36 protein-coding genes are annotated in these 43,784 nt (G+C 44.0%); 1 reads left to right on the forward strand and 35 read right to left on the reverse strand.

All coding sequences use genetic code 11. From position 1 onward, the window contains the following. Positions 1–206: 206 nt before the first annotated feature. The 5 genes from ACYQ2O_RS01760 to hisS form a co-directional block, all read right to left on the reverse strand. On the reverse strand, positions 207–1,001 hold the full coding sequence (locus ACYQ2O_RS01760; RefSeq protein WP_459768590.1) for a tocopherol cyclase family protein: 795 nt from the start codon (positions 999–1,001) through the stop codon (positions 207–209). Further along, positions 985–1,668 (reverse strand): NAD(P)H-hydrate epimerase, encoded by a 684-nt coding sequence (locus tag ACYQ2O_RS01765; protein ID WP_459795874.1) that lies wholly within the window; start codon positions 1,666–1,668, stop codon positions 985–987. Before ACYQ2O_RS01765 ends, ACYQ2O_RS01760 begins: the two co-directional genes overlap by 17 nt. 80 nt (positions 1,669–1,748) lie before the next feature. Continuing rightward, a complete protein-coding gene (locus ACYQ2O_RS01770) occupies positions 1,749–2,648 on the reverse strand; it encodes a deoxyribonuclease IV (protein ID WP_459795875.1) in 900 nt (299 codons plus the stop codon). A gap of 1 nt (position 2,649) precedes the next feature. Further along, positions 2,650–4,434 (reverse strand): aspartate--tRNA ligase, encoded by a 1,785-nt coding sequence (gene aspS, locus ACYQ2O_RS01775; RefSeq protein ID WP_459795877.1) that lies wholly within the window; start codon positions 4,432–4,434, stop codon positions 2,650–2,652. A gap of 1 nt (position 4,435) precedes the next feature. Continuing rightward, on the reverse strand, positions 4,436–5,743 hold the full coding sequence (gene hisS, locus ACYQ2O_RS01780) for a histidine--tRNA ligase (RefSeq protein WP_459768598.1): 1,308 nt from the start codon (positions 5,741–5,743) through the stop codon (positions 4,436–4,438). A gap of 506 nt (positions 5,744–6,249) precedes the next feature. Here hisS and ACYQ2O_RS01785 point away from each other — a divergent pair. Continuing rightward, complete coding sequence (locus tag ACYQ2O_RS01785) at positions 6,250–7,593, forward strand: N-acetylmuramoyl-L-alanine amidase (RefSeq protein WP_459795879.1); 1,344 nt, start codon at positions 6,250–6,252, stop codon at positions 7,591–7,593. A 95-nt stretch (positions 7,594–7,688) separates the two neighbouring features. Here ACYQ2O_RS01785 and dtd read toward each other — a convergent pair whose 3' ends face one another. The 30 genes from dtd to rpsB form a co-directional block, all read right to left on the reverse strand. After that, entirely contained in the window at positions 7,689–8,135 is a 447-nt protein-coding gene (gene dtd / locus ACYQ2O_RS01790) for a D-aminoacyl-tRNA deacylase (RefSeq protein WP_459768602.1), read from the reverse strand. 29 nt (positions 8,136–8,164) lie between these two features. Next, the gene (locus ACYQ2O_RS01795) at positions 8,165–10,378 is read right to left on the reverse strand and encodes a RelA/SpoT family protein (RefSeq protein ID WP_459768604.1); all 2,214 of its coding nucleotides are present in this window, start codon (positions 10,376–10,378) and stop codon (positions 8,165–8,167) included. A gap of 144 nt (positions 10,379–10,522) precedes the next feature. Next, positions 10,523–11,191 carry a deoxyribose-phosphate aldolase gene (gene deoC / locus ACYQ2O_RS01800; RefSeq protein WP_459795880.1) on the reverse strand — a complete coding sequence of 223 codons (669 nt, stop codon included), beginning with the start codon at positions 11,189–11,191 and terminating at the stop codon, positions 10,523–10,525. Between the two features lie 5 nt (positions 11,192–11,196). Beyond that, complete coding sequence (prmA, locus tag ACYQ2O_RS01805; protein WP_459768606.1) at positions 11,197–12,150, reverse strand: 50S ribosomal protein L11 methyltransferase; 954 nt, start codon at positions 12,148–12,150, stop codon at positions 11,197–11,199. Beyond that, positions 12,128–12,679: a DUF3013 family protein gene (locus tag ACYQ2O_RS01810; RefSeq protein ID WP_459768608.1), complete on the reverse strand. Its 552-nt coding sequence runs from the start codon at positions 12,677–12,679 to the stop codon at positions 12,128–12,130. Before ACYQ2O_RS01810 ends, prmA begins: the two co-directional genes overlap by 23 nt. A 13-nt stretch (positions 12,680–12,692) precedes the next feature. Further along, positions 12,693–13,316: a DNA-3-methyladenine glycosylase gene (locus tag ACYQ2O_RS01815; RefSeq protein ID WP_459795881.1), complete on the reverse strand. Its 624-nt coding sequence runs from the start codon at positions 13,314–13,316 to the stop codon at positions 12,693–12,695. A 31-nt stretch (positions 13,317–13,347) separates the two neighbouring features. Further along, the gene (locus ACYQ2O_RS01820) at positions 13,348–14,589 is read right to left on the reverse strand and encodes an HlyC/CorC family transporter (protein WP_346024013.1); all 1,242 of its coding nucleotides are present in this window, start codon (positions 14,587–14,589) and stop codon (positions 13,348–13,350) included. A gap of 300 nt (positions 14,590–14,889) precedes the next feature. Further along, positions 14,890–16,713, reverse strand: a complete 1,824-nt coding sequence (gene lepA, locus ACYQ2O_RS01825) for a translation elongation factor 4 (RefSeq protein ID WP_346024014.1) — start codon at positions 16,711–16,713, stop codon at positions 14,890–14,892. A gap of 243 nt (positions 16,714–16,956) precedes the next feature. Continuing rightward, positions 16,957–18,120: a molecular chaperone DnaJ gene (gene dnaJ / locus ACYQ2O_RS01830; RefSeq protein WP_346024015.1), complete on the reverse strand. Its 1,164-nt coding sequence runs from the start codon at positions 18,118–18,120 to the stop codon at positions 16,957–16,959. A gap of 167 nt (positions 18,121–18,287) precedes the next feature. Then, on the reverse strand, positions 18,288–20,114 hold the full coding sequence (dnaK, locus tag ACYQ2O_RS01835) for a molecular chaperone DnaK (protein WP_459795883.1): 1,827 nt from the start codon (positions 20,112–20,114) through the stop codon (positions 18,288–18,290). A gap of 33 nt (positions 20,115–20,147) precedes the next feature. Next, on the reverse strand, positions 20,148–20,720 hold the full coding sequence (gene grpE, locus ACYQ2O_RS01840) for a nucleotide exchange factor GrpE (protein WP_346024017.1): 573 nt from the start codon (positions 20,718–20,720) through the stop codon (positions 20,148–20,150). A gap of 21 nt (positions 20,721–20,741) precedes the next feature. After that, positions 20,742–21,770 (reverse strand): heat-inducible transcriptional repressor HrcA, encoded by a 1,029-nt coding sequence (hrcA, locus tag ACYQ2O_RS01845; protein ID WP_346024018.1) that lies wholly within the window; start codon positions 21,768–21,770, stop codon positions 20,742–20,744. Positions 21,771–21,924: 154 nt separating this feature from the next. After that, entirely contained in the window at positions 21,925–22,881 is a 957-nt protein-coding gene (locus ACYQ2O_RS01850; RefSeq protein WP_459795884.1) for a bifunctional riboflavin kinase/FAD synthetase, read from the reverse strand. A gap of 12 nt (positions 22,882–22,893) precedes the next feature. Beyond that, the gene (gene truB, locus ACYQ2O_RS01855; RefSeq protein WP_459795885.1) at positions 22,894–23,808 is read right to left on the reverse strand and encodes a tRNA pseudouridine(55) synthase TruB; all 915 of its coding nucleotides are present in this window, start codon (positions 23,806–23,808) and stop codon (positions 22,894–22,896) included. A gap of 117 nt (positions 23,809–23,925) precedes the next feature. After that, the gene (rbfA, locus tag ACYQ2O_RS01860; RefSeq protein ID WP_346024021.1) at positions 23,926–24,282 is read right to left on the reverse strand and encodes a 30S ribosome-binding factor RbfA; all 357 of its coding nucleotides are present in this window, start codon (positions 24,280–24,282) and stop codon (positions 23,926–23,928) included. Positions 24,283–24,330: 48 nt separating this feature from the next. Then, positions 24,331–26,796 (reverse strand): translation initiation factor IF-2, encoded by a 2,466-nt coding sequence (infB, locus tag ACYQ2O_RS01865; protein ID WP_459795887.1) that lies wholly within the window; start codon positions 26,794–26,796, stop codon positions 24,331–24,333. 21 nt (positions 26,797–26,817) lie between these two features. Continuing rightward, positions 26,818–27,117, reverse strand: a complete 300-nt coding sequence (locus tag ACYQ2O_RS01870; RefSeq protein ID WP_459795888.1) for a L7Ae/L30e/S12e/Gadd45 family ribosomal protein — start codon at positions 27,115–27,117, stop codon at positions 26,818–26,820. Beyond that, complete coding sequence (gene rnpM / locus ACYQ2O_RS01875; protein WP_459795889.1) at positions 27,107–27,403, reverse strand: RNase P modulator RnpM; 297 nt, start codon at positions 27,401–27,403, stop codon at positions 27,107–27,109. Before rnpM ends, ACYQ2O_RS01870 begins: the two co-directional genes overlap by 11 nt. 155 nt (positions 27,404–27,558) lie before the next feature. Then, positions 27,559–28,863, reverse strand: coding sequence for a transcription termination factor NusA (gene nusA, locus ACYQ2O_RS01880; RefSeq protein WP_459795890.1), 1,305 nt, complete (start codon positions 28,861–28,863; stop codon positions 27,559–27,561). A 39-nt stretch (positions 28,864–28,902) separates the two neighbouring features. Then, positions 28,903–29,373, reverse strand: a complete 471-nt coding sequence (gene rimP / locus ACYQ2O_RS01885) for a ribosome maturation factor RimP (protein ID WP_459795891.1) — start codon at positions 29,371–29,373, stop codon at positions 28,903–28,905. 163 nt (positions 29,374–29,536) lie between these two features. Then, positions 29,537–33,868, reverse strand: coding sequence for a PolC-type DNA polymerase III (locus tag ACYQ2O_RS01890; RefSeq protein ID WP_459795892.1), 4,332 nt, complete (start codon positions 33,866–33,868; stop codon positions 29,537–29,539). A gap of 91 nt (positions 33,869–33,959) precedes the next feature. Beyond that, positions 33,960–35,672: a proline--tRNA ligase gene (locus ACYQ2O_RS01895; protein WP_459768637.1), complete on the reverse strand. Its 1,713-nt coding sequence runs from the start codon at positions 35,670–35,672 to the stop codon at positions 33,960–33,962. Positions 35,673–35,696: 24 nt separating this feature from the next. Next, entirely contained in the window at positions 35,697–36,965 is a 1,269-nt protein-coding gene (gene rseP / locus ACYQ2O_RS01900; protein WP_459768639.1) for an RIP metalloprotease RseP, read from the reverse strand. 15 nt (positions 36,966–36,980) lie between these two features. After that, a complete protein-coding gene (locus ACYQ2O_RS01905) occupies positions 36,981–37,763 on the reverse strand; it encodes a phosphatidate cytidylyltransferase (RefSeq protein ID WP_459795893.1) in 783 nt (260 codons plus the stop codon). A 25-nt stretch (positions 37,764–37,788) separates the two neighbouring features. Next, positions 37,789–38,514 (reverse strand): isoprenyl transferase, encoded by a 726-nt coding sequence (locus tag ACYQ2O_RS01910; protein ID WP_459795896.1) that lies wholly within the window; start codon positions 38,512–38,514, stop codon positions 37,789–37,791. A gap of 375 nt (positions 38,515–38,889) precedes the next feature. After that, a complete protein-coding gene (gene frr / locus ACYQ2O_RS01915; protein ID WP_459795897.1) occupies positions 38,890–39,411 on the reverse strand; it encodes a ribosome recycling factor in 522 nt (173 codons plus the stop codon). A gap of 32 nt (positions 39,412–39,443) precedes the next feature. After that, complete coding sequence (gene pyrH / locus ACYQ2O_RS01920) at positions 39,444–40,172, reverse strand: UMP kinase (RefSeq protein WP_459795894.1); 729 nt, start codon at positions 40,170–40,172, stop codon at positions 39,444–39,446. A gap of 129 nt (positions 40,173–40,301) precedes the next feature. Beyond that, a complete protein-coding gene (locus tag ACYQ2O_RS01925; protein WP_459768643.1) occupies positions 40,302–41,696 on the reverse strand; it encodes a flavocytochrome c in 1,395 nt (464 codons plus the stop codon). A gap of 98 nt (positions 41,697–41,794) precedes the next feature. Then, positions 41,795–42,679 (reverse strand): translation elongation factor Ts, encoded by an 885-nt coding sequence (gene tsf, locus ACYQ2O_RS01930; protein ID WP_346024034.1) that lies wholly within the window; start codon positions 42,677–42,679, stop codon positions 41,795–41,797. 44 nt (positions 42,680–42,723) lie between these two features. Continuing rightward, on the reverse strand, positions 42,724–43,482 hold the full coding sequence (gene rpsB / locus ACYQ2O_RS01935; protein ID WP_459768645.1) for a 30S ribosomal protein S2: 759 nt from the start codon (positions 43,480–43,482) through the stop codon (positions 42,724–42,726). Positions 43,483–43,784: the final 302 nt, after the last annotated feature.

Consider the following 43,784-nt stretch of genomic DNA (forward strand, 5'->3'; position numbering starts at 1 on the left):
CTTTTAGAATCAGTGAGTAAATGTGGTGCATAAGGGAAACCCACTCAGTGGGCCTTTCAGGCCGAGGCCGGTAAGAGAGGCTTTCAGCCGCAGAGCAAACCACCAGTTCACACTGGTGGTTTTGATTGAATGAACCTCATTGTAATATCAGATTTGACCGACTCTTTAATCGGATAATCCATGCCGGCATTCATTGGAGCAATCAGCTATGCTCCGTTCTTCAGACTTACCGTTACTTCGAGCTTTTTGAATGGGTCCTTCATGATAATCGTATAAGACTCCTTATTTGAACTGACCGTCATATTAGTTACCGTTCCATAATAAGTAGCGAACCGATGCTCTTTTTCTCCATCATGAAAACTGCCGATGGCCCCTTCTTTTTTCAACTGGCCTTTTTCCAGTTCAGCAGCAGAAATAAACAGAGTAGCTTCACTATTGTGCTCAAATCCATTGGCATGTGCCCAGGCATACCTGCTCGGGAACGTGCTCCCCCTATCCTTTTCGATGTAACCTAGAGCATCAGACAATTCGATTACTTCCCCATTAATAACGATTTTGCCCTTTACGGTATGTCTCAAACTTACAATGTCATGGTTACACGGCATATTTAAGTATTCTAACGGCCCCATAATACTTGGTGTATACAGGCTCTGTCTGATGGGGAGAAACAGTCCAAAATCAAAATCGATGAGCAGGTCAGTATCCCCGTCTTTCAGACTTGCCTTGACCCCTTTTTCGTTAAAGATAAACTTGGGCATCATGACAGTCTGAGGATTGCCGACGACATCGAACTCATCTCTGCTGAAAGTAATTTTCCCACTATAATAAGTATCCTTGTAGACGATATTATATTGAACAAAGGATTCCTGATCGGAAAAATGTGCGACCCCGGGAATCAGCGCTACCGATAAATCTTTTCCCTTATCATTCGTCTTGATGTACCACCCTTCAAAATAGTTCTCTCTTTTATTTTCACCTCTAAAATTAAACCTGTTTGCCATTGTTATCCTCCAGTTCTATTATATGGAACATGTCGTAGATAGGTGGATAGCCTATGTCCAAAAGCTGTATCTCTCCTGTATACGTCTCTGATTCTTTACTGGAAAATCCGTTTTTCCAGAAACCTATACTGTACGTTTTATCCGCTTTTATGGCGGCTCCTAACACAGAACCGGTATCTGCAGACAAGCCGGATGGAATGTCGATGGCTGCTTTTCGATATCCTAAACCATTTACTCGTCTGATCACTTCCAGATAAGGGTCTTCCACCTCCCGGTCAAGGCCTATCCCGAATAAAGCATCAACAATCAGCGTATCAGGGTCATCCGGCCAGCTGTTCTCCAGGCTGTATACACATGGCACATTCAAATTCCGAGCGATTTTAAGCTGTGCAGCTGTTTCTTCAGAAGCACGCTCTGGGTCTCCTACAACACATATCGTAACCGCTTTTCCCGCCTGATGGAGCAGACGACCTACAGCTATTCCATCCCCTCCGTTATTCCCTGTGCCGCAGAGAATGAGGGCGCTTTTGAACTCAAAGTCTTTCATCATGGCTTCTACTGTAGCTATAGCCGCTCGTTCCATGAGCACGAGTGAAGGCATGCCAACCGACTCGATCGTATACTGATCGATTGCTTTGATCTGCTTTGCACTTAATCCTTTTTTCATGTCCAGACTCCTTCCGCATAGTATTGCAATCAGTATAACAAAAAAAGGAGTCTGCTTTTACACAAACTCCTCTCGGGTAATCAGCTGTTAATAATATCTTCATATAAATCGGGATTAAACTGCTTTTCCTTCAGCATGATGATTTCATGCTTGTATGGCGGTTTCTTGTTCTTCTTATCTTCGCCGACAAATGGCGTCTCAAGAATCTTCGGCAGATGTGCCAGTTTCGGATGATGAACAACTTGACTCAATGCATCAAAGCCAATTTCACCAAAGCCGATATTCGCATGTCTGTCTTTCGCAGCACCTTGAACGTTTTTGGAGTCATTGACATGAATGACTTTCAGCTTGTCCAGGCCGATGATTCGGTCGAACTCATCCAGAACCCCTTCAAAATCATCTCTGACCTTATATCCGCCATCATGAATGTGGCAGGTATCCATTGTGACGGATACCTTGTCCTTTAATTCAACTTTTTCGATGATCTGAGCCAGTTCCTCAAATGAGCGACCGATCTCGGTCCCTTTACCGGCCATCGTTTCCAGAGCGATCTGCAAGGTCTGATCCTTGTGGAGGATTTCGTTCAGTCCTTGAGCGATCTGGTCGATAGCCGCTTCCGGACCCGCTCCGACGTGTGCGCCGGGGTGCATCGTCATCTGAGTCGCTCCCAGAGCTTCAGCACGTCTGATCTCATCTTTCATGAATTCTACCGCAAATGCATAGTTTTCCTTTTTTATCGTATTCCCTAAATTAATAATATACGGCGCATGAACGACTATATCAGATACATTGATTGCATTTTCCTTCATGAATGCCTGACCGGCCTCAATATTCATATCTTCAATCGCTTTGCGTCGTGTATTCTGAGGCGCACCTGTATATATCATAAAGGTGGATCCGCCGTATTGAGCTGCGTCTTTCGCCGCTCCAAGCAGCATGTCTTTCCCTTTCATCGATACGTGTGACCCTAGTAAAACCATTTTATTCCTCCGTTTTTTCCTCTGTTGTCTGAAGTGACAGTTTCAGTTCATCCAGCTGATCCTTTGAAACCACTGATGGCGCACTAGTTAATGGATCGATCGCTTTACCGTTCTTAGGAAAGGCAATCACTTCTCTGATGTTCTCTTCTCCAGCTAGGATCATGACCAGTCTATCCAGACCGAACGCGATACCTCCGTGTGGCGGGAAGCCATACTCCAGCGCATCAAGTAAGAATCCGAACTGATTCTGAGCTTCTTCTTTAGTAAATCCGAGTGCATTGAGCATATCTTCTTGCACCGCTCGATCATGGATCCTGATCGATCCTCCACCGATTTCATATCCGTTCAGTATGATATCATAGGCATCAGCCATTGCTTTTTCAGGAGATGTTTTCAGCAGCTCGACATCAGATTCTACAGGCATAGTGAATGGGTGGTGGGCTGCATTATATCGCCCTTCCTCCTCGTCATACTCGAGCAGTGGCCATTCGACAATCCAGGCAAAAGCCAGTTTTGACTGATCGATCAGATCAAGTTCCTTTCCAAGATGACTTCTTAAAGCACCTAGTGCATCGTAGACAATTTTATCTTTATCTGCAACAAATAGCAGCAGGTCTCCTGGAGCAGCATCCATTTTACTCATCAAGGCTGTCTGCATCTCTTTTTCAGAGAAGAATTTTGATATCGGACCTGTCAGTCCTTCATCGGTCACTTTCATCCAAGCTAAGCCTTTCGCTCCATAAATCTTCGCTACTGATTCCAGTGCATCGACATTTTTACGGGAGAACGAATCTGCTGCACCTTTGACAGTCAGACCTTTAACCATGCCGCCTGATTCAACTGCAGAAGAAAAGACTTTGAATGAAGACTGTTCGGCAATATCTTTCAAGTCTACAAGTTCCATATCGAAGCGCAGATCTGGTTTGTCGCTTCCGAAACGTTCCATCGCTTCTTTATAAGTCAGTCTTGGGAATGGTTTCTCAATTGTGATTCCTTTTACATCTTTAACCAGACGAACCAGAAGGTCTTCCATCAGTGCCTGGATGTCTTCTTTTTCAATAAAACTGGTCTCAATATCCACCTGGGTAAATTCAGGTTGTCTGTCTCCACGCAGATCTTCATCTCTGAAACAGCGGACGATCTGATAATACTTGTCATAGCCTGAACTCATTAAGAGCTGTTTAAAGAGCTGAGGTGACTGTGGCAAAGCGAAGAATTTTCCCTGGTTCGTACGAGCGGGAACCAGATAATCGCGAGCGCCTTCCGGTGTAGATTTAGTCAGGTAAGGAGTCTCGATATCCAGGAATCCCTGGTCGTCCAGGAAGTCTCTGAATGACTTCTTCACGTCGTGACGAAGTTTCATGTTCCTCTGCATACGTGGACGTTTCAGATCCAGGTAACGATATCTCAGGCGGATATCATCAGATACGTCCACAGCATCACTGATATCAAAGACAGGCGTCTTGGATTCACTCAGTATTGAAATGCTGTCTGCTACTATTTCAATGTCTCCAGTAGCAAGGTCCTTGTTCTTCTGTCGTTCGGCACGGGAAACGACTTTTCCTGTTACTTCAAGAATATACTCAGAACGGATGGTTTCAGCTGTCTTCAGTGCTTCCTCGCTAATTTCTCCGTTAAATACGACTTGTACGATCCCTTCACGGTCTCTCAGGTCTACAAAGATCATGCCCCCGAGGTCTCGTCTTTTCTGGACCCATCCTTTAACTGTGACAGTCTGGTCTTCATGCGACTGTCTGACTTCCCCACAATATACTGTACGTTTCATGTTATTCTTCTCCTTTTTCTGTTGATCTGATCAATGATGAATAGGTCTCATCGAAGCGTAATGCCAGTTCCGACAGACTCACTTCTGTCTGGATTCCTGTACTCAGTCGCTTAACCTGAACGATCCCATTATCGATTTCCTGGTCTCCTAAGGTAAAGACATAATCGGCATTCAGCTTATCTGCCGTCTTGAACTGCTTGCCGGCCTTTCTATTCATGAATTCCCGTTCAACGGAAAGACCATTCTGTCTCAGGACTTGTGTCAGTTTATTTGAAGCGCGGTCAGCACGATCTCCCATAGTGACAATATACGCATCGAGTGGATTTAATTCTGGATAATCAAAATCCATGTGTTCGAGAAGAAGAACGAGGCGCTCCAGTCCGCATCCGAACCCGAAGGCTGGAGTAGACGGTCCACCGACTTCTTCTACAAGTCCATCATATCGTCCTCCGGCACACACTGTCGCATTGGCTCCGAACTTCGGATTTGTAGTGATCACTTCAAAGATCGTATCATTATAGTAGTCCAACCCGCGTACCATGTTCGTGTCAATGATGTAAGGAATATCCAGATCTTCAAGCATCCCCTTGACTGCTTCAAAGTGAGCTTTAGACGCTTCGTCCAGATAATCCAGAATTGACGGCGCATCTTTGACGATTTCTTTGTCTTTCTTATCCTTGCTGTCCAGTACTCTCAGTGGATTTTTATATAGTCTGACTTGTGAATCTTTACTTAATTCGTTTAGGTGAGGCTCCAGATAGGCAATCAGTTCCTCTCGGTAAGTCTGTCGAGTCTCTGTACTCCCAAGTGAATTGATGACCAGTTTCAGATCAGTAATACCGAACTGCTTGAAAAGATCCATTCCCAGAACCATCGTTTCCACATCGACTGATGGATTTCGGCTGCCGAACACTTCTACACCTATCTGGTGGAATTGACGCTGTCTGCCGCTTTGAGGTCGTTCATAACGGAACATAGGTCCCATGTAAAACAGCTTGGTCGGTTTGTGGAATTCAGGTCCATACAGCTTATTCTCAACATAAGCTCTGACTACACCAGCAGTTCCTTCGGGTCTGAGTGCAATGTATCGGTCGCCTTTATCTTTGAAATCGTACATTTCTTTAGTGACGATATCGCTTGTTTCTCCTACACCACGGGCAAATAATTCAAGCTGTTCAAACATTGGCGTTCTGATTTCATTGAACTGGTATGCTCGCATCAAGTCTCTTGCTTTATCTTCAATAAACTGCCATTTTCTGGTTTCTTCAGGCAACAGATCAACTGTTCCTTTCAGCTTCTGATAATTCATTTTATCTAGTCCTCCACTCTTAATGCCTATTTTTTTCCATAAAAAAAACCTCTTCCCGTTCAGATAATGAACAGAAAAAGGACGTGTCAGGTTATCACGTGGTGCCACCTTAATTCAGACAGTACGCAAAGACGTACTCTCACTCAACAGATTTATCGCTCTCACGTGACGAGCCTCCTCGTCATCCCTCTAAGGTGTCATCCAACTGTCGATCTAAATCTCTTTCAGCCAGGGAGATTCTCTCTTTGAGACGGGTCAGTATTCAGTCCTCAGTTCGGGGATCATGCTATTTGAATTGTTCTTTTAGCTTACAAGAAAGCTTAAAGAATGTCAATACAGCTTGATGTTGTAACCCTTTCCAAACCGTTATGTCATTCTTCTTAGATAAAATGTATAATGACCGAAACGAATTTTGTCGATTGCTACGCTTATTTTCTAAAAAATATTGCTAATATTTTCATAAATTGAGTATAATATAAGAAAACAGATGAAAGGAGAGGTGAATAATGGATCAAACAGACATACATAATCGATTAAGCAAACGGACTTTTATCTTTCTGATCATCGGCCTGCTTACCCTTCTCATGGGCTCTCTTGTAGCATTAGCGAATGAAAACAGAGTAACCGTACTTGCCAGTACGTTGAATGTCAGATACGGTCCCGGTCTGTCCCATGAAATTCTGACTCAGGTTCATGAAGACGAGCATCTTCATGTTCTAGGTGAAGATAATCAGTGGTACAAAGTCAGACTGTCGAACAATGATATCGGCTGGGTAGCCAGTTGGCTTATAGAAAATGAGGAGGTAACTGTAGATAATCGAGCGACTGGGCGCATCACCGGAAATAAAGTGAATGTTCGTCAGTTCTCCTCTACAGAGTCCCCTATCCTAGGTACCGTCCATTCTGGAGAAGAATATGAAATCTTGTATAGCGAGAACAACTGGATTCAGATCCTCTTCAATAACCGGGTAGCCTGGATACACTCCGATTACGTTGAACGCCTTGAAGGAACGCCTACCGCACTGGCATCTTCAGATAGTGAAGGAAAACAGATTCGTATTGGCATGGGTCCTACTAATCTGAGACAAGGTCCGGGTACTGACACGCCTATAGTCACGACAGTTAGTGACGTATCCGAATACTCTGTCATAGAAGAAACAGACGACTGGTATGGAATCAGACTGACAGATGGAACACTGGTGTATGTCGCAAGCTGGCTGGCAGAAATAGTTGAGAGTAATGACTCTTATACAGTTCAGTCTGCTGAAACTGCCGATACTGCTGCGCCCCAAGTCCAGCAGGCCAGTAGTCTAGCCGAGGCTACGATAGTGATCGATCCCGGTCATGGCGGACACGAGCCTGGAGCTGTTGCTAAGACAGGTTTTACTGAAAGCGAAGTCACACTCAGCACATCACTTAGACTTGCAGAGATTCTTGAAAGATCTGGAGCAAATGTCATCCTAACCAGAAGCGATGACTCGTTTGTTACTTTGAATGACCGCGTCTACTATGCCCACCGTGCTCGAGCCGATGCCTTTATCAGCATTCACTATGATGCGCTCGAAGTCCCAAACACGATGAGCGGCACCACGACTTATTATTATTCTGAGTCGGAAAGAGATCTGGCAGATACCATCAATACAAAACTGACTCAACAAGGGCCACTTAAAAACAATGGCGTCCGACACGGTAATTATTTCGTTCTGAGAAACAACGCTCAGCCATCCATCTTACTTGAGCTTGGCTATCTGGATAACGATCACGACATCACGATCGTCAACACTGCAAACTACCAACAGACAGTGGCCGAAGCAATCTATCATGGCCTGTCAGCATACTTTGCGCCATAAATTGTCAGCAACAGGACAGATATATAGGCAGAGCTTTTCTTAAGACAGTAGAAAAACCCCTGATCCATATAATTGGGTCAGGGTTCTTTGCTGTCTTATTTATTTTTTGAATCGATGAGGATCGTCACAGGTCCATCATTCACTAGACTGACTTTCATGTGAGCACCAAATTTACCAGTTGCTACATTTATCCCTTCAGCAGAGAGCTGCTTATTGAAAGACTCATACAAAGCAGCAGCCTTTTCTGGACCTGCCGCACCTGTAAAACTAGGTCGATTCCCTTTTTTTGTATCCGCATGCAAGGTGAACTGAGATATTGATAAAATCTCACCTTCTACATCTTTAAGAGATCGGTTCATTTTTTCATCGTCATCTTCAAAGATTCGCATATTGGCAACTTTCCTGACTAGATAAGCGACATCTTCTTCTGTATCATTGTCTTCTACACCAAGAAGAACGACAAATCCCTTTCCAATCTCTCCAACGGTTTCTGCTTCCACTGTGACCTGTGCTTTCGATGCTCTCTGTATGACGGCTCTCACAATAATCCTCCTGTTGTCTTTATGCTTTTTTAGGATGTAATTCGTTTGACTGAATAGACATCCGGTACTGTTTTTATTTTATCTACGATCTGTTCCAGTTCTTTCAGGTTCTGTATCGACAGTGTCAGTTTGATGATGGCTGTCCCACTCTTGTCCAGCTTACCGTTGACATTGCTAAGCTTGCTTGTTTGAGAGTTGATAACTTGTAGAATTTCATTAAGAAAACCGGAACGGTCGTATCCTTCAATCTGCAGTTCAGCGTTGTATTCTTTTTTCGAATCACTGGATTCCCATTCGACATCGATCAGACGATTGACCTGATCATCTGTCCCCTGAATGTTTGGACAGTCGACTCTATGAATCGATACACCTCTGCCTCGAGTGATATATCCGACGATTTCATCCCCAGGAACAGGGTTGCAGCACTTGCTTAAACGGATCAGCAGGTTGTCTGCACCCTGAATCACGACCCCGCCTTCGTGACGGATTTTCATTTTTTCGGGTTCTTTCTTGTTCTTTAGCTCGATTGTTCCAGTGGTATCATCCAGTTGAATCTGATCTTTTTCTCTATCTCTGCGTTCCTTATCGGTCAGGCGGTTGGCGATCGTTGTGCTTTTCAGCTCACCATAACCGATCGCAGCAAACAGATCTTCTTCATTATGATAATTGAAGCGTTCAGCAACTTTAAGAATGTTATCTTTCTTTAGAACCTGCTTAGGATTGAACCCCATATCGATGAGCAGTTTTTCGAGTATTTCTTTCCCTCGTTCAACATTCTGCTCTTTTTCCTGTGTCTTGAAGAAACGCTTGATCTTATTCTTAGCTTTGGACGTATTGACATAGTTCAGCCAGTCTCTACTTGGACCGAATGAATTTGACGACGTCAGCATTTCAACGATATCTCCGGTTTTCAGCTTGTAGTTCAGCGGAACGATCTTCCCGTTCACTTTAGCCCCCATCGATTTATTTCCCACTTCGGTATGGACATGATAGGCAAAATCAAGAGTACTTGATCCTGAAGGGAGTTCCATGACGTCCCCTTTAGGACTGAACACATAGACTTTATCCTTAAAGATATCCTGCTTTATCGAATCCATAAAGTCGCTGGCATTTCTTGATTCGCTTTGAAGTTCAAGGATGTCTCTGAACCATGAGATATGTTCACTCAACTGATCATTATCCAGTTTAGTTGAAATACCTTCCTTATAAGCCCAGTGAGCAGCTACCCCATACTCAGCAATTTCATGCATTTTAATGGTTCGAATCTGTACTTCCAGCGGCGTTGCATTCGGCCCCAGAACTGTCGTATGAAGGGACTGATACATGTTGGCTTTTGGCATGGCGATATAATCCTTGAAACGTCCGGGCATCGGTTTCCATCTGGTATGGATCGCTCCCAGAACCGCATAGCAGTCTTTGATGGATTCAACAATGATACGAATCGCCAGCAGATCATATATTTCATTGAACTGCTTTTTCTGGCTTTTCATTTTCTTGTAAATTGAATAGATATGCTTCGGTCGTCCTGTGATCTGAGCTTCTATACCCAGTTCTTCTACGGATTCCTGAATAGCCTGCTTCGCATCATCAATATAATTTTCCCGGTCTTCTCTTCTTGAATTCATCAGATGAACGATTCGGTAATACTGCTGAGGATTCATGTAGCGCAAAGAAGTATCTTCCAGTTCCCACTTCATTCGGTTGATCCCTAAACGATCCGCTAGCGGAGCATAGATTTCCAGCGTTTCTATAGCTATCTCTCTCTGCTTTTCTGGTCGGTGATGTTTAAGTGTCCTCATATTGTGAAGTCTGTCGGCCAGTTTCACCAATACGACACGTACGTCCTGAGCCATTGCCAGAAGCATCTTACGATGATTCTCTGCCTGGTGCTCCTGCTTCGACTTGAATTTGATTTTACCCAGTTTTGTTACTCCATCTACCAGGTCGGCAACTTCCGGTGAAAAAATCTCTGAAAGATCCTGGTAAGTGTAGTCCGTATCTTCAACAACATCGTGGAGAAATCCTGTGGCAACCGTGACAGGGTCCATTCTAAGTTCGGCAAGAATGCCTGCAACCTGAACCGGGTGCATGATATAGGCTTCTCCGGATTTTCTCATCTGGCCTTCGTGTGCTTTATCTGCAAGGTCAAAAGCCTTCTTCACAAACGCTACATGCTCGCTGTTCATATATGTCAGACAGAGGGCAATGACCTCCTGAGGCGTATAATCTTTATTCTGTGGCACATCGTTCACCTTCATTCCATATTAGGTTCTTAAATGATTCAATTTAAATGATAAGAAAACCAGCACCTCAGTGAGTGCTGGTTGCTTCTTCTATTAGTATATCGTTTTTGAGAAAAGACTTCAAGAACACGTCGCTGATCTTAATTAATAAGACTCTGTTGATTCGTTTCCTTCAACCAGTGCGATTCCGTTTGACGTACCGATACGTGTCGCTCCGGCTTCAATCATCGCTTTGGCATCCTCTATCGTACGGACTCCGCCAGATGCTTTGACACCCATTTCTTTTCCTACAGTCTTGCGCATCAGTCTGATGTCTTCGACTGTTGCTCCTCCTGTAGAGAAACCAGTTGACGTTTTGACAAAATCAGCACCAGCACGTTTTGAAATTTCGCAAGCTCTTACTTTTTCATTGTCAGTAAGTAAACTTGTTTCAATAATCACTTTTACGATTGCCTTGCCTTTAACTGCATCGACGACCGCTTTAATGTCATCATGTACCATTGCAAAATCTTCACTCTTCAGCGCACCAATATTGATGACCATATCCACTTCGGACGCGCCATCTTTAACAGCCTGTTCAGCTTCATAGGCCTTGACTTTAGTTGAATTTGCTCCAAGAGGAAAACCGATGACCGTACAGGTGTTTACATCAGAATCCTTAAGTAAGTCAGAAGCGTATTTTACCCAGACTGGCTGAATGCATACTGCTTTGAATTTGTATTCTTTCGCATCCAGGCACGCCTGCTGAATAGCTAAGTCTGTTGATTCAGGTTTAAGCAAAGTGTGGTCAATAAATGTTTCAATGTTTTCCATTGTAATTACACGTCCTTATTTTCTTTTTTTGCAATGATAACGACCCAGTCTTTCATCTGATTGATCTGGACGATTTCAAAGTTATATTTAATGAGTTCTTCAACAACCTGGTCTTTCTTTTCGGAGATAATTCCTGATGTGATGAACAGTCCATCATCATTAAGTTTGTCGTAGGCATCTTCTACAAACAGCAGGATAATGTCTGCTAGAATATTTGCTACAATGATATCGGCTTTTTCATTGACACCTTGAAGCAGGTTATTAGCTCTGACATCAATACTCTCTTCAAGATTATTCAGCTTGATGTTCGAGCGGGCGGATGTAACAGCCACTTCATCCAGATCATACGCCTTGATTTTACCTGCGCCATACAAAGCGCTGGCGATCGACAGGACACCAGACCCTGTACCAACGTCCAGAACTGTATCCCCTTTTTTGATGACAGTTTCCAGAGCTTGAATACAAAGCTGAGTTGTCGGATGTGTCCCTGTTCCGAAAGCCAGGCCCGGATCAAGGTAGCAGATCCGCTCATCGATGAACTGAGGGGTATATTCTTCCCACTGCGGTACGATAGTCATGAAACGTGTAACCGGAACGGGATGGTAATACTTCTTCCAGGCATTGGCCCATTCTTCCTCCACGACATCTGCCACTTCGATTGTATAATCTCCCGTAGTAATTCCGTATTCTTCAAGTCTGGAGATTCGAGCGTTCAATTCTTTCTCGACAGCTTCCAGATCGTCATGGTTGTTGAAGTAGCCTTTAATAATGACCCCATCTTTTGGAAACTTCGACTCGTCAAGCTCCCACAGCGTATCAAATCCATACTCTGGAAGTGTGAGAAAATCATTACGATCGGCAACCGACACACCTGCCGACCCCAGTTCACTCATTATAGCTGAAACTGGTTCAGATGCTTCACTGCTTATCGCTACACTAAACTCTTTCCACTCCGTCATGCTCATCATCCTCTGTTAATTTTTCAAAAAATGACTGGTCATCTTCCAATATCATTTTAAGTTTGGTGTCATCGTACCGGCCTGTGTCTTTCATGGTCTGAATCAGGCTGTGCGTATTCTTCTCGTTCCAGTTCAGTTTGAATTCACCGGCAAAATCATCCTCTAGAAATTCTCTCAAATCGACCATGCCCTGCTTTGTAGTCAAATTGATCTGTCTAAGAACGGCATCGACATAGCCCTTTTCGAGACCTACATGGCTGTCGAACGAAATTGCCGTCAGATAATTCTGCGGTTTGACGTGAGAATACGCAGGATCATAGAAACACAGGACATCTTCGAATTGAACGATCCCTGGCTCGTTGTTCTGACCCACGGCATCCTGAACCTGTATGTCTTTTTCAGTCTCTACGTGAAAGGTCACATATAACTCGATCATCTTTTTCTTGCTGTCTTTAACTAGTCTCCACTTAAAATTAGGTAATAGTTTTTTCAGCTCATCATCAATATAGTCAATCAAACTGTCAGTCATTCCTGCTCCTCCTCTAGTCTAATACAGGGCACCATCCGTTGTTATCCGCAGGCTTTCCTTTTCTACGTGAAACATATGGGTTCCCTCTTACACTATATCTTAACAAAGCATCCGTCCATTGTCCTTTATTAGGTATTCCGATACGACTGGACAGTTCAATTCGTTCGGGTAGACGTCTAGTCGACGGATCGATGTATACCGGAGGTGCATCAGCTACTGACCCATTATCAGCCATACTGACAGCCATTGCTTTAGTCAGTTTACCAGGTCCATCGGTAGCCTGAACCCCCGTCTTGTTTCTGCGATCTTCCAAAACGGATACACCTTCAAAAGGTTCAATAGCCCGGATCAGTACAGCTTCAGGTTCCTTAGAAGACCGCGTCACAACATTCAGCATCTTGTGCGTATGCATCTGATACACATAAAGCGTGCCGGCTTCCTTGTACATGGATTCTAGTCTAGGCGTCCGTTTGCCTTCAAAGCTGTGACAGGCCTCGTCAATGACTCCCACATAAGCTTCTGTCTCAACAATCCAGCCGGATGTCTTAGTCTCACCGTGCTGACTAATCAACAAGCAGCCTAAAAGCTTCTGTGCAACTTCTTCAGTTGTTAACATAGGATTATTCAAAAATGTCATAGAAACACTTTACTCTCTCCTGTCCATCTGTCTAGTCTTCTTCAATTGGCATATAGTCAATCCGGATTTCAAGCACACGTCTGTTTCTAACCATAGTGACCGTGATTTTCATGTTGTGATAGACGAATTCGTCTCCCTCTTCAGGAAACTGTCCGAGTTCTTCAATGACAAAGCCACTCACCGTATTTGATACGTACTGATCTGCTTCTTGAATGCCAAAGATTTCGAAGATCTTATCGAGATTCGCAGTCCCTTTAACCTTGTAGCGTGTCCCCTCAATAACCTCTTCAACTTCTTCTTCAATAATGTCGTATTCATCCCAGATTTCTCCAACGAGTTCTTCCAAGACATCTTCCATAGTCGCAATACCAATTGTTCCACCATGTTCGTCAGTAACAACTGCCATATGCGTCTTTTTCAGCTGCATGGTTCTGAGCAGTTTAGACAGGTTCATGACGGGCGGCACAAAGATCACGTCTTTCACTACGGTCAGAAGTGACAAGTCTCGTCCAGCCTCCTTCTTGGCTTTCAAATACCGGTTGAAATCTTTTTCATGAAGGACACCAATGATGTTATCGATCGTATCATCGTAAACAATCAGTCTGGAGTAATTGTGTGTCATGAACAATTCTTCGATTTCTTCATCTGAAGTGTCGAGGTCACAGCCAACCACATCGACCCTAGGCATCAGAATCGACGACACTTCAAGGTCATCGAACTCGATTGCAGATCTGACCAGCTGATGTTCATGATCTTCTATACTTCCGCCGCTCTCGGCTTCATCTACAATTGAAAGCAGTTCGTCCTCACTGATGACTTCTTCACCTTCGAAATTAAAGACCTTGTCCAGCAGGACTTTCCACTTCTGAAGAAGCCACAGAACAGGCTTGAACACGAGCATAAGAAAATGAATCATCGGAGTAGAACTTTTCGCCAGCTGCTCTGCTTTTTCCTTACCTATTGTTTTCGGCGTGATTTCCCCGAACAAAAGAATGATGACAGTCATAACGATCGTTGCTAAAGTTGGCCCGTATACCGGAAACCAGTTCACGAATAACAAGGTCGCAATAGCTGACATCGCAATATTCACAATATTATTTCCTATCAATATTATCGATAAAACAGAATCGAAACTTTCCAAAAGTTTCAACGTTTTTTTGGAGCGCTCATCCCCATTTTCCGCTTCATTCTTCAGCCTGATACGATTAGCTGACGTAAAGGCTGTCTCTGAATAAGAAAAATACGCTGAACACAAAAGAAGTAAAACCAGCAAAATGATACTCCTGAAGCTGTCATTATCCATATAAACTCTATCCCTACTTTCTAGTAATTTCCTGTCCATTGTACCATATTTCAACATCTTTTAAGAGTCTTTCTGATTAAGAAGTATATTAATGGTTGAGTAATAAATTATTTTCTCCAGTTAAAACATTACTCCTAACCTTAACTTCAGACTGCTCTATATGAGATTTAATTTTTTTACAGATGAATAAATAAGCCATCCACTTTTTGTTGTCAAAAGGTGGATGGCTTATTTGATTCAGTTAAGTGACTAATATTCTTTTCAATACACTTATTCGTCGTCCAAGTTAAGAACAGACATAAACGCCTCTTGCGGAATTTCCACATTTCCGACGTTCTTCATTCTCTTCTTACCGGCTTTCTGTTTCTTCAGAAGTTTTTGACGACGGGTGACGTCTCCTCCGTACAACTTGGCCGTAACGTCTTTACGGTAGGCTTTAACGGTTGAGCGGGACACGATGTTCTGACCAATGGCAGCCTGAATTGGAATTTCAAACTGCTGTCTTGGAATCGTCTGCTTCAGCTGTTCCACAACTGAGCGTCCTCTGGCGTAAGAGAAGTCCTTGTGCACAATGAAGCTCAAGGCATCGACTTTTTCTCCGTGAATCAGGATATCCATCTTGACCAGGTTACTGACGCGGTATCCGGCTTCCTGATAGTCCAGTGACGCATAGCCTTTAGTGCTTGATTTCAGACGGTCGAAGAAGTCATAGACTATTTCAGACAGCGGCATGTAGTACATGACGTTGACTCGAATGTCGTCTAGATATTCCATCGTGATGAAGTCGCCACGCTTACGCTGAGCGATTTCCATGACGGCACCAACATAATCATTTGGTACGGTAATCGTCGCTTTGACGTAAGGCTCTTCTACTGATTCGATTTCCTGTGGTTCTGGCATATCCGCAGGGTTTGAAACAGTGATCTGTTCGCCATCGGTCTTGTTGATGTGATAAATAACAGATGGTGCTGTTGTAATCAGATCAAGGTTGAATTCACGCTCCAGACGTTCCTGGATGACATCCATGTGAAGCATGCCAAGGAATCCACAACGGAATCCGAATCCTAGAGCCTGAGACGTTTCTGCTTCGAATTTCAGTGCCGCATCGTTAAGCTGAAGACGTTCAAGCGCTTCACGCAAGTCTTCATATCTTGAAGAATCCGTCGGGTACATGCCGCAGAATACCATCGGCACCATTTCACGGTAACCAGGCAGTGGCTTGTCTGTCGGATTGTTGGCTAAGGTCAGCGTATCCCCTACTTGGGTATCCTTGACGGTCTTGATGTTAGCTGTGACATATCCGACGTCTCCAACCATCAGCGCGTCTCTTTCGACTGGCTTAGGTGAATGCACACCAACTTCAGTGACTTCAAATTTCTTGCCGTTACTCATCAGTTGAATCGTATCACCTTTTTTGAGTGTACCATCCATCACTCGGATGTTCAGGACTACCCCTCTATAGGCATCATAGGCAGAATCAAAGATCAGAGCCTTCAGCGGATTGTCGATGTCCCCTTCTGGTGCAGGTACTTTCTCCACGATCTGTTCAAGGATCTCTTCGATCCCTATTCCACTTTTAGCACTGGCTGGGACAGCTTCACTTGCGTCCAGTCCAATGATGTCTTCAATTTCTTTTCTTACACGCTCAGGATCTGCAGCAGGTAAGTCGATCTTATTGATGATCGGAAGGATTTCCAGTTCATTATCCAGTGCAAGATAGACGTTAGCCAGCGTCTGTGCTTCAACGCCTTGTGCCGCATCTACCACTAGAATGGCTCCCTCACAGGCAGCCAGGCTACGTGAGACTTCGTATGTGAAGTCGACGTGTCCAGGTGTATCGATCAGATGAAGGATATAAGTTTCCCCATCTTTAGCCTGATACTGTACTTCAACTGTATTAAGCTTGATCGTGATTCCACGTTCTCTTTCCAGATCCATGGAATCAAGGAGCTGATCCTGCATTTCACGGTCAGCCACTGTATGAGTCAACTGAAGAATTCTGTCAGCCAGCGTAGATTTCCCGTGGTCGATATGGGCAATGATCGAAAAGTTTCTGATTTTCTTCTGTCGTTCTCTTGCTTGTTTTTTATCCATTGCTATATTTTCCTCATTCCTCTAAAAACATTCCTTACTATTATACCAACGATGGCAAGAGAGTACAATGTCTGCCTGACCTCCTGAATGATCTTGGTCTCTGTTGTGACACATTATAACCTGAATGCTTTCACATTTATTGACTCACATCTTCAGCTGATCGATTATATCATTTATACGATAAAAATCACGCTCTCGTTAATACAGACATACTGGCCTGCTTTAATGAGAGCGCGTATCACTTTATTTATTCTTATCCTTAAAGGCGTCCTTTACTTTCGAAAAAAACGAGCCATCCCCTTGCTCGACCACGTCCTCATACTCGCTGGCCTGTGCAAAGTTTCTCAGGTGTTTAGCCTGTTCTTCAGTGACTTTTTCAGGAACAACGACACGGACTTTGATGTGCTGGTCTCCATTGCCTGTTCCTCTCAGTCTTGGTGCACCTTTGCCTCTCAGTCTGAACGTTGTACCTGGCTGAGTTCCAGCCGGGATCTTGAACTTCACTTTACCGTGTACGGTCGGCACTTCAAGCTCATCACCCAAAGCAGCCTGAACGACATTGATCGGCAGTTCGAAGTAGATTTCTGATCCTCTCCGGTCAAACAGTTCAGATGGTTCGACTCGGAATACGACATACAGGTCGCCATAAGGGCCACCGTTGACTCCGGCATCGCCCTGGTTCTGTACGCGCATCTGATTGCCGTCTTCAACACCGGCAGGTACAGTCACTTTAACAGAATGCTGTTTTTTAGTGTGACCCGAACCGTGACAGGTCGTACATTTTTCTTTGATTTCCTGTCCGGATCCATTACATGTCGGGCAGGTCTGCTGAGTCATGACACGTCCGAATGGTGTATTACGCTCAACGTTTACCGCACCCGCACCTTGACACTGCGAACAGGTCTGCGGGCTGGTACCTGGTTTTGCTCCGGATCCGGCACACGTATCACACGTTTCTTCACGATTGTATCGAATCGTTGTTTCTTTTCCAAAAATAGCTTCTTCAAACTTAAGATCCATGACATACTGCAGATCCTCACCTTGACGGGGTGCATTCGGATTACGGCGTCTTGAACCTCCCCCACCAAAGAACTGATCGAAGATATCTTCGAATCCGCCGCCGAAGCCACCCTGGCCACCGCCGAACCCGCCACCAAAGCCGCCGCCTGCACCGAAGTTCGGATCTGTTGAGGCATGTCCATACTGATCGTATGCTGCACGCTTCTGGTCATCACTCAACACTTCATAGGCTTCTGAGATTTGCTTGAACTTCTCGTCGGCATCTGGAGCGTCACTGATATCCGGGTGGTATTTTTTAGAAAGCTTTCGGTAAGCTTTTTTAATTTCATCTTTAGAAGCATTTTTAGAAACTCCTAGTAGGTCATAAAAATCTTCTTTTTCAGGCATACTATCCCTCCATTGCTACTGTTACGCGTCTCTGTAGAGCTGAGTCCTACGACTGTTAGGCTTCTTGCACAGCAGCTACAGGGGCTCTGTATCTCTTTTCAAAAAGAAAGAAAGCACTTGTTTGTGGTGCTTTAAAAGTGCTTTCTTCTCTTCAAATCTCACTTCAATTATTCTTCGTCATCTACTTCTTCAAAGTCTGCATCGACAACGTTGTCGTCTGTCTGAACATCGCCTTCTGCTCCTTCAGCTTCCGCCTGCTGAGCTGCAGCCTGTTCGTATAGTTTGACTGACATTTCCTGAACGATTTCATTCAGTGCGTCACGCTTCGTCTTGATTTCATCAATATCATCGTTTTCAAGTGCAGTTTTCAGCTCGTCACGAGCTTCCTCAGCTTTCTTGATGTCCGCTTCATCAACTTTACCTTCAAGTTCTTTCAATGTCTTGTCGATCTGGAAGACAAGCTGGTCAGCTTCATTACGCAGTTCTACTTCTTCCTTGCGTTTTTTGTCTGCTTCTGCATTTTCTTCTGCTTCTTTCACCATACGCTCAATTTCTTCTTCAGAAAGACCAGATGAAGACTTGATCGTAATCTTCTGTTCTTTACCTGTACCGAGATCCTTAGCAGAAACATTTACAATACCGTTTTTATCGATATCGAATGTCACTTCAATTTGAGGCACACCACGTGGTGCTGGTGGAATATCCGTCAACTGGAAGCGACCAAGTGTCTTGTTGTCTTTAGCCATTGGACGCTCACCTTGAAGAACGTGCACATCAACCGCAGGCTGATTGTCTGCAGCAGTAGAGAATACTTGAGATTTACTTGTTGGGATCGTAGTATTTCTCTCAATCAGTTTAGTAAATACTCCGCCCATTGTTTCGATTCCTAATGATAGAGGGGTTACGTCAAGTAGAACGATGTCTTTTACTTCTCCTGAAATAACTCCACCTTGGACAGCTGCCCCCATAGCAACAACTTCATCAGGGTTTACAGAACGGTTAGGCTCTTTTCCTGTTTCAGCTTTAACAGCTTCAATAACAGCTGGAATACGTGTTGATCCTCCAACAAGGATGACTTCGTCTATGTCAGATTTGGATAGTCCTGCATCTTTAAGTGCCTGACGGACAGGATTCTTCGTACGTGTAACCAGGTCATCAGTGATTTCGTCGAACTTGGCACGTGTCAGAGTCATTTCAAGGTGCAATGGACCTGATTCTCCTGCACTGATGAACGGCAAGCTGATTTGTGTAGAAGATACACCAGACAAGTCTTTTTTAGCTTTTTCAGCTGCATCTTTCAGACGCTGAAGAGCCATTTTATCTTTACTTAAGTCAACGCCGTTTTCTTTCTTGAATTCAGCAACTAGGTAGTCGATGATTTTTTCATCAAAGTCATCTCCACCTAGGTGGTTATCTCCGGCGGTTGCCAAAACTTCGAATACGCCGTCTCCCAGTTCAAGAATAGATACGTCGAATGTTCCGCCACCTAAGTCAAATACCAGAATTTTTTCATCTTTGTCTACTTTATCCAGACCGTAAGCTAGTGAAGCAGCGGTCGGTTCGTTTACGATACGGTCAACCTCTAAACCTGCTATTTTACCAGCATCTTTTGTAGCCTGACGCTGTGAGTCATTGAAATATGCAGGTACAGTGATGACTGCGTTTGTGACTTCTTCACCAAGGTAATCTTCTGCATAATCTTTCAAGTGCTGAAGAATGAATGCTGACACCTGCTGAGGAGTATACGTCTTGCCTTCAGCTTCAACTTTAAAATCTTCACCCATGTGACGTTTGATAGAGATGACAGTGTTCGGGTTTGTGATAGCCTGACGCTTAGCCACTTCCCCTACTTGTATTTCTCCATTTTTAAATGCTACAACAGATGGTGTTGTACGGTTTCCTTCTTTATTAGGAATAATTTTAGCTTCGCCGCCTTCAAGAACTGCGACTGCTGAGTTCGTTGTTCCTAAGTCGATTCCGATTACTTTACCCATTTTCAAATCACCCTTTGCTTTCTATAGAATTTTTTATAATGTAACTGATACTTTGGCTGCTCGTAACACACGATCGTGCAGTTTATAGCCTTTTTCAAAAACTTGAGCCACTTCATTGCTGTCCTGATCCTCATTCGCAGGTACTTGCGTATACGCTTCGTGATAGTTGGGATCAAACGGTTCTCCAACAGGATCGATTACTTCAATCCCTTCTTTTTCTAAGGCCTGCTGCAGGCTATTGTAGACCATCTCAATACCTTTTTTCAGGTTTTCTCCTGCTTCAGTATCGACTTCGATACTTAAAGCACGTTCGATATTGTCCAGTGCAGGAAGTAGTTCTTTCGCCAGAGACTGTGAGCTGTAGCGAAGAAGTTCTTCGCGGTCCCGCTGATTACGTCTACGGATGTTTGCCAGTTCTGCCTGAAGACGATAATATCTGTCTGTCAGGTCGTCCAGTTCTTTCTGCTTTTCTTCCAGTTCAGAAGACCCGCTGCTCTCTTCTTCTGTGGACTTCTCATCGTTTTCAAGCTGAATGTCTTCGTCAGCTGTTTCTTCCTGTTTTGACAATACGTCTTCATTCAACTCTTTTTCATCTTTTTCATCCACGTGACATTCCTCTTTTCCTTATTATTCCAGGTAGTAATTTAGTAGTGTGTATGTCAGCTGTTTTCTGAATACATCCAGCACGCCGAATGTTTCATCGTAGGACATGCTGGTCGGACCTAACACGGCAAGGATCCCTCGGCCATGGCCGCTGACCTGATATGCTGCGGTCACCAGACTGAAGTTTGTAAACAGTTCGTTGTCGAATTCGTCACCTATCTTCACGACGAAATCTTCATGAATTGGATCGATCAGCACATTGAGGTTTCCTTTATTGTCCAGTAAAGAATATAAGGACTTCAGCTGCTGTTTGTCCATGTCTTCAGTGAAATCCAGCAGATTCATCTTGCCGGAAATATGATAACGGTCTTCAGCAGAAGCATTGAACGCCGATTCAAGCGACAGATACATATCCATCGCATTGGACGCATACTTTCTGATTAAGAACGGAATGTCCTGTTCCAGTTTTCTAGCGACCTCCATTAAAGGCAGGCCGACCAGATGCTGATTGAATATATTGGCCACTTTGACCATATCAGACTCATCGATCGGTTTCGGCAGTCTGAAGACTTTATTCTCTATCAGTCCGCCATCTGTTTGAACAATTGCCATAATCAGATTATCATTCAAGGCAACCAGTCTGAATCCGGTCAGGCGACTGGACTCGGCTTTCGGCCCAAGAACGATCGCAGTATAACTGGTCAAGTCGGACAGCAGCTTGGCTGACTGATTCATGATATCATCCATCTGCTTGACATGATTACCAAGGACTTCATTAATGATCTGCAGCTTGTCCTCAGCTACTTCCTGAGGTTTCACGAGATGATCGATGTAATACCGGTACCCCTTCATCGACGGAACACGTCCTGAAGACGAATGAGTTTTCTGGATGAATCCAAGTTTTTCAAGAAAGCTCAGTTCATTTCTGATTGTTGCGGAACTGGCATCGATAGCCGTTTCAGTCATGATTGTTTTCGACCCGATTGGATGCCCTGTAGACGTATAGAGTCTGATGAGAGCATCAAGTATATTTATTTGCCTCTTTGTCAACATGTGCATCACTCCTTGGCACGAAGACAGACTTCAAACGTAATGGTTTACTAGCTGAACACTCACACCGCTTCAATTCATTCATTAAATTAGCACTCGAACAAACCGAGTGCTAATACATCTATAATTTATCAAATAGACTCTTGTCTGTCAACAATTAAATCTGATTTATTTTGACCTTTGCCAAACTCTCTCTCGCTTCTATCTCATCCTGATCCAGTCTTTCGATTAAAGCATCGACAGAGTCGAACTTGATCTCGTCTCTCAGATATGAGACCCATTTGACTGAAACATCTTCGCCATATATCTCTTCGCTGTAATCAAAGAGATGGACTTCGATCGAATAGTTCGGCCGATGACCGAATGTCGGGTTGTAGCCTATTGAGGCCATACCATCATGCCATTTTCCATTGACTCGCATCCTGACAGCATAGACGCCACGTTTAGGTACCATGACGTACGGGTGTGGATAGATATTGGCCGTAGGATAGTCCAGTTCTCTTCCCCTTGCATCCCCGTGAATCACGAAGCCGCTGGTTTCATAGATGTATCCCAGTAGTTTGTTCGCCCGTTCGATCTGACCTTCACCGATATAACGTCTGATACGGGTGGAGCTGATCTTATCTCGTTCGTCCTGCATTTTCTCCACCTTAATAATATCAAAGCGCCCATCTGCATACTCATGCAAGGTATCCATATTGGCTAAGTGGGTTTTTCCGTAGGTATAATCAAACCCGGCAACGACGATTTTAGCATGCCATTTCACTATATAGTCATCTACAAACTCCTGCGGTGAGAGACGGCCGAAGCTGGATGTGAAATCGACCTCATAAAGGATATCTACTCCTAAATTTTCCATGATCTTTTCTTTTCGATCCAACGGAGTCAGATAATTATGCTTGTCCGGATCGAAACTGCGGTAAACGAAGGCCGGATGTCTGTTGAATGTCATGACCGCCGATTTCATCTTTTTTTGAGCCGCAATCTGTACGCCTTTTTTTATGACTGCCTGATGTCCGCGGTGTACCCCGTCAAAGAAACCCAGGATGAGAACGATATCGCCGGAATATATATCTTTTTTATCATATGGATGATGAATCTTTATAATTTCCATGAGTTCCACCTACTATTCATTTCGTAAGACTTTTATCGGTTTGATAAACTGACTTTTACTTGGATGCGAGCCATAAATAGCGACCGCTCTGTTCTCTTTCATAAAAACAAGCCGGTCGGATTCATCCGGTGCATAGTCTGCTTTATCCAGCAGTGCACCATTTTTGACCTTATCATATTCTACTTCAGTCAGGTCGTGTTTCTTAATTTCCGTCAGCGCACTCTCCAGTGGAAACAGCGCCTCGTCAATTTTATTGTCTTCCATAAGCTGTCTTACCTCAGTTAAAGTAAAGGCCTGCTCGCTTGAATAACCACCGCTGGAGATCCGTGTAAGCTGAGACATATGCGAGGGATAACCCAGGGCTTGGCCTAAGTCTACGGCCAATGTACGCACATACGTCCCTTTTCCGCAACGGACTTCGAAGGTGAAACTTAAAGTCTGTTCCTTTTCATCAAACAATGGATCTGACGTTCTCTGAAAATCGTGAACCTCAATAGTTCGTGTTGGGCGTTCGACTTCGATCCCTTTCCTGGCATACTCGTAAAGTCTTTTGCCGTTGACTTTGACTGCGGAATACATTGGAGGCGTCTGCTCAATCTTCCCGGTCAGCGCAGCAAGCGCCGCATCAATTGATTCGAGAGAAAGTGCTTCTGAAACAGGTCTACGGTCGACGATGTCTCCAGAGCGGTCTTCAGTTGTAGTTGAATAGCCCAATGTAATTTCTCCTGTATAAATCTTGTCAGAGTCCATCATGTACTCGATAATCTTAGTGGCTTTTCCAATTGCTACTGGAAGCACGCCATCTACATCTGGATCCAAAGTTCCGGAATGACCCACCTTTTTTGTCTTTAAAATCTTTCTCAGTTTAAATACCACGTCATGACTGGTCATTCCTGCTTCTTTCCATATAGGCAATATCCCTTCCATAATATCCTCCTTCTGACCCGCTTATATATGTACTGGCAAAAGAAAAGAGAATCGATGTTTAAAAACAAAGATTCTCTTCTTTACTGCTCAGTTGATCGCTTATTTGGTTAGAGAAACTTATTCCTCATGTTCTTTTTTTATTTGGTTGAGAAGTGAGTCGATCTTGTTTCCATAAGCAATCGATTCATCTCTTAAAAATTTCAGTTCAGGTGTCTTATACAGAGTCAGACGGCTGCCCAGTTCCTTACGAACCAGTCCAGTTGCTTTATCAAGACCTTGCTGAGTGCTTTTTATTTCACTCTCGTCTTCAGACAATGTGCTGTAAAAAATCGTAGCCTGTTGAAGATCGCCTGTGACGTCTACACCTGTTACAGTCACTCCATCAACTCTGGGATCTCTTACTCGTTTACGGAGAATGTCTGTTACTTCCTTCTGAATTTCCTGAGATACTCTACCTACTCTATAGTTCGGCAATGTATTCACCTGTCCTTTTTAAATAGTTTCGGATCTGATGGGATATGTTTATTTCCTTTCGATTTCAACCATTTCGTACGCTTCGATTACGTCATCAACCTTGATATCGTTATAGCCTTCGATCGTCAATCCACACTCATATCCGTTTCTTACTTCTTTTGCATCATCTTTGAATCGTTTCAAGCTTGAAAGTTCCCCTTCATACTGTACAATACCATTTCTGATCAGTCTAATGGAACTGTTACGCTTGATCACACCGTCAGTAACAAAACATCCGGCAATCGTTCCTACTTTAGACACATGGTAAGTTTCACGTACTTGAGCCTGACCGGTAACTTTCTCTTCGAATTCAGGATCCAGCATCCCTGTCATTGCAGCTTCGATTTCATCGATCGCATCATAGATGACACGGTGAGTACGGATATCCACTTCTTCGCGGTCTGCACTTTCTTTCGCCTGAATCGTCGGACGAACGTTGAACCCGATAACGATGGCAGAACTTGCAGATGCCAGAGTAATATCACTTTCGTTGATGGCTCCAACTCCAGTGTGAATGATGTTGACTTTAACGCCTTCAACTTCGATTTTTTCAAGACTGGCTGCCAAAGCTTCAACCGAACCTTGTACATCAGCTTTAACGATAACGTTAACTGATTTAAGTTCGCCCTCTTCCAGACTGTCGAATAGATTCTCAAGTGTAACTTTATTTGTAGTCGAACGCTGCGCTTCTGTTGCCGCAGACGCTCTGGATTCACCTACTTGACGTGCTGTCTTCTCATCTTCAAAGACAACGAAGCGGTCTCCGGCTTGTGGTGTTTCGTTCAATCCAGTGATTTCTACTGGTGTAGAAGGTCCAGCACTTTTTACTCGGCGCCCTTTATCGTTTGTCATAGTACGGACACGTCCGAACGTATTCCCGACAACGATTGGCTCACCTTGTCTAAGTGTTCCTTCCTGAACAAGCAGGGTAGCAATAGGTCCTTTAGCTTTGTCCAGTCTTGCTTCGATAACAGTACCGATAGCCAGACGTTCAGGATCAGCTTTCAGCTCCTCTACTTCTGCAACAAGCAGGATCATTTCGAGCAGTTCTTCCAGATTCTGGTTGAATAGTGCTGAAATCTGAACAAAAATCGTATCTCCGCCCCAGTCTTCTGGAACAAGTTCGTATTCAGTGAGTTCCTGCATCACGCGGTCCGGATTGGCACCCGGTTTATCAACTTTATTGACAGCTACGATGATCGGCACACCAGCTGCTTTAGCATGGTTGATCGCCTCAACCGTCTGTGGCATAACCCCGTCATCAGCCGCAACAACGATGATTGCGATATCTGTGATGTCTGCTCCTCGCGCACGCATAGTAGTAAAGGCAGCGTGTCCTGGTGTATCCAGGAAAGTGATCAGCTTGCCGTTTTCTTCAACCTGATAGGCACCGATATGCTGAGTGATCCCGCCAGCTTCCCCTTCTGTTACATTAGTTTCACGAAGAGTATCAAGTAAAGTCGTTTTTCCGTGATCGACGTGTCCCATGATAGTAACAGTCGGCGGACGGGTAACAAGATTTTCTTCTACTGGTTCCTGTTCAAAGAAGGTATCAAAGTCAGTCAGATCGATCTGCACTTTTTCTTCCGTCTCGATACCGTATTCAGCAGCAAGAAGTTCGATGGTTTCTTTATCCAGAGACTGGTTCTGAGTAGCCATGACTCCCATCATGAACAGCTTCTTGACGATTTCAGCTGGTTCACGGTGAATCTTCTTAGCCAGCTCTACGATCGTCATGCCGTCAGTATATTCAAGAACTTTTGGAAGCTCTTTGAATTTACGTGGGGTCGGAGGTGTCTGTGACTTCTGATTTTTTTTCCCTTTACGCTTGCGTCCTGCAGGTCCGCCATGAATCCCGCGGTGCTGACGCGAGTTGCGTTTTTTCTTATTGTCGAACTGCTGTTTCTGCTTCTCGTCCGTTGTACGTTTAGGAGCATCTGCACCTGCACGGTTAGCGTCCGGTTTTTTGTTTGTGTTTCTAGTTTGTGATGATGGTTTGGTATTAGACTTATTTATGTTGGATTGTCCTTTTCTATTGTTGGATTTAGTTTCTGACTTGTTGCTTGACTGAGTGTCAGAAGACTTACTGTTTGGTCGGTTGTTCGGTCTGTTTGAGTTGCTTGACTGATTCGATTTGTTCGATTGAGCCGGTCGGTTGTTCTGCTGTGACCTATTTGAACCTGCAGATTTTCTCTGCTGACTGCGGTTTGCATTCTGATTCGCCTGGCCAGTCTTGCTGTTGTCTGATCTGCTTGCATTCTGAGCAGATGCTTTTAACCCAGACTGGGAAGATTCCGCTTTTTTCTGAGGTTTAGCCGGTTCTTTGATTGCTTTAGCCAGCTTGTCCACATCTCCGTCGTTCATTGTCGACATGTGACTGCTGTACTTGATCCCCATACCTTTAGCTGTTTCCAGTACTTTCTTGCTTGGTACGTCATTTTCCTTCGCGAATTCATAGACTCTTTTTTTGCCCATTTAATCACCTTCCCATTCATTTTACAGCAATTTTTGAAGGGAATGCACAAAGCCTTTATCTAAAAGGGCGCATACTGTCCGATCCTTCCCTAAAGCATGAGAGAGCTCTTCTCTGGAAAACTCTGTTACAACTGGGATGTTGTAGTGCTCACACTTATTCAAAAATTGCTTTCTAGTGTTCTCACTTGCATTTGATGCTAAACATACTGTTTTTGCTTTTTTAGATCTGACTGCCTGAAGCACCAAGGCTTCTCCAGATATCAGCTGACCGGCTCTCTGGGACAGGCCTATCAGATTTAATGCACGTTGTTTATTGTTCATTTTCAATTTCCATCCGCGCTTGTCTGTATTCGATATATTCGATCAGCTCATCATAAAATGACTGCTCGATCGTTGCGTTCAGTGCCTGACTGATCAGGTTTTTGTCTTTCGCTTTCTGAACCAGCGCAGTGTCAAGAGAAATGTAGGCTCCTCTGCCATTCTTCTTGCCCGAAGGATCGATGGATACAATCCCGTCCTTGCTGCGGACCAGACGTACCATCTCTTTCTTAGGCTTCATTTCTCCAGATGCGATGCATTTTCTCATTGGTACTTTACGATTCTGCATGACTGCCCACCTTAATTGATCTCTTAACTTCCCAGGTTCTCATCATCTTCTGAGAATGTCGCTTCTTCGATTTCTTCCATTGATGCTTCGGTTGCGTCCTCTTCGCCTCTGCCGTCTCTTTCTTCAGCAAATTCGATCAGATCTTCTGCATCGTTTCAGTCAAGTTCACCAGACTGAAAGTCTGTTTCCATGACAGGTTCTCCCGGCTGTGCATCAGGCTGATCGTTATCTTGAGCATACACAGTAGAATCTCCTGCGTCAGAGACTTCTTCTTCATCAAGTGCTTCAACTTCTATCGTCTCATCTTCAGAAAACAGTGTATCTGCATCAGCTAAGGCATCTGCCTGCTGCACTGCTTCTTCGCTGTCATCGTTCAAAGCATTAAAGAAAGAATCGTCTTTAAGCTCTTCTGCTTCTTTGGCAAGAGCTTCCATATCAGATTCGGATTTGATGTCGATCTTGAAGCCAGTCAATTTAGCTGCCAGACGAACATTCTGTCCACGCTTACCGATAGCCAGTGACAGCTGATAGTCCGGGACAACGATCACACATGAATGCTGATCTTCATCAAACTGAACATCAATGACCTGAGCCGGATTTAAAGCATTTTTGATATAGACAGAAGGGTCTTTGTCCCATTCGACGATATCCATGTTTTCGCCGTTCAGCTCATTAACGATGGCCTGTACACGAGACCCTCTTGGTCCGACACACGTTCCGACAGGGTCGACATTTTCATCTCGGGACGACACAGCAATCTTCGCGCGGTCACCAGCTTCTCTTGCAATCGATACGATTTCTACTATGCCATCGTAGATTTCCGGCACTTCCTGTTCAAACAGACGCTTGATCAAGTTCGGATGTGTCCGGCTGACAAAGACTTGAGGTCCTTTTGTCGAGTTCTCTACATTGCTGACGTATACTTTGATACGGTCATGTGTTGCATACGTTTCGTTTTCAATCTGATCACGCTTAGAAAGAACAGCTTCCACTTTTCCTAAGTTGATGTATATGAACTTGCTGTCCTGACGCTCGACGGTGCCCGTCATCAGATCATCTTCATAGGCAATATATTCGTTGTAGATTATTGAACGCTCGGCTTCACGCATTCGCTGCATGATCACTTGCTTAGCTGTCTGAGCTGCAATCCGTCCGAAGTTCCTAGGCGTTACTTCAAACTTGATTTTATCTCCTACTTCGTAAGCTTTGTTTCGTTCACGTGCTTCTGTCAGACTAATTTCCAGCTGAGAGTCATACACATCTTCTACCACTTCTTTAACCTGGTTGACCGTAATCGTACCGGTATCTTCGTCAAAGTTCACTTCAACGTTCTGGGACGTCCCATAGTTACGCTTGTAGGCTGAAACGAGTGCAGCTTCCAGTGCGTCGATCACGATTTCTTTGGAGATGCCTTTTTCCTGTTCAAGTGTCTCAAGAGCAGCTGCCAATTCTTTACTCATATTTATACCCCTTTATAAAGTAGTTACTTTTTATCTGAATTAAAATTCGATGGCGTATCTCGCCTTAGCGACCTGACCTTTAGACAGAACCAATTCTTTCCGGCGTGTCTTGATCATAACTTCCATAACCAGTTCATCGCCGTTGTAAGATTTCAGATGACCTTCATAGGCATCGAACCCTCCAATTTCACCATTTATTGCCACATAGATGTACTTACCGACAGCTTTCTCGAAATCTTCTTCTGTTTTTAAAGGACGTTCCGCTCCCGGTGAGGACACTTCCAGATAATAAGCGTGCGGAATCGGGTCTGGTTCAATGGCATCCAGTGTCTCTCCAACTTTTTCGCTGAACAGGGCACAGTCATCAAGATCGACACCTGCTTCTTTATCGATGTATAATCTTAAAAACCAGTTTTTACCTTCTTTAACGTATTCCACATCAACTAGTTCATATCCTAATTCATCTGCCAATGGCTCTGACAGTTCTCTTACTTTGTCTATTGTATTCAAACACTTCACTCTCCTCTCAAATGAGTACGATGTTGTCGCAGCATTCGTCAAGGCTGTGAAAAAGAGTGAGCGGATTCGCTCACTCTTTACACGGTCTATCTCGCTCGATTCGTCTACTAGTGTACCACACATGCCTAAACAAGGCAACTTTAAGGGCATCAGACTAGATGTCGAACAGAGAAAGCTGATTTTCGTCTGGAAGTCCTTTTAATGCCTGATTTGTTTCCAGATATTCCATCACGGTTTTTGAGACTTTCCCTCTTCTTGAAAGGTCCTCTTTTGAAAGGAAAGGCTCGTCTTCTCTAGCCTCTACGATCGCTCCTGCTACACTTGCTCCAAGAGATGGGACAGCTCTGAATGGTGAGATCAGTGCGTTGTCTTCAATGATAAAGTCAGTGGCGTGCGATTTATCCAGATCGACCATCTTGAATTCAAAGCCACGCTCAACCATTTCATTAGCCAGTTCCAGTACCGTCAGGAGGTTCTTTTCCTTCGTACTGGCATCCATCCCTTTATCCGTAATTTCTTTCATTCTTGACTTGATGCCGTCTTTCCCCTGGCACATCGCTTCCAGATCAAAGTCACTGGCTCTGATGGAAAAGTATGCGGCATAGTAGTAAAGCGGATAATGCACCTTGAAGTAGGCGACCCGAAGTGCCATAAGGACGTAGGCAGCTGCGTGGGCTTTAGGGAACATATACTTGATTTTCAGGCAGGAATCGATATACCATTCCGGCACGTCTTCTTCACGCATGACGGCCTGCCACTCATCCGGTATCCCTCGACCCTTACGAACATGCTCCATGATCTTGAAGGCTATGTCATCTTCTAATCCCTGATGCTGAAGGTAGACCATGATGTCATCACGACACCCGATTACTTCAGCCAGAGGGATGTTATGCAATCTAATCAGTTCCTCAGCATTGCCCAGCCAGACATCCGTTCCGTGTGACAGTCCGGAGATCTGAAGCAGCTCAGCAAAGGTCGTCGGATTGGTCTGCTCAAGCATCTGACGAACGAATCGTGTCCCGAACTCCGGAACACCCAAGGTCCCTGTTTTTGAGAAGATCTGTTCTTCAGTGACTCCGAGAACTTCTGTGCCGCTGAAGAGTTTCATGACGCCAGGATCGTTGACAGGGATATCCAGAGGATCGATTCCTGAAAGGTCCTGCAGCTTACGGATCATTGTCGGATCATCGTGTCCCAGGATATCAAGTTTTAGCACATTGTCATGAATGGAATGAAAATCGAAATGCGTCGTTTTCCATTTAGACTCCTGATCATCTGCTGGATACTGCACTGGACTGAAGTCGTAGACATCCATATAGTCCGGAATAACGATGATTCCACCAGGGTGCTGCCCGGTTGTCCGTTTGACACCTGTCAGCCCCTTGGACAGACGGTCGATTTCGGCTGATCTATAATGCAGCTGATGATCCCTCTCGAATCCTTTAACGAAGCCAAAAGCAGTTCGGTCTGCAATCGTACCGATCGTACCGGCTCTGTAGACGTATTCTTCCCCAAACAACTCTTTTGTATAGTGGTGCGCTGTTGCCTGATACTCTCCCGAGAAGTTCAAATCGATATCAGGAACTTTATCTCCTTTGAATCCCAGGAAGGTTTCAAACGGAATATCCTGTCCGTCTCTGTATAAGTCAGCCTGACAGTTCGGGCAGGCTTTCTCCGGAAGATCGAACCCCGACCCCACTTCTCCTTCAGTGAAGAACTCAGAGTACTGACAGCTGTTGCATCGGTAATGTGGAGGCATTGGGTTGACTTCTGTGATCCCCGTCATCGTAGCAACGAAGCTCGAGCCGACCGACCCCCTTGAACCAACGAGATACCCATCTTCAATACTCTTATGCACCAGTTTCTGAGAAATCAGATAGATAACGGAAAACCCGTTTCCGATGATACTGTCCAGCTCTTTCTCAAGCCGGGCTTCGATGATTTCCGGAAGCGGATCACCATAGAGACTGTGAGCCTTATCGTAGCTCATCTGTCTGATCTCTTCTTCCGCACCTTCCATCTTAGGAGTGAAGAGATCTTTCTTCACTGGAGTGATGCCGTCTTCGATCTGACGATTGAGAAGCTGTGGGTTCTCTATGACGACTTCGCGGGCCTTGTCTTCTCCGAGGAAGCGGAACGCGTCCATCATTTCATTTGTTGTCCTGAAATGAACAGCTGGATTATTTCCTGGTGACGAAGCAACTGATGACTGTGTCTCCATCAGGATGTCACGGTAAACAGCATCTTCCGGATGAATGTAGTGGACATTCCCAGTCGCAATGACCGGCTTGTCCAGCTCTTCACCCAGTTTGATCATGTTGGTCAGAATATCTTCCAGATCAGCATCACTTCTGACTAGCTCCCGTTGAATCAGGTCACTGTATACTTCTTTGGGCATGATCTCCAGATAATCGTAAAACTCCGCAACTCTTCGGGCTTCTTCATAGCCTTTTTGCATCATCGCTTCAAAGACTTCACCTTTTGAACAGCCGGATCCTACTATAATGCCTTCCCTGTGTTTTTCCAGTACAGAACGAGGCAGTCTGGGGACTCTGTAAAAATAATCCACTAGTGACGTTGAAATCAGTTTGAATAGATTCTTCAGTCCGGACTGTGAACTTGCCCATAAGGTCACATGGCTCGGACGGGAGCGTTTATACGCATCTCCCTCACCCATGAACTGATTTAATTCATCGTGATAATGGATGTTGTGTTCTTCCTGCGCCTTCTTGACAAAGATCCAAAGTAGATTACCGGTCGTCTGCGAATCATAGATCGCACGGTGGTGCTGTTCAAGATTGACTTTGAAGCACTTGGCCAGCGTATTGAGTCGATGACTTTTGAATGTCGGGTTGATGAACCGTGAAAATTCAAGTGTATCGATGACCGGAAGGGTCGATACGTCCATCTTGTGTTTCTTGTATGCAGTGTTCAGAAAGCCCATATCGAATGAGGCATTGTGAGCAACAAGAATCGTGTCTTCAGAAAAAGCTCTGAACCGCTCCAAGACATCTTTTTCGGTCTTGGATCCCCGTACCATATCATCGGTAATGCCGGTCAGCTGAACGGTCGTTTCTGACAGCGGATGACCCGGATCGATGAACTCCTGAAACTCTTCCACCACATTTCCTTTGTGCATTTTTACAGCCGCAAGTTCAATTATGCTGTCATAAATAGCTGAGAGCCCTGTAGTTTCAACGTCGAATACGACATAAGTCGATTCATTCAGGTTAAGGTGGCTTTCATTATAAGCCACCGGCACTCCGTCATCGACCAGATTTGCCTCCAGCCCGTAAATGACTTTTATATTATTTTTCTGACCGGCAGCATGGGCTTCTGGGAATGACTGACCACCTCCATGGTCCGTAATCGCAATGGCTTCATGTCCCCACTTGGCCGCCTGTTCGATCAGTGCAGTCGCCCCGGAAATCGCGTCCATTTGACTCATATTTGTGTGGGCATGCAGCTCAATGCGCTTGCTTTCCCCTTCGAACGTATCTTCTCTTTCAGCATGGAAGGTCTGAGTAATATCCTGTACGTTCATCACAAGATCCCTCATGAATGTGTCTTCCTGAATGCTCCCTCTGACCTTTACCCAGATACCGGGTTTAATCGCATCAAAAAGAGCTTCGTCTGATTCATTGTTTGAGAACCGTTTACAGGTAAAAGATGAAGAATAATCGGTAATCTTCATCAGAAGCAGTTTTCTTCCGGATCTCAGTTCTCTGACTTCAGAGTCGAATACATATCCTTCAAGCGTGATGCGTCGCTCTTCTTCAACAACTTCGATCATTTGCTTGACTTCTTCGTTAGCTGGGATAGCCCGTCCCAGTTTGATCGGGCCACTATGACTGTCTTCTCTGGACTGCTCTTTTTTCTTTTCGGCAGTTTCGATCATTTTCGTATACTCCTGAGCCATCAGCTGGTCATTTTCTTCTTTTTTAAGTTTGAATTCATTGACCTTATCCTGACTAGCCTGAGCATCTACTAAAGCCCTGACTGAAAAGGTTTCAGGAAATCCCAGTTTGTGATAGGCCTTGCTGATCTGAGGCAGGAAATCTTTGTCGTATTTGTCGAAAACAAGCTCCTGGTCAATTATGAACAGCCATTTTTTATCTTTAAAAACAGGAAAACGTTCTGAAAAAACCTGGTTGCAAATTGGTGAATCCACTCCACTTTGCTTGCACGCTTCATTCCAGTAATCTCTCACTTTTTCCACAGTGATAGTTGGCTCGCTAGTCCGGACAGTCAGGTTCACTTCACAAATCGCCTTGAACGATTCTCGGATGGCGTGACTGATGGTCAGATAGAGACGGTAAGGCAGAATGTTCGGAAATGTCAGAACAAGGTCCCATTTCTTCTCTCGTTTATAGACGGTGACTGATTCAACTTCACCCTTATGTATCCATTCTTTATCTTCATCACTTAATTCGACTTTTGTCTGTTTAAGAAGTGTCTGAAACAGTTCAGTTTTATTTAAACTCAAAGTAAATCCTTCTTTCTCCTGTCACTTTCCTACGATTATAGAACAGAAAACTGAGACAGTAAATGCCTCAGTTTTCATTTTAATCATTTAATTAGTTCTGATTGTTCATCAGAATATCGATGGTCTGCAGCACTTCATCTAGTCTGGCTTCGACCATTTCACCAGTCTTGCGGATGTTTATTTCTACTATACCTTCAGCTGCTTTTTTACCAACAGTCAGCTGTACCGGAATACCGATCAGTTCTGCATCTGTGAATTTAACACCAGGACGCTCATTACGGTCGTCCAGAAGAACTTTATAGCCTTTAGACTTGAAATCATCATAAAGGCGGAAAGCCAGTTCTTTCTGCTCGTCATTTTTCACTTGGACAGGGATAATATGCAGATCGAACGGGGCAACAGCGGCTGGCCACACCAGTCCTTTATCATCGGCATACTGTTCAGCAATAGCTGAAAGCAGTCGGCTGACTCCGATGCCGTAGCTTCCCATAATAACTGGCGTCTGTCTGCCATTACTGTCCAGAACGGTAGCATTCATAGCGTCGCTGTAACGTGTTCCCAGCTTAAAGATGTGCCCGATTTCAATTCCCTTGGTAAATTTCAGGCTGCCTTTCCCGTCAGGAGAAGGGTCGCCTTCCTTAACTGTACGGATATCGGCAAATGTTTCAACCGAAAAGTCTCGCCCTGGATTGACATTGGTTAGGTGAATCCCTTCTTTATTCGCTCCAGTTACGCCATTGACCACATCCTGAACATGCAGGTCTGCGATAATTCGAACTTCATCAGAGAGGTCGACCGGTCCAACGTAACCAGGTACTGTCTTGAAGATAGACTTGATCTGGTCATCCTCTGCAGGCACGACCTCTTCAGCTCCGATAGCGTTTCTAAGCTTGATATCGTTAACCTCCTGATCGCCTCTAACGATCGCAAGAACAGGCGTCTCATTATCTGCCATGTAGAGCACACTTTTGAGAAGCTGAGCTTTAGGTAAATCAAGGAACTCAGAAAGCTCCTGAATCGTTGTCGTATCGGGCGTGTCCACTTCTTTCATTTCAAGCAGAACATCTGTATTAGGTGACTGCTTGTATGCACTTGACGCCATTTCCAGGTTGGCTGCGTAGTCACTGCCGTCGGAATACACAACGGTATCTTCACCAGCATCAGCTAGAGCCATAAATTCTACGGAGTCTTTTCCTCCCATAGCCCCTGCATCACCGATGATCGAGCGGAAATTCAGCCCGAGTCTTTCGAATGCTTTTGTATAGGCCTGGGCAATCTGATCATAAGCTTCATCCAGACTTTCATAATTATCGTGGAATGTGTAGCCATCTTTCATGATGAATTCTCTTCCGCGCATCAAACCGAAACGGGGACGCTTTTCATCTCTATATTTAGTCTGGAACTGATAGAGGTGAAGCGGAAGCTTCTTGTAAGATTTGATTTCTTCACTGATCAGTTTGGCAAATGTTTCTTCATGAGTCGGTCCAAGAATAAAATCACGCTCGTGACGATCTTTAAGCTTGATCAGATCTTCCCCGTATGTTTCATACCGTCCGGATTCCTTCCATAAATCTGCAGGAAGTAGTGCCGGAAGAAGCATTTCTGAACCCTCAATCGCATCCAGTTCTTCACGTATAATGGCTTTGATGTTTTCGATGACGCGGTATGCCAGTGGTAGATAGCTGTATACCCCTGAAGATACCTGTCTGATGTATCCTGCTCTCAAAAGCAGCTGATGACTAATCACTTCAGCATCATTTGGAACTTCTCTTAATGTAGGTGCAAATAATTTTGACTGTTTCATATAAACGACTGTCTCCTTTAGTGGTTAATTTAAAAAGAATGTCTGAATATCATTCCATGTAACTAGTAACATGAGGATTAGAAGGAACAGGACACCGATAAGTGTAATATACCCTTCCTTTTCCTGACTCAATGGTTTCTTGCGTACCGCTTCAATGAGGTTGAGCAGCAGTTTCCCTCCGTCAAGCGCGGGAATGGGAAGCAAGTTCATGATACCGAGATTCACACTTAAAAATCCGATCCAGCTGATGAGTCCGAATATTCCCGCTTGAACAACAGCTTCAGTTGTTGCATAAATTGCAACAGGTCCACCAAGCTGGTCAACACTGAAACCGCCGGTAAAGAATGATCCAAGTAAGGTAAATATTTGAGTAATGATAAACCATGTTTCTGTGAATCCGAAGGTCAATCTGGCAGTCAGACTGTCGTCTACAAATCTCTCGATGCCAATTCGCCCCACTACTTCATTGCCTGAATCATAACTGTATGGCGTGATCGTCTGCTGGACACGTTCTCCATCGGCTGTTTCGATGTCGAAAGTCATAGCTTCTTCTGGACTGTCCTGAATGATCATGAGCATTTCTTTCCAAGAGCCGACTTCTTCATCATCTATGGAAAGAACACGGTCTCCTTCTTCAAGACCGGCTTCAGCCGCAGGAGAACCTTCTTCAACTGCTCCGATAAGAGGCTCCTGAGAAGGAACCCCACCCTGCAAGAAAGCGAGGGCTGTAAATGCAATGACTGCCAGTATGAAGTTGTTCATCGGACCGGCAAAATTGGTCATCATCCGGTTGCCAAGTGACGCACTCTGGAACTGACGATCTTTCGGAGCAATCTGAAGCAATGTCCCGTCTTTTTCTACTAAAAGAGCGTCCCGATTGACTTCATATCTTTTAACTTCAGTATCAAATCCGACACGTCCGGCTATGAACAAATCTTCATTAAAATTGAAATCAGTCACTTCCAAAGGTACAGTATCCAGCGACGCGTCTTTAGACTGTAGATCGATTTTTTCGACCTTATCCTGATCATCCAAGGATAAACTGACGGTCATGCCGGGTCGTATATCAGCTTCCTCTTCATATCCTGCCATCCTGACATATCCGCCAACAGGAAGCAGCCTGATGGTATAGGTTGTTTCCCCTTTGCGATGATGAAAGATTTTCGGTCCAAATCCGATAGCAAATTCTCTTACTAGAATGCCTGCTCGTTTTGCAAAATAAAAATGCCCAAATTCGTGAATAATGACAATAATCCCAAATACAAGGGCAAACGCAAGAATAGTCTGAATCATAAAGGTCTCCTTCTTCTATCGTAATAATCCGATGACAAATAACACATTAAGTACTAAAAGCAGGCTGTCGATCCGGTCCAGTATCCCACCATGTCCTGGGAGTATCTTTCCTGAGTCCTTGACACCGTACTCTCTCTTTATCTTTGACTCAACCAGATCTCCTAACTGCCCTACTACTGAGAGCACCATCATAAAGAGAATAGAAAGGATGTAAGAGTCCGCTATCGGAAAATAAATAAGATAGATAGCGCTGACTATGGCAGAAGCAATCGTTCCACCGGCTGATCCTTCAATTGTTTTATTTGGAGATATACTAGGCGCCAATTTTGTTTTTCCAATTTTTACACCAATGAGATAAGCTCCAGTATCAGTTGCCCAGATTACTAGTAGTACAAGCAGGACAAAGGTCAGACTATACTGTCTTAACGATACTAACGAAGCAGTACCGACTCCTATATAAACCGTCATCAATAACACAGAACCGATCTGCCTGATTTTTAAATCAGGATTCCATACAGAATAAACCAGCAGTATCAAGCCTTGCAATATGATGACAGGCGTAAGGATATCACCTGAAAAAAGCTCGTTCACTCTCGGACTGAGAGCCATACTCAATACAATAAGACCCGACAGAATGGCTGGAAAGGAACGAATGCTCATCTTTTCCATCTGAACAAACTCCATCAGTGCAAAAAGCGCAACTAATCCCACCAGCAACTCTAAGGGCCATGACCCAAATATAAACAATGGTATGAATAATACTAGTGCAATAAGTGCAGTTACTATACGTTTAGACATCTTCATCCTCAGCTTTCATAGTAGTTTAGACAGCCCCGTATCTCCGCTGTCTGTTTATATAGCTCAAAAGGGCCTCGTCCAGTACATCACCGGTGAAATCAGGCCAGAGAAGATCTGAAAAATAAAATTCACTGTACGCATTCTGCCAGAGAAGAAAATTGCTTAACCTCTGTTCTCCGCTGCTTCTGATCAGAAGGTCCACATCCTGATAAGGTGCAATTGACTGCGTAAGCAGATGATGCTCGATCACTTCCTCATTTATTTCACTAATGCTAATTTCGCCATTTAAAGCCCGTTCACATAATGACTGAGTCGCTCTGACAATTTCTGCACGACTGCCGTAATTGAATGCGAAATTCAGAATCATTCCATCATTATCTTTCGTCTGATCCATTGCTTTCTGAATCGCTTTTCTTGTTGAGGAAGGAACTTTTTCTTCGAAACCAATCATGTTGACTCTCACATTCTTTTCCTGCAGTTCCGGTACGAACCGATCAAAAAAACGAATCGGCAGCTGCATAAGAAAATGAACTTCCTGAGGAGGACGTTTCCAGTTCTCGGTTGAGAACGCATAAAGTGTGAGCACTTTGATTCCACGTTCACTGGCTCTGATAGTTACTCGTCTGACTGCTTCCATGCCTTCCTGGTGCCCAAATTTCCGCGCTTTCCCTTGTCGTTCTGCCCATCGTCCATTTCCGTCCATTATCACGGCGACGTGTGCAGGTGCATTTGTTTCTTCATTTTCAACCATATTTATTGGTGCCTGATGCACCATACCCTCCTAGAAATAAATATACATCTCTTCTATTGTAGTAAAAATCTATTTAAATTGCTACAGAAATTCAGAAGGTGTTTATGAATATTTTAAAACGTTCTGTTTTCTGTATTTATGGAGATTTGCTATACTATAAGTAAGCTAACAGAAAAGTGTTAATTTAATATTAAGGAGGACCTGCATATGAGACGCTTAAGAAAGTATATTATCAGCATAGTCGTTACGTCAGTTGTTACTAAATTAGTGAACAAATACATTATCAGTAAACTATAAAGCAAAAGGAGAGTCAGCTCTGCTCTTTAAGGATGATGTGATACATTCCTTAAAAGTGCTTCAGCTACTCTCCTTTTTTTATCCTTCTAAAATTTCCTTTTCTTTTTCTGCAGATAGCTTGTCGATAGCTTTGACACTGCCATCTGTCAGCTTTTGAACTTCCTCTTCATAGTGATGAAGGTCATCTTTAGTCAGTTCTCCATCTTTTTCTGCTTTCTTCAATGAATCGATTGCATCACGGCGAATGTTCCTTACAGCAATTTTCGCATTTTCAGCTTCTTTGCCTACCTGCTTTGCTATATCTTTTCTTCTTTCTTCCGTAAGTGCCGGTACGACAAGTCGAATGACGTTCCCGTCATTTGCCGGCGGAATTCCGATATCAGACTGATTCAGTGCTTTCTCAATGTCACCGAGTGCATTTTTATCGTATGGGGTGATAAGAAGAACGCGTGCTTCAGGTACTGAAATCTGCGCTACCTGGTTCAAAGGCGTAGGTACACCATAATACTCGATGTTGATGCGATTCAGCAGACTCGGGTTAGCACGTCCTGCACGGATGCTTCCAAGTTCCCTTACATAGGCCTGCTCCGCTTTTTTCATTCTTCCCTGTGTGTCTTTCAAGATTGCTTCAGTCACTGTTTTTTCCTCCTTACAGTTGTCCCAATCGTGTCTCCTAGGGCTACACGTTTAATGTTGCCTTTTTTACTCAGATTAAATACGACTAATGGAATATCGTTGTCCATACTTAAAGAGGACGCTGTGGTATCCATTACCTGAAGTGATTTATTTATGATATCCAGATAAGTCAGTTCTTCGAACTTAACGGCATTGGCATCAATATTCGGATCAGCCGAATAAACCCCGTCGACATTGTTCTTGGCCATCATAATGACATCAGCCTGCATTTCTGCGGCTCGAAGCGCTGCAGTTGTATCTGTTGAGAAGTACGGGCTGCCAGTACCTCCGGCGAAAATGACGACACGGCCTTTTTCAAGGTGACGCATAGCTTTTCTGCGAATATATGGTTCAGCAACCTGACGCATTTCAATAGACGTCTGAACACGTGTCGGTACACCGGCATTTTCAAGTGAATCCTGTAGAGCCAGAGCATTCATGATCGTAGCAATCATCCCCATATAATCTGCCTGTGAGCGCTCCATACCCATTTCAGCTCCAACATGACCACGCCAGATATTCCCGCCGCCTACAACGATGGCGATTTCGACGCCAAGTTCATGTACATCTTTAATTTCCTGACAGATTTCATGTATAGTTGGCGGCTCTATGCCGAATCCAGCATCTCCAGCAAGAGCTTCTCCACTTAATTTCAGTACGATTCGCTTGTACTTCGGTTCATCCATATAATCGTTCCCTCCATAATTCATACATTTTTATTCTACCACATAACAAGTGCAAGGTCATTAAAAATTGACAGTTATTCCGTGCAGCTATGAGACGTTTTAAAATAATTAGCGTTCAATTTTGTTAAATTAAAAACCATAATCCCCTGCACTTTTTTGTACGTACTCTGCCGCCTGCTTTCCAGCCTGTCTTCCGAACACGATGGTTTCAGCAATTGCATTGCCACCTATCCTGTTTTCTCCATGCAGTCCCCCGCACGTTTCTCCGGCTGCATACAAGCCACTGATCTTTCTGCCATCTTCATCAATCACTTCAGACCTTGTATTGATTCTGACACCACCCATGGTATGGTGAATTCCTGGAGCCACTTCTATGGCATAAAACGAACCTGTCTGAATGGGATGTTCCATGGCAGTAGTCCGTTCGAACAGGTCATCTGTTCCATAGGCGACGGCCTGATTCCATTCTGTAATCGTTGCTGCTAATACTTCTTTTGGTACACCGATCTGATCAGCCAGTCCGTACAACGTCTCTGCTTTTAACACCATATCTTTTGACTCGTAGAACCCGACCGCGGGCACTCTTTCTTTTAGCTGTTCATCGAAAATCAGGAACGCTTTCTGTTCTGGACAGTTTATAATAGCGTGTGATACCACATCTCGACGGTCCATTTCGTTGACAAACCGTTTCCCTGACAAAGAAATGAGTATGGCTCCTTCGCCTCTTATTGCCTCTGTCAATAAAAATCGACTTCTCTGATGGACGGTGGGATGGATCTGAATCTGATCAAGATCTCTGATACTTCCTCCGACCGCCTTGACCATGTCGATCCCACTTCCTTGACTTCCTTCATGATTTGTAGTGATAAGCTTAACAAGGTCAGGAGCCACTTCTTCTATTTTTTTATAATTACTGCCAAAACCACCAGTTGCTATGACAACAGCCCTGGCCCTGACTAAGTTTTCACCTTGCCGGTCTATAGCTACATAAACGCCGTTGATCAGATTCGAATCTTCTGATGTCGACAGACGAATGACTTCTGCAGAAGTAAACAGAGGGATCCCTCGTTCTTCGACTATACGCATCAGACCTTTCATCAAGTATCCTCCGATAGCAGATCCATCAGATGGTCTATGTGTTCGTTTAACAGACATTCCGCCTGTAGTTGTGAGACTGGACAAAGTAATGTCCATTGAGTCAAGCCAGTCAACTGCTTTCGGCGATTCTTCAACAAAATAGGACAACAGCTCTACATCGTTTGTCCGGTTTCCGCCAGCCAGTGTCTCTTCATAAAAAAGTGAATGACTGTCCTCAATCCCCTGGGCCTGCTGAAATTTTGTCTGTGAAGCGTTCATTCCCGCAGATGCTTTAATGCTGTTCCCTTTCACACCCGGCATGCTCTCAAAAATAACAGGGCAGGCACCTGTATCATCTGCCTGAATCGCCGCTGATAAACCGGCTGCACCTGCACCAACGATAATTACGTCGTATTGAGTATTAAGCTGATCTTTATGTGAAATCATATGGCCTCCGTTCTGTCAGAATCCTTATGTATTTAGTAATAGAGATAGCTTGCAAAAAAAGAGCAGGGATCAAATACCCCTGCTCCATATCTACAAACTTATTTATTGCCTAATTGGCTTTGAACTTCTGCAGCGAAGTCTTCAGTACGTTTCTCAATTCCTTCTCCCACTTCGTAACGGATGAATGATTTGATAGATGCACCTTTTTCGCTCAAGTACTCACCAACAGTTTTGTCTGGATCTTTAACATATGGCTGATCAACAAGACTTACTTCTGCTAGCCATTTGTTGAGACGTCCCTGTACCATTTTTTCAACGATATTTGCAGGTTTTCCTTCATTTTTAGCTTGTTCAGTCAACACGTTCAGTTCGTGATCTCTTTCTTCCTGAGAGATTTCTTCACGAGTGATGAATTTAGGATTGATTGCCGCAATGTGCATAGATACGTTACGAGCGACTTCTACATCATCGGTTCCTTCAATAATAGAAAGAACAGTAATGCGTCCACCCATGTGCTCGTAGTCGCCGAATACATCATTGTCAGTTTTTTCTACAACAGCAAAACGACGTAGAGTGATCTTCTCACCGATAGTCTGAGTCGCTTCAGTAATTGTATCCTGAATTGAGTCTCCACCCATATCCAAAGCAAGTGCTTCTTCTATAGTTGCAGGTTTGTTTGCTGCTACAGTTTTAGTAATACCTTTAACAAGGTTCTGGAATTTATCGTTTTTAGAAACGAAGTCTGTTTCTGAGTTGATTTCTGCGATAGCCGCAACGTTACCCTCGATGTGAACGTTAGCCAGTCCTTCAGCCGCAATACGGTCTGCTTTCTTAGCTGCTTTAGATACACCTTTTTCTCTCAGGTAATCGACAGCTGCGTCTAAATCTCCATCAGTTTCCACTAATGCTTTTTTCGCATCCATCATTCCAACGCCTGTTTTATCACGTAACTCTTTTACTTGAGCTGCTTTAATGTTTGCCACAAAAATTCCTCCTTAGTCGTATATCGATCCGGTAAAAGCGATGATTACTCGTTATCGCCTTCGACGACTTCAACGATTTCATCTAGAGAATCAGATTTTGCTTCTTCTTCAAAGCCTTCTTCTCCCTGATTTCCTTCGATAACAGCATCAGCCATTGTTTTAGTCAGTAATTTTACTGCACGGATAGCATCGTCGTTTGAAGGGATGATAACGTCGATCTCATCTGGATCACAGTTAGTATCTACCATTGCTACGATTGGAATATTAAGTTTTTGAGCTTCTTTAACAGCAATGTGCTCTTGTCTTGGGTCAACAACGAATAACACGTCAGGACGCTTAGGCATATCTTTGATTCCGCCTAAGAATTTTTCAAGTCGATCGCGTTCTTTGATCAGGATACCGACTTCTTTTTTAGGAAGGACATCGAATGTTCCGTCTTCTTCCATTTTTTCAATCTGTTTCAGACGCTTGATACGCTTCTGAATTGTATCCCAGTTAGTTAGCGTCCCACCCAACCAACGGTGGTTGATGTAGTAAGCGCCAGCTCTTTGAGCTTCTTCTTTGATCGCATCTTGTGCTTGTTTTTTAGTTCCTACAAAAAGAACTGTTCCGCCATCTTCTGCAATATCACGGACATAGTTGTAAGCTTGATCGATCAGCTTAACAGTCTTCTGCAAGTCGATGATGTAGATGCCGTTTCTTTCTGTAAAGATATATGGTTTCATCTTAGGGTTCCAGCGTCTAGTCTGGTGACCGAAATGAACACCTGATTCTAATAATTGTTTCATTGATACAACTGCCATTTGTCATTCCTCCATTTGGTTTTATATTTTTCCTCCCCGAGCTTCATCTGTTTGAACACTCCATGGCAATAGAGCACCATTCAATCCATCCACTCAGGTGTGAAATTTGGTGCTTTTTGCACCGCTTATAAGTATACTACATATACTCTTAAAATGCAACTCTCAGTTAATTTTTGTATGTGTCAAGACTTTGGCGGAAACTTTTTTTCTAGAGATGGTAACTCTTCAATTTTAATATTAAAATGGCTCATTCTGTGTGTTTCATTACCCAAACATTTTCTTCAGTTGTCCCATTGGACTTG

The organism is Alkalibacterium sp. m-11 (assembly GCF_054658155.1).

Bases quoted from the DNA above. Each gene is read 5' to 3' on its own strand.
- prmA (WP_459768606.1), bottom strand. From the start codon at position 12,150: ATGACGGAGTGGAAAGAGTTTAGTGTAGCGATAAGCAGTGAAGCATCT.
- ACYQ2O_RS01765 (WP_459795874.1), bottom strand. From the start codon at position 1,668: ATGAAAAAAGGATTAAGTGCAAAGCAGATCAAAGCAATCGATCAGTAT.
- pyrH (WP_459795894.1), bottom strand. From the start codon at position 40,172: ATGGATGAACCGAAGTACAAGCGAATCGTACTGAAATTAAGTGGAGAA.
- dnaK (WP_459795883.1), bottom strand. From the start codon at position 20,114: ATGGGTAAAGTAATCGGAATCGACTTAGGAACAACGAACTCAGCAGTC.
- hisS (WP_459768598.1), bottom strand. From the start codon at position 5,743: ATGAATTATCAGAAGCTGAAAGGAACAGTTGATCTGTTGCCTGAAGAA.
- infB (WP_459795887.1), bottom strand. From the start codon at position 26,796: ATGGGCAAAAAAAGAGTCTATGAATTCGCGAAGGAAAATGACGTACCA.
- ACYQ2O_RS01850 (WP_459795884.1), bottom strand. From the start codon at position 22,881: ATGGAAATTATAAAGATTCATCATCCATATGATAAAAAAGATATATAT.
- truB (WP_459795885.1), bottom strand. From the start codon at position 23,808: ATGGAAGGGATATTGCCTATATGGAAAGAAGCAGGAATGACCAGTCAT.
- ACYQ2O_RS01760 (WP_459768590.1), bottom strand. From the start codon at position 1,001: ATGGCAAACAGGTTTAATTTTAGAGGTGAAAATAAAAGAGAGAACTAT.
- aspS (WP_459795877.1), bottom strand. From the start codon at position 4,434: ATGAAACGTACAGTATATTGTGGGGAAGTCAGACAGTCGCATGAAGAC.
- rseP (WP_459768639.1), bottom strand. From the start codon at position 36,965: ATGATTCAGACTATTCTTGCGTTTGCCCTTGTATTTGGGATTATTGTC.
- deoC (WP_459795880.1), bottom strand. From the start codon at position 11,191: ATGGAAAACATTGAAACATTTATTGACCACACTTTGCTTAAACCTGAA.
- hrcA (WP_346024018.1), bottom strand. From the start codon at position 21,770: ATGTTGACAAAGAGGCAAATAAATATACTTGATGCTCTCATCAGACTC.
- ACYQ2O_RS01895 (WP_459768637.1), bottom strand. From the start codon at position 35,672: ATGAAACAGTCAAAATTATTTGCACCTACATTAAGAGAAGTTCCAAAT.
- ACYQ2O_RS01785 (WP_459795879.1), top strand. From the start codon at position 6,250: ATGGATCAAACAGACATACATAATCGATTAAGCAAACGGACTTTTATC.
- rnpM (WP_459795889.1), bottom strand. From the start codon at position 27,403: ATGCAGAATCGTAAAGTACCAATGAGAAAATGCATCGCATCTGGAGAA.
- ACYQ2O_RS01905 (WP_459795893.1), bottom strand. From the start codon at position 37,763: ATGTCTAAACGTATAGTAACTGCACTTATTGCACTAGTATTATTCATA.
- ACYQ2O_RS01770 (WP_459795875.1), bottom strand. From the start codon at position 2,648: ATGGTTTTACTAGGGTCACACGTATCGATGAAAGGGAAAGACATGCTG.
- ACYQ2O_RS01815 (WP_459795881.1), bottom strand. From the start codon at position 13,316: ATGACATTTTTGAATAATCCTATGTTAACAACTGAAGAAGTTGCACAG.
- dnaJ (WP_346024015.1), bottom strand. From the start codon at position 18,120: ATGCCTGAAAAAGAAGATTTTTATGACCTACTAGGAGTTTCTAAAAAT.
- frr (WP_459795897.1), bottom strand. From the start codon at position 39,411: ATGAAAAAAGCGGAGCAGGCCTATGTAAGGGAACTTGGAAGCATCCGT.
- lepA (WP_346024014.1), bottom strand. From the start codon at position 16,713: ATGGATAAAAAACAAGCAAGAGAACGACAGAAGAAAATCAGAAACTTT.
- ACYQ2O_RS01810 (WP_459768608.1), bottom strand. From the start codon at position 12,679: ATGACTGACAGTTTGATTGACTATATTGATGATGAGCTGAAAAAACTA.
- rpsB (WP_459768645.1), bottom strand. From the start codon at position 43,482: ATGGCAGTTGTATCAATGAAACAATTATTAGAATCAGGTGTTCATTTC.
- nusA (WP_459795890.1), bottom strand. From the start codon at position 28,863: ATGAGTAAAGAATTGGCAGCTGCTCTTGAGACACTTGAACAGGAAAAA.
- ACYQ2O_RS01925 (WP_459768643.1), bottom strand. From the start codon at position 41,696: ATGATTTCACATAAAGATCAGCTTAATACTCAATACGACGTAATTATC.
- ACYQ2O_RS01910 (WP_459795896.1), bottom strand. From the start codon at position 38,514: ATGGTTGAAAATGAAGAAACAAATGCACCTGCACACGTCGCCGTGATA.
- ACYQ2O_RS01870 (WP_459795888.1), bottom strand. From the start codon at position 27,117: ATGAACAATAAACAACGTGCATTAAATCTGATAGGCCTGTCCCAGAGA.